Here is a 55,880-nt window from a genome sequence, read left to right on the forward strand (position 1 = left end):
CGACTACGCTAATGCTGCCGGCGCCGCGGTTGGCGACATAGGCCAGGCCGCTGACTGCGTCGTAGCTGACGTTGAGCGGACCTGCGCCCGTTTTGACGTCGTGCAGCACCTTGCCGTCGCGCAGATCCACGATCAGAAGGTTATCGCTGCCTTGCGCCGTGACGTACAGGCGCTGGCCTTGCGGGTTCACTGCCACACCGATCGCCGAGCGGGCGCCGGGGATGTCGATGATGCGGTCCACCGTGCCGCTGGCCGTGTCGATGACGGCGGCCTCGGGCGTGCTCATGCTGACGGTATAGAGCTTGCCGTTGGCGGCATCCAGCGCCAGGCTGGCCGGGGCGAAGTCTTCGCCGCGCACCTTGCTTTGCGGCTCTATGGTGGCCAGTGGCGCCAGGGTCTTGGCATCGAATACGGCGATTTGCCCCGAACCGGAGGCAAAGACCTTGCCGCGCGCAGTGTCCACCACGATATCGCGGCCGTGGGGCAGCACGCCCGGTTCGAATTGCTTGACCAGCTTGAGGTCGCTGGCGCGATACACCGCAACGGTATTGTCACGCGTATTGGTGGTCCACACGTTGCCGTTGGCCTCGTCGACGCCTACGCCATACACGGCGTAAAGATGGCCGTCATCCCGGCCCGCGACGGGCAGGGCATCGACCTGCGCCTCAATGGCCAGCGTCTCGGGGTTGATCTTCAGCAGTTTGGAAGCCTTGACTGGCGGGCGCCCGACCGCCGAGGTGACATACAAGGCATTGTTGGCCGGGCTGAATACGACCTGGTAGAGGCCAGGCACCAACTTCTGGCTATCCACCTGGAATTTGTCGGCGCCACTGAGCGGCAGGACAGGCGAGATTTTCAGATTATGCAGTGCAGTGGCGTTGGGCTCGCTGGCATTCACGACGATGGCATGAATGCCCGGTGCAGCATCGGCCGGGATGTCTATGCTGGCTTCGAATTCACCTTTCTCATTGGCCTGGTACGGCGTCTTGGGATTCAGTACCGTCTGCCCGCGTGTCAGCGTGATTTTCTGTCCAGGCACGAAAGAAAATCCCTCCAACACTGCTTTTCCGCCAGGAACGACAACATCCTTGGCCCAGAGCCGGCCCTTGAAATCGGCATCGGGCTGGCTGAACACCGAGGCGGCGCCAGCAACCGGCATGGCGCACATCAAGGCCAGGGCGAAGCAGGAAATGCGCCAGCGCCGTGCGGCGCAAGGAGAGCTAGCAGTCATGTCTCTTACCTTTAAGTCTGAAGAAGTAGGGGATGGTTTGCGTGGTCGCCCGAGCAGGCGAGGCTGCACACGTACCAACAACAGGAAAGAAAACCAGGCATGGAAGGGATACCATTAAAAGGCTGACGGCCAGCACGGTTGCGCGTGCTGGCCACTATCGGGAAAGACACCTTGCGCCAGTGCTGGGTGTCTTTCCGTCAGGCGAGGGCAAAAGACGGCGTCCAGGATTCCGCTGGAATTAGAAACGTGCCGTCATGCCGACGAAGAATTCGCGGCGTGGAATGTAATAACCATAGCCGCTATCGCTATCCACATGCTTGTTGAACAGGTTGGTCACGCCGGCGCGCAAAGTGATGTTGTCAGCGACAGTGTAGTTGGCCGACAGATCTGCCGTGGTATAGGCCTTGACGAAGGTATCCTTGGCGCCCAACTGCTTGCCGGTAAAGTTCGCTGCCAGACGCAGGCTCAGGGATTCCGTGGCAAACCAGTCCAGGGCGGAATACATGGACAGCTTGGGCGTGTCGATCAGGGTTTCGTCCGTCGTCAGGTTTTTCGCCTCGATCATGTAGGTACCGGTCGTGTTCCACTCGAGATCCTTGGTCAGCGCCACGCGCAGTGACCCTTCCAGGCCCTGCGTGCGGGCGCGCTCGATATTGGCCTGGCGCGTCCACCAGATATCGTAGTACTTGCCCAATGCTTCATACTGGATCTTGTTGCGGAAATTGGTATGGAAGTAGGTCAGTCCGGCACCCAGGCGGGCCGTGTCATACTCGAAGCCGATTTCCGAACTGGTGCTGGTTTCCGGTTTCAGGTCGGGGTTGCCGGCCATGTAGCACCCCCCAGTCGTATAACCGAGAGGAATCAGGCTGCTACAACCGCGTCCGCGCGACCAGGTGGTTGCGCCGGGCGAGTTTTCCTTGAAGCTGGGCGCGCGGAAGCCACGCGACACGCCACCACGGATCGTCCAGTCGGAAACCGGGTGCCAGACCAGGTAGCCCCTGGGGCTGTAGTGAGTGCCGTAATCCTTGTGATGGTCAGCACGCAGGCCCAGCGTCAGCAACAGGTTCTCGCGCAGCGTCAATTGGTCTTCGAGGAAGAGGGCGCTGGTGTTGCCCGATACCTTGGGGCTGTCGCTCATCGGATTGCCATCCACGTCGATAGGCAGGCCGGATACACCGATAGTGTCCGTATTCACCAGCTTTTCGTGCTTCCACTGCCCGCCGACCGTCAGCATCTGCTTCACGCCCAGCGTGAACGGCATATCCAGACTTGCATCAGCAATGGTTTCTTCCGAGCTTTGCTCTCCATTGACAATGTGGCTATCGTACTTGTTCTGGTACACACGCACCTTGGAAGTACCGAAGCCCCAGCGTCCTTCATGAGCAATGGCATAACTGTTGCGCCGCAGGCGCTCGGGGCCCCAGGATTCCTGGTTTTTGCCATCCTCGTCGAGTGACGAAGGATTTTTGCGGCGTTGCAAGCCATAGCCGACTTCGACAGTCAGATCTTGGTGACTGGTCAGGGCCCAAGTCAGCTTGGCATCGAGGTTCTCGTCTTTCACGCCGCCGGAACCGTCCGCATAGCCGTCCTTCAGGTCGACCTCATCCGGGTCCACCTTGTCGATGCCTCCTGTCAGGCGCAGGCCAACCTTGTCGGTGACCGGGCCGGAAATCATGAAGCCTGCCTGGAAGCTGTCGCCGCGGTCGGAATCTCCCGGCCGGGTGTAGTTGGTCGTAACCTGTCCGCCCCAGACCGGAGCGATCTTGCGCGTAATAATGTTGATCACACCGCCCATGGCATCGGAACCATACAGGGAAGACATCGGTCCACGTACAACTTCGATACGTTCGATCATGTCGGGCGTCAGCCAGTTCAAATCCTGGCGGCCGAGATCGGCACGATAATTGGTATCGGCCGAACGTCCCATGCGTTTGCCATCGACCAGGATCAGCGTGTACTGTTCCGGTAGGCCACGGATGCTGATCTTGGATTGCGGACCATAGCTGTTCAGGCCGCCGCTGACGCCCGGTACACGGCGCAGCAGCTGGTTGAGGTCATAGACCGGTTGCCGTTCGATATCCTCGCGGGTAATGACGGTAATGCTGGCCGGGGCATCGCGCACATCCACGCCCGACCCGGTAGCAGTCACAACGATCTGACTGAGCTGTGCCACACCTTCTTCAATGGCAGGGGCGTTATTCTCGTCAGTTTGCTGGGCAGAGGCCGCCGTGCTGGCGAGTGCGGCGCAAATGGCCAAGTATGTCGGTGCGAGACGCAGACTGTTCCGCTGGATAGGCATTGCTGGGTGTGTCCTGTAGATATCTTTAGATGTTGCGGGATACTTGTTGGTAATGCAGTTTCGTTAAGAGAAACGATTCGCATCTTAAGTTCTGTTTCAGATAGTTCCTAGTCGCACCATGAAAGAACCATTTATCTTTGGACTACTTTGGAAAACTAGCCGGAACTTTTCCTTTTTGTGGCAGCAAAAAGACAAATAATTATTATCATTTGCGTCATTCAAAATTCTTTATTTTCTAAAGTATTTGATTTCAAAGGACTAAGTCAGCACGCCGGCGAAAGGCCTTGCATCCGGCAGGGCAAAGCAAGGCTGGACAGAGCCTTAAGCACCTTTGCCGGCCTGTTTCGCTGTGGTTCTTCCGGCGCGGGCCTCGGCAAGCTGGCGGTCTTCCCGGTTTTGGAAGGCTTGCGCATGATCCGTGTTTCTTCACGATAAAATAGGGCTTCTTTCGCCGCGATTGGCTGCCTGAGCAGGCACACGCCTGCAAGCGCCGTCTGTTGCGGAAGTTTGAGGAGCACACCATGTGGTATTGGTTCGGGTTGGCCGCGTTGACCTTGATCGGCGAGGTAATGTCCGGCACCTTCTATTTGCTGCTGGCCACATTGGGCCTTTTGGGGGCTGGCCTGGTCACGCTGCTTGGCGCCGGATTCGCATGGCAATTGCTGACGTTCGCGCTGGTTTCCCTGGCTGGCCTGATGGTTCTGCGCCGCTTCGGCATTCTGCGCCGCAAGCGGGGGGACCCGGCCCGCAGCATCAACCTCAATCTGGACATAGGCCAGATTGTCGAAGTTGGCAGCTGGAGCCCGCAAGGGACTTCCCGTGTCACTCATCGCGGTGCGCAATGGGATGCCGTCCCGGTCGATGCATCCGCACCCCTCGTGTCAGGTTCGCATCGCATCGTGGCAGTGGACGGTACCCGTCTCGTGCTCGCGGCGCTGACCTGAAGCCCCATCGCCCACCGGCTCTGATTGTTGCCAGGCGACTTTTCTCCAAACCCGTTTTGAAAGGCTGGACGGAATCATGCAGTGGAACCTGAGCGACTCTTCGCTGTTTTTCATCATCCTGGCAGTGCTGGTGCTGCTGATCCTCTTCAAGGCCGTTGCCATCGTGCCGCAGCAAAATGCCTGGGTGGTCGAACGCCTGGGTAAGTTTGACCGGGTGCTGACGCCCGGCGCGGGCTTCGTCATCCCCTTCATCGAACGCGTGGCCTACAAGCACCTGCTCAAGGAAATCCCGCTGGACGTCCCCAGCCAGGTTTGCATCACGCGCGACAATACCCAGCTGCAGGTCGATGGTGTGCTGTATTTCCAGGTCACGGACCCGATGCGGGCGTCCTACGGCGCTTCCAACTACATTCTCGCCATCACCCAGCTGGCGCAGACGACGCTGCGTTCCGTCATCGGCAAGATGGAGCTGGACCGTACCTTCGAGGAACGCGAGATCATCAACAGCACTGTGGTTTCTGCGCTGGATGAAGCCGCCCTGAACTGGGGGGTCAAGGTCCTGCGCTATGAAATCAAGGATCTCACGCCGCCCAACGAAATCCTGCGCGCCATGCAGGCGCAGATCACCGCGGAACGCGACAAGCGCGCGCTGATCGCTGCCTCCGAAGGCCGCCGCCAGGAACAGATCAATATCGCTACCGGTGAACGTGAAGCCTTCATCGCCCGTTCCGAAGGCGAAAAGCAGGCCCAGATCAACAAGGCGCAAGGGGAAGCCGCTGCAGTCCTGGCTATTGCTGAAGCGACTGCCTCGGCCATTACCCAGGTTGCGCAGGCTGTCCGTCAGCCCGGCGGGCAGGAAGCCGTGAACCTGAAAGTGGCCGAACGCTACGTGGATGCCTTTGGCGAACTGGCCAAGAAGGGCAATACGCTCATCCTGCCGTCCAATATGGCAGACATGGGAGGCCTGGTGGCATCTGCACTGTCGGTGGTCAAAGGTGTGAAAAACACCGACGCCTGAAGCATTGGCTGGAATATAGGCCGGCGCGTTTGGCGCCACCGCTTGCCGGCTGCCTGCTAGGTCGGCAAGCAAGCATCAGGGAACTGGGCGCTGCTGTCCGGGTGTCCTGATAGCCCAAGCAAAATGGCTGGTACGGCATTGCCGTACCAGCCATTTTTTCGTCGCGCTGGCTGCGGGCGCACGACCCGCGTTCCGTTCAGTAGTGGCGTCAACCGTCCGAACGACCGGCGCGATTGCGGGTATCGTGCTTCATGACACGTTCACGTTCGCGCTGCCAATCCTTGTCGCGCAGGGTGTCGCGCTTGTCATGCAGTTTCTTGCCTCGGCCCAGGCCGATTTCCAGCTTGATGCGGCCCTTGGCATAGTGCAGGTTCAGCGGAACCAGCGCATAGCCCCGTTGCTCGACCTTGCCGATCAGTTTGTCGATTTCTTCCTTTTTCAGCAGCAGCTTGCGCGTGCGCGTGGCGTCGGGGTGGATATGCGTGGACACCGTGGAAAGAGGGCTGATGTGCATGCCCAGCAGCCATATTTCGCCGTTCAACACGACGACGTAGCTTTCCTTCAGTTGTGCGCGTCCTGCGCGTATTGCCTTGACTTCCCACCCCTGCAGGACCAGCCCGGCTTCAAAGCGGTCTTCGATGAAATAATCATGGAATGCTTTGCGATTGTCGATGATGCTCATAGATGCCTGGGCCGGTTTTGTTTAACCGGCGTCGCCCGAACCGTTAAAATCCATCTATTCTATCTATTTGCGACAGGTAATGCATAAAGTACAACGCTCCGTCCTGGTCCCGCACCGCCCTGAACAGATGTTCGACCTGGTCGCGGATGTCGCCCGCTATCCCGAATTCATGCCCTGGTGTGGGGCAACAGAGGTGCTGCAAAGCGATGAACACGGTATGCGTGCCTCGGTGACGATCTCATTCGCCGGGTTGCGGCAGAAGTTCACCACGCAGAACACGCATGATTATCCGCGCAGTATCACTTTGCAATTGGTTGATGGTCCGTTCTCCGCACTGACGGGCCGCTGGGAGTTCCTGCCGCTGGGCGAGGATGCCTGCAAAGTGCTGTTCACGCTGGATTACGCATTTTCCAGCCGTGCGCTGGAGGCGGTGGTCGGCCCCGTGTTCAACCGCATTGCGTCTAGCTTTATCGACTCCTTCACCAAACGGGCGCAAGCCTGTTACGGCAATGGCTGAGACGGGCCTGGCCGCTGCGGACTTGAGGGTACTGGTCTGCTATGCCGAGGCCGGGCATGCCTGGCAGGAAGAGTGCTGGTTGGCGCCTGGCGCCACGGTGAGGGATGCACTGCTGGCCATCGAATATGAGGGGCGGGCGCCAGGCCAGGGCATCGATGCGCTGGACCTGGGTATTTTCGGCAAGCGCTGCACACTGGAAACGCTTCTGCACGACGGCGACCGAGTGGAAATCTACCGGCCGCTGGTCTTTGATCCCATGGAATCACGCCGCCGCCGCGCGGAACTCAAGGCCCAGGGCATGCCCGGCATGCAGCACCGCCGTCGCCGGCACGCCTGATCCTGTATGTCTTCTCCAGTCATCCGGGTGTTGTCGATGCCAGATGGCCGTGCAAATTGCCGGCAGCCAGGGCACGGCTGCCGGCAATCAATCAGTTTTCCGGCTTTTCCAGAGGATAGGGCAGGCTTCCCACGGCAATCACCGGCCCGTCTACGGCGCCGTAGCGCAATTTTCCGGCTGCCAGTGTATCCAGTGGTGCCTCGAGCAAGACAACACCAGGAGCGCTGGCCACGATGCGGCCAGCGGGCTCTTGCGGCCGCTCGGGAGCAAACACATCAGCGCCAGGGTCCGCGATCAGCTCGGGCGCATCCGGGAGGGTACCAAAGCCCATGCGGCGCTTGAGCGTGCCGCGATAGTGGCTGCGTGCCACCACTTCCTGGCCGGGATAGCAACCCTTGCGGAAGTTAATCCCGCCTATGCAATCGAAATTGACGTTCTGCGGCACGAACAAGTCTGCCGTTACGCCGCCAATCCAGGGAATGCCGGCAGCCAGATGGGCGCGCTGCCAATCCTCGGGCCGGCCCGCATGCGCGCCGGCAGGCAATTCCGTACTGGTCGGCAGGAAAAACCATTGCACGAGTCCGTCGGCCGGGGGCAGGGCAATCCATGTCCCGCTGGGCAAATGAGCCTTGTGCCAGGGTTGGTGTGGCAGGCTGCCGCCAGCGGCTGCCTCGGCGATGGCCTCGTGCCCGGCAGGGATGCTCGCGCCATAAACGACCTGCTGGGCAAGGCTGATTTTCGCCTTGGCGCGCAAAATGAACATGGCGAGGCGGCGTGTCAGGGCCTCCGCGGCATCGGCGCGTGCCAGCAGCAGGATATCGCCGTTGCCGGAGGCAGGCTCGCCATCGCCGGCAGGCGCGCTGTCGCGCCAGGCCAGCACGGTAGCCAACAGGCGCCCCTTGGGGCTGCAATAGCCGGCCAGCCGGGCGTCTGTCGGCCCCAGGTGTTCGATATCCTGGGTCAGTTGTCCATGCAAAAAGCTGGCTGCATCGGCGCCGCTGGCGCGAAACACGGAAAACTCAGGCAACAGAGCCAGGGACAGCAAGGCAGGGCTGGTACCGGTCGGGGAATCTATGGTCGTCATTCTGGTCAAATCCGGTGCAATGAAACATGGCCTGGAACGGCCTGCAGGCATTGCCGCAAGGCTGCGGGCGCCATGCCCGCCCGCAATGTTTCGCGGCCTTGCGCAGGCGTTCCAGGCGAGTACTCGCCCAATGGGCGAATATCGGCTTCATCATAACGTTTTACGTGTACCATCGTCGCCTCGCCGTGCCCTACCTTGTCTGCGCCGCCGTGGCTTGCGCCTGCGCTGCGCGGCATCATCCATTACACTCTTCTTGCTATGAAATACCTGCGTCTGTTTCTTCTCTGGGTGCTCTTGCCAGCGGTGCTGCTGGCGGCCTTGGCCGGCGGTACGGCCTGGTACTGGACGACACACCCGATAACGATGCAGCAGGACAAAACGGATTTTGTCGTCTCGCCGGGCAGTACGCCCAGAGCCATTGCCATGACATTGCAGGAGCAGGGGGTGGAAATAGACCCGCGCGCCTTCGCCTGGCTGGCCCGCTATCGCGGCGATGACGTGCGCATCAAGGCCGGAGGCTATGAGGCACTGCGCGGTGACACACCGCTAACGCTGCTGGAGCGGCTGGCCGGTGGCGTGATGAGCCAGCGCCAGCTTACCTTTGTCGAAGGTTGGAACTATGCGCAGATTCGCGCCGCGCTGCGCGCTCATCCGGATGTGCGGCAAACGCTGGACGGCGTCAGCGACAAGGAGCTGCTGGAACGCCTGGGCAGCAATTTCGAGGCGCCTGAAGGCCTGTTCTTTCCCGATACTTATATCTTTTCTCCAGGCACCACCGATTTCGATATCCTGGCCCAGGCCTATCGCGCCCAGATCCGTGAACTTGAGCAGGCATGGGCGCAGCGCAGCGCCGGCCTGCCCATCAAGAGCCCCTATGAGCTGCTGATCCTGGCATCCATTATCGAAAAGGAAACCGGGCACCACGAAGACCGGGGCAAGGTCGGCGGGGTGTTCGTCAACCGTTTGCGTGTGAACATGCCGCTGCAGACCGATCCCACCGTGATCTACGGCATGGGTGACCGTTACCAGGGCCGTATCCGCAAGCGTGATCTGGAAGCCGATACGCCCTGGAATACCTATACCCGGCGTGGTCTGCCGCCAACGCCCATCGCCAGCCCTGGGCGCGCCTCGCTGCGGGCAGCCGTGGCGCCGGATGAGCATGGCTATTACTATTTCGTCTCACGGGGCGACGGCAGCAGCGCCTTTGCCGCTACGCTGGCAGAGCATAATCGCAATGTCGCCCGTTTCATTCTGAATCGTTGAAGGTACCTCATGGCCGCTAGGCAAGGCTATTTCATTACCCTGGAAGGCGTGGATGGCGCCGGCAAGAGCAGCCATATCGAATGGCTGGCTGCCAGCCTGCGCCTATATGCCCCGGAACTGATCGTGACCCGGGAACCTGGCGGCACGCCTGCAGGCGAACACCTGAGGGAAATGCTGCTGCACCAGCCCATGCACCAGGATACGGAGTTGCTGTTGATGTTCGCCGCGCGTTGCGAGCACCTGCGTGAATGCATCAGCCCGGCCCTGGCGCGTGGCGCCTGGGTGCTGTGCGACCGTTTTACCGATGCCACGTATGCCTACCAGGGCGGCGGCCGGGGCCTGGACGATGGCCGGATCGGCACGCTGGAAGACTGGGTGCAGCAGGGCGTTCAGCCCGACCTGACACTGCTGTTTGACGTGCCGCTGGAAGTGGCGCGCGCCCGGCGTAGCGGCGCACGTGAGCCCGACCGTTTCGAGGCGGAAGCCGAAGCCTTTTTCGAGCGTACCCGCCAGGCCTATTTGCGCCGCGCAGCGGCGGCGCCCGGACGTATCCGTATCATAGATGCCTCTCGCCCGATCGAAGCTGTACGGGCCTCGGTCGCGGCAGTCATGGCCGAACGGTTGCAAGCATGGCAGTGACTCCGATCAAGTCCGGCTACGATTTTCTGCCATGGCAGAAAAAAATCGCCATGGATTGGCTGGCGCAACGTGAACGATTCGCACATGCCTGGCTGATCCATGGCCTGGCCGGCATAGGCAAAACCCACTTCGCCCGGGCGGCAGCAGCCAGCCTGTTATGCGAGCAGCCTGTGCAAGGCCTGGCCTGCGGGCACTGCGAGGCCTGTGGCTGGGTGGCCGCAGGCAATCATCCCGACCTGCGTCTACTGCGCCCTGACAGCGTGGCACAGGAAGAGGGCGAAGGCGAAGAAGATGCCGAAGGAGCGGGCGGCGAGGGCGCAAGCGCCAAAAAGGCGCCGTCCCGTGAAATCCGTGCCGAGCAGATACGGCGCCTGGGCAACTGGTTCAACACCGCCACCCACCGGGGCGGCTGGCGCGTGGCGGTACTGTATCCCGCCGAGGCGCTGAACCACATTACGGCCAACGCGCTACTGAAGATACTGGAAGAACCTCCAGCCAATACGGTCTTCCTGCTGGTGGCAGATGCGCCGGATAAACTCCTGCCGACCATCGTTTCACGGTGCCGCAGGCTGCCGCTGCCGGTGCCTGCGCCGGAAACCACCCAGGCCTGGATGGACGCGCAGGGCGTGCGCGACGCCGATGCCTGGCTGGCTGCAGCCGGTGGCGCACCGGTGCTGGCCACGCGGCTGGCCGCCAGCCGCGAACGCCCATGCCCGGACTGGCTGCAGCAGTTGTCCGCCTTGCTTTCCCAGCCCGGTCAGGCCGATATCGGCACCGTGGCGGACATGCTGGAAAAAATTGCCGCTACGGAGTGGCTGGATGGCTTGCAGCGCTATTATTTCGACTTGCAGCTGGCGCTGGCGGGCCTGCCGCCGCGTTATTTTCCCGCCCTGGCGGGCGATATATCCGCCATAGCCAGGCGCGCCGAGCCGATTGGCCTGAGTGATACGGCACAATGGCTCAAGCGCCAGCAGGCGCTAGCCACCCATCCGCTCAACCCGAAACTTTTCATACACAGCGCATTGCAGCGCGTCATGCTTTCCACGCGGGCATGAGCGCCGCGCCTGCCGCATCATGTACATCGACTCACACTGCCACCTGAATTTTCCGCAACTCAAGGACAACCTGCCGCAGATCTTCAGCGACATGGACGCCAACCAGGTAACCCATGCGCTTTGCGTCAGCGTGAATCTGCCGGACTGGCCGGAGATGCTGTCGCTGGTGGAATCCTCGCCGCGCCTGTGGGCCTCCGTTGGCGTGCACCCTGATTATGAGGACACGCCGGAAGCCAGCCCCGCAATGCTGGTTGACATGGCGCGCCACCCGAAAGTCGTCGCCATCGGGGAAACCGGGCTGGACTATTACCGCCGTGAAGATCAGCCGGAATGGCAAAAACAACGCTTCCGCGATCATATTCAGGCAGCGCGCCAGGCGGATCTACCCCTGATTATTCATACCCGCGCATCCGCTGCCGATACCATTGACATGATTGCCAGCGAAGGCCGGGGAGAGGTCCGTGGCGTCATGCACTGTTTTACCGAAGACTGGGATAACGCTCGCAAGGCCCTGGACCTCGGCTTCTATATTTCTATTTCGGGCATCGTGACCTTCAAGAATGCACCTGTCATTCATGATGTCGCCAGCAAGGTGCCGCTGGACCGTCTTCTGATCGAAACGGACTCCCCTTATTTGGCTCCCGTTCCCTTCCGGGGCAAGCTCAACGACCCGTCGAAGGTTCGTTACGTGGCTGAGAAAATCGCAGCACTGAGAAATGTCGATCCAGCACTGATAGGCGAGGCAACCAGAGATAACTTCTACAATCTTTTCAATAAGATATCCAGATAACTTAAATCTATTTATAGGATTTTCTTGCGTCCAGCAAGGCCGCAAGCCGAAATAATAAAAATACCAATAAAATCATATATTTACATAATATACATAAAGCGTTTTCTTTAAAGTGCATTCTTTAAAGTGATTTATTTAAAGTAGATTATTCACTACTGGGAGCCCGCATGACCAACCGCATCATCACGCCATCGCGCCGCCAGACTGCCAGCCCGTCATCGCACTCCCGCCGGCAGCATCTGCTTACTGGCCAGCAGCGTTTCATGCCGGGCCGCCGCGCCTGCCTGGCGAGCGTGTTGAGCCTGTGCTGTGCCGCCGCCTGGGCCAGCAAGGAAACTCGCGTGCCAGTGCCCAGGGATTGGTGGGTAAATCTGGACAATGACCGGGCAGCCTCCATCGCCAGCGCATTGCGGGCAGGGGCGGACCCCAACTTGCGCAATGAAGAAGGCATGCCGTCCGTCATGTACGCGGTACGGAAAAGCGCCTGGAATGCATTCGACGTGTTGGCTGCAGCCCCTGGGCTCAACCTGGAAGCCCGCAACCGCTGGGACGAGAATGTGCTGATGTATGCCGCGCTCATGGGGCAGACTGGCAGGGTAGAGCAGTTGCTGCGGCGCGGTGCCGAGATCAACAAGCTAGGCTGGACGGCGCTGCACTACGCTGCTGCCGGCGGCCACGAAGATACGGTGGACTTGCTGCTGGCCAACGGCGCCATGGTCAATGCGCCGGCGCCGGATGGCACCAGCCCGCTCATGATGGCGGCACAGGCCAATAGCCGGCCGGCTGTCGAACGCCTGCTGCAGGCCGGTGCTCATCTGGCGCAACAAACCACCGATGGCCGCAATGCCGTGGATTTTGCCGAATCCAAGGGGCATACCCGGATGGCAGAGGAGCTGCGTACCCTGATGGCTCGCCGGCCTGCCAACCGCTGATTGAAGGGTCTGGGGCTGCGGCCACGGGCCGCCAGATTCGGGGCAGGCCGGTACATGGCAGCGTGGCGACCTGACGCCATACACCTGCCTTGAGTGCAGGCCCTTCATTTCATTAAGCATTATCTATATTTAGACCGGTTGGCCGGTCATATTATTTATGCTGCACCTGCTGTTGCAGGCGCGCCAAAAAACAATTAGGGACAATCATTTTTTGCATTGCATTCTCGAATAGAATTTGGGGCGCAACTTTGTAAATCACCGGACAATACGGAGACACCCGGAATGATTGCGCAGCACCCCACGCATAACCTGCCGTCTTATCTCGATACCAATCACCTCGGTCCCTGGGGCATTTACCTGCAACAGATAGACCGCGTGGCGCCTTATCTGGGCGACCTCGCACGATGGCTGGAAACCCTGAAGCGTCCCAAGCGCATTCTGGTTGTAGACGTACCCATTGAACTGGACAACGGCAAAATCGCCCACTTCGAAGGCTATCGCGTCCAGCACAACACCTCCCGTGGCCCCGGCAAGGGCGGGGTGCGTTATCACCAGGACGTGACCTTGTCTGAAGTCATGGCGCTTTCCGCCTGGATGTCGGTCAAGAACGCGGCGATCAACCTGCCTTATGGCGGCGCCAAGGGCGGCATCCGTGTCGATCCCAGGCAACTCAGCATGGGCGAACTGGAACGACTGACACGTCGCTATACCAGCGAAATCGGCATCATCATCGGGCCGAACAAGGACATCCCCGCGCCTGACGTCAATACCAATGCCCAGGTCATGGCCTGGATGATGGACACGTATTCGATGAACGAGGGCGCTACCGCCACTGGCGTGGTGACCGGCAAGCCGATTACGCTGGGTGGCAGCCTGGGCCGCAACGAAGCTACCGGCCGCGGCGTGTTCGTGGTTGCCTGCGAAGCAGCCCGGGATCTCGGCGTGCCGCTGGAAGGCGCGCGCGTTCTGGTGCAGGGCTTTGGCAACGTGGGTGGCATCGCGGCCAAGCTGTTCCAGGAAGCCGGTGCCAAGGTCATCGCCGTGCAGGACCATACCGGCAGCGTACGCAATGACAAAGGCCTGGATGTACCGGCCTTGCGCCAGCATGTGCAAACCCATGGTGGCGTGGCGGGCTTCCCCGGCGGTGAAGACCTTGCCAATGACGATTTCTGGACACTGGAAGCCGAATTCCTGGTGCCGGCCGCGCTGGAAGGGCAACTGACCGAGGAAAACGCGCCGGGCGTGCGCGCCCGCATCGTGGTGGAAGGCGCCAATGGCCCGACCACCCCGCAAGCGGACGACATTCTGCGCGACAAGGGCATTCAGGTTGTACCAGACGTCCTGGCCAATGCCGGTGGCGTGGCCGTCAGCTACTTCGAATGGGTACAGGACTTTTCCAGCTTCTTCTGGACGGAAGACGAAATCAACCAGCGGCTCGAGCGCATCATGCGCGCCGCCTATTCGTCTATTTCGGGTGTGGCACAGGAACATGGCGTATCCCTGCGAACGGCTGCGTTCATCGTTGCGTGCTCACGCATTCTTGAAGCACGCCAGCTGCGCGGCCTGTATCCCTAAGCCTGCCTAGAGCCGGGCACCGGGGCCGGCCTCACGGCCGCCCCGGGCCAGCAAGCTGCCCCAGCTTGATGCTGCGCCACCGGTAGCACAGGCAGTTCAGTGCTGCTGAAACTGCGATGAAGCAAATTGCGGTGGACGCGTTGTTGCGTACTCAGGCCGTGCCGTCAAGAAAAGCACGTACGATGTCATTGAAACGGCGCGGATGCGCCAGATTGACAGCGTGGGAAGCACCGTCAACCTGCACCACCCGGGCATTCGGCAGGTGTGCTGCCAACGCAGCCACCGTCTGGTGGAAACGCTCCGGACTGCGCTGCCCCTGTATCAGCAGGATGGGCAAGCTCAGCGCTGCCAGATCGGCGGACTGATAATGCGGCAATAAATCCGTCGTTAGCTGACTGGGCAGCGTATGAGCGTTATCCAGCGCCATCCTGCGAAAACTGGCTGGACTGTAGCGCCAGCTTCCTGCGCGGCTGACGCTATCGACGAATTCTGCCACTGCGGCCTCGGTAATGCCGGCGCGCAATTGCCCGGCAAGCTCGTCTCGAAAGGCCTTGTCCAGGCGCAGCGCCTCGCTATCTTCGCCTTCCAGGCGTCCTGCGGGCTCTACCAGCACCAGCTTCCCCAGCTTTTCGGGCATCCTCAGCGCCAGATGGGCCGCCAGCAAGCCGCCACGGGAATGGGCGACGACATCTACCTTGCCGGGCAGGGCACCTACCAGCTGCATCAGGTCTTCCACATCCTGCTCCCAGGACAGGGCAGGCAGGACTTTGTCCGGAAAATAAGCGCGCAAGCTGGGTGCGATGGCATCCCGGCCATGTTGGGCAAATTCCGTGACCTGGGCCCGCCAATAGCGCGCATCACACAGGGAACCATGGATAAACAGCAGCGGCGCGCCGTGCCCGGCGCGCAAGCCTGCCCAGGACAGCGTGTCGGGCAGATTGAAATGGGTGAAATCGGCAGACATGGGAAATGAAGCAAAGGCCATCAGGGCCTGGAATCCGCCAGTTTAACCGTCCTGCGGCCACAACGTCGGGTGCTGCACGCGACCATTCCGGTCATCAGGCAACACCGGCCCATATTCACGCCTGGCCGGGACGCATGCCCAGTAATGCAGCCTGGGCGATCATTGAACTTCACACGCTGAGCTCATGCCGCGACGGCAGCCGGACAGTTGCGTCTCAACCTTGCGTCGCAGACGGCGCCCAGGCGGTGCATGAGAATCGACCCTGTGCGGTATTTCAGCACAGGGCCGATGCGGGGCCTACTTCGCTGCGCGTGCTGCTGGCGTGGGCAGGTACTCGGGGCGCAGGATACCGTCCAGCGCCGAATAAGGTAGATTGAATACCGGTATGCCGTCAGAACGCGGCGCGATTGAATAGAGCGGATAAAGGATGCGTACACCATCCGTATCCAGCGCAAAAATACTGCTGGGCTGGTAGGGCCAGGTCTTTACGTATTCAGCGTATTCGGTTTCGCTCAAATTCTTGGCCGCCATCCAATTGTCGAAAGCCGTGCGCAACAGGGTGTCGAAGCGCGGCTTGGCGCCAGGCTCGAGCACGTCATCCAGCGTCAAGGCCCGCTGCTGCGGGATAGACCAATTCAGGTATTCGGTCTGGTACATGCCATTGGCACCGCCGGAATACTCTTCAGTTTCCAGCTCCAGGACCAGCAGCGCAGGCGTTTCGCGGTAGGGCTTGGCGCTCAGCGTCAGCATGTCGCGCGGCGTGGCGCTTTGCAGGAATGCAGCACGCAAGGCCTTGATCGACGGGAATGGGTTCTGGCCACCGTCCAGCATGCCCAACAGCTGGCTTTCTATGCTGCGGTTAAGGGCCGGCTGCGTGGCGTAGCGCGCAATGTTCACGCTGATATTGCCGCACAGCTCTTCCGAGCTCTTCAGGGTGCGGTCGCAGCTTTCAGGCAATTCCTTCCAGCTTTCCATGCTGTAAGGCAGCGCCGCGCTACTTTTCACCGGGGTCACGCCGATATCCGCAGGCGGGGTGCTGCCGCAGGCAGCAAGCAACAGTGCGGTCACGAACGCAGGCGCCGCCAGCAGCGCGTGGCTTCGGGAGGAACGGTTCAGAGACGGGAAATTTTGTTTCATTGTTGCAGGCCTTCCAGGGAAAAAAATGAGTCACGCGCAAGCGGGGCAGTACAGACTGCCCAAGCAGACAGATCAGGCCGCGTTGCGCACCTTTTCACCGATTTCATACGCACGGCGCACGGCAGGACGGGCGGCAATACGCGCCATCCAGTCCTTGATGCGGGGGAAATCGTCGATATTCTGCTGCTGGCGTTCGTAAGGCACGATCCAGGGGTAGATCGCCATATCGGCAATAGAGTATTCGCCGGCGACAAACGGCCGATCAGCCAGGCGTTTTTCCAGCACACCATACAGGCGCGTGGTTTCCTTGACGTAGCGCTCAATGGCATATGGCACTTTCTCTGGCGCGAACACCGAAAAATGATGGTTCTGGCCTGCCATCGGGCCAAGCCCGCCCATCTGCCAGAACAGCCATTGCAAGGCATCCATGCGCTCACGCAAATCAGGAGACAGGAATTTCCCGGTTTTCTCGGCCAGGTAGACCAGGATGGCGCCCGACTCGAACACAGGAATCGCGGCTTTCCCATCGGCCGGATCGTGGTCGATAATGGCGGGAATGCGATTATTCGGCGAAACGGCCAGGAAATGCGGCTGGAACTGTTCGTTCTTCGAAATATTGATGGGCTGCAGGCGGTATTCCAGGCCTGCTTCTTCCAGGAAAATGGCAATTTTCTGGCCATTCGGAGTCGGCCAATAGAACAGTTCAATCATCGTTCATCCAGGATAAAAGTCGGCAGTACACCGGTCTCATGACCGGTTTCGCCCAGGGCGAGACTGCTCGACAGTATCGTATAGACAGGCATTCAAGTCCATGCGTTCAAATCTCTGAATTTTCAGCAAATGTGAACGCATGGCTATGGGAGGAAAACAGATGCAGAACGATTTGCTCACCCGTCTCGAAGCCATGCGCAAGGGCGGCCAGGACAACCTTTTGCTGCGTTTCAGCCTGGGCAAGGCCTATGCGGAGCAGGAACGCAACCAGGAAGCCGCGACGGAGCTGGAAGCCGCACTGGTACATGACCCGGATTACGGCGCTGCGTGGAAATGGTTGGGCCGCGCCCGGCTGGCGCTGGGCGATACCAGCGGCGCGCGCATGGCCTGGGAAGAGGGCGTCATACGGGCCGAAGCCCGCGGCGACAAGCAGCTGGTGAAGGAAATGCAGGTATTTATCAAACGCCTGGACAAAGCAGGAGCATGAAAACCATGGCAACAGCGACGATTTATCACAACCCGCGTTGCGGCACGTCCCGTACCGTATTGCAGCGTTTACAGGACGCCGGCCTTGAGGTGGAAATCATCGAGTATCTCAAAACACCGCCGGCGCGGGATCGACTGGAAGCACTGATTCATGCGGCCGGACTGAGCGTGCGCGAAGCCATACGCAGCAAGGAAGCGCTGTTTACGGAACTGAAACTCGATGATGCCACGCTCGAGGAATCGGCCTTGCTCGACGCCATGGCCGCACATCCCATCCTGATCAACCGGCCCATCGTGGTGACCGAACGCGGCACGCGCCTATGCCGTCCTGCCGATGTCGTGGAAGAAATCCTGCCGGCCTGATCGTTTGGCAAAAACAGCGTTCATGCAGGCCAATGCCCTGCATGAACGCTGCGAAAATACCTCATTAACAAGATGAGATATTTAATACAACTATATGATTTTAATAAAAAATATTAATAATAATATTAGTTATAGCGCCCGCCGGCCCCTGACAGGCTGAACCGTCCGGCCCCCAGGAAGAAAATGGCCAGGGCCCCGAACAGGAACATGCCGGGCAATTCCGGAGCCCAGCCGCCGCTACGCGTCAGATGCGTCAGCTCGCCGCCGTGAGCCAGGAAAAAGGCAAACAGCATGTTGACGATCACCAGTAGGGCGCCGACCCGGGTATAAGTGCCCATGACGATCAGAATAGGGCCCAGGACTTCGCCCAGATAGGCGCCATAGGCCAGCCAGCCCGGTAATCCTTTGGCCACCAGCATGGATTCGGGGCCGCCAACGCCGTTGACGACTTTCAGCAGGCCGTGCAGCAGCACGAGAATTCCCACGGCAAGCCTGAGTACCAGTTTTCCCAAGTCATCGGATTTCAGCATGTTCATCGTTCTTGATTGATTGGTTTTGGAAGGCAACCATGATCATAGAGGATAGGCCACGGCGGAGACAGTGCCGGTTTTTGAATATTTGCAGACGGTCCTGGCAAGACCACTGAACCAGCAAGCTGGCAGGCGATGAAGCAGATCAGGTTCGACACGCCGTGGATTCAAACAGCTCCAAACCCAGGTCCAAAATGCGCTGCCGCAGGCCGCGAAAGTCGATGTGAAAACCACGAATGCGCGGCGTAGGATACGGTACGCAGGTTTGCGAATCAATGCATCAGTCATCAGCACTTGGGACGACAACGCAGAGGCATGAAAATGCTGTGCGTGTGCCAAACAAACACAGGATTCTGGCCTGGCTTCTCCCATGTCCATTCGACGCATAATGTATATTATGTAAAGTATTGGATGGGGATACTTCATGGCAAGCATCCCCGCTACCTCGGCAGTCCGTCCTTTCATCCAAGCCTCCATCCAGCGCTCAACTCCCGGAAACATTCCCGGATGTCTATCCGTCGACACCAGATCAACTATTTTCTGTGTCGCGGGTTCTTCTGTTGCTGTGAACAGGAACACGGTGCGCGGCGACATAATCTGCCGCTTGCCTGCGCTGCCAAAATAAAAACAGCTTTCCACCATGCCGGCAGAAAGCTGTTTCGGAAAACGCCCAGAGCCTCGCTGGGCGACTTCAGGAAAAATCAGTCGTTGCTGTTTTCGTCGTCATTGCTGCCCGATGTCAATCCGACCCCTTCCGGAGCCGCCTCGCGTCCGGAGGCCAGACGCTGCAGATAGGCTTCGTCGATATCACCGGTAATGTAGCGGCCGCTGAAGCAAGAGTCTTCAAAAACCTGCAAGGCGGGATTGATGCTGGAGATCGAGGTGTGCAAGGCATCCAGGTCCTGGTACACCAGCGCATCGACGCCGATACGGCGGGCAATCTCGTCTTCGTTGCGGCCGTAGGCAATCAATTCTGTCTGCGTCGGCATGTCGATGCCATAGACGTTGGGGAACCTGACGGGCGGCGCAGCGGAAGCCATATATACCTTGTTGGCTCCTGCCGCCCGCGCCATCTCCACGATTTCGTGGCTGGTGGTACCGCGCACGATGGAATCATCCACCAGCAGCACGTTCTTGCCACGGAATTCCATGTCAATGGCATTGAGCTTCTGGCGCACGGATTTCTTGCGCACCGCTTGTCCAGGCATGATGAAGGTACGGCCCACGTAGCGGTTCTTGATCAGGCCTTCGCGATAGCTCAGGCTCAGGCGTGCTGCCAGCTGCATGGCTGCAGGGCGCGAGGAATCCGGCACCGGCATGACCACGTCGATATCGCCCAGGCGCAGTTGACGCGCCACTTTTTCGGCCAGGTGCTCACCCATGCGCAGGCGTGCATCGTAGACCGACACGCCGTCCATCAGGGAATCCGGGCGTGCAAAATAGACATACTCGAATACGCATGGCGCATGCACGGCATCACCATCAAAGCCCTGTTGCGACACATTGCCGTCAAGATCAATGAAGATTGCTTCACCTGGCTGCACATCGCGTACGAACGTGAAACCACAGCCAACCAGGGCCACGGATTCCGATGCCACCATCCACTCATCGCCCTTCCCTTCGTTGCGACGGCCCAGGCACAGCGGACGAATACCGTTGGGATCGCGGAATGCCAGCAAGCCATAGCCGGAGATCTGGGCCACGACGGCATAGGCGCCCTTCACCCGATGGTGCATGGACTTGACGGCTGCGAAGATCGCATCGGTATCCAGCGATACGCCCTGGGCAGCCTGTTGCAGCTCGTGCGCCAGCACATTGAGCAGCACTTCGGAATCGGAGTTGGTATTGATGTGGCGACGGTCGATGCGGAACAGGGATTCACGCAGTTCGCGCCAGTTGGTCAGGTTGCCGTTGTGCGCAAACGCGATGCCGAACGGCGCATTCACATAGAACGGTTGTGCTTCTTCCACGCTTTCGCTGGAACCTGCGGTCGGATAACGCACATGGCCCAGGCCGGCATTGCCGGGCAGCGAACGCATGTTGCGGGTTCGGAAAACATCACGTACCAGGCCGTGGGCCTTGTGCATATTGAAGCGGCCTTCGTGCACCGTGACGATGCCGGCGGCATCCTGTCCACGGTGCTGCAAAAGCAGCAGACTGTCATAGATCAATTGATTGACCGGACTGCGCCCGACAACCCCGACGATTCCACACATGCTTGGTTCCTGTTGATATATCGTGAAATTCCCGCCAGACAGCCGGGTCCTTCCCGTCACTACTTGCTGGAGCCTAAGGCTCCGGATTAATTCTTTCCGCCTCGCCTCGTGTCAGTCAACGAGGCTCGCGCTTCGGGCAGGCCATCACAGGCCCGCGCCCTGAGCGGCACCTCCTTGCATACCCTGCACAGATATCACACTTCCGGAAAGCGCTTCGAGGGCACCCTTGCCTGCATCGGGCGGCTGTACTGGTTCTTTCCATTCAGGCAACCAGTCCGGCCCATGGACCCCCAGCCAGGCCGTGATTTCGGCCACGGCATTCTGCGCCGTTCCGGAAAACATGGCGTCCTTCCACCAGGGCTGCTCCGGCATCGGGGTGTAGCCCGCGATAGCGGTACCGGCAAGCACCAGCACCAGGCCACGCAGCAAGCCGAACAGGCCACCCAGGCCGTGGTCGGCCGGCGTCAGGCCGGTGGTGCGCACCAAGGCCGCCAGCGTCATGTTCAACAGACCGACCAGCAGCAAGGCGGCAATGAAAACAATGAGATAGCCCAATCCCATGCGCAACATGGGCGCTTCGATGTATGGCGCCAGCCATTCGTACATCAGCGGCCCCCACCAGATGGCAGCAAGGGTGGCCGCGGCGAATGCCACCAGCGAAAGCACCTCTTTCAGCAGCCCGCGTATCAGGCCCAGCAAACAGGAGGCTCCCAGCACGACCAGCACGACGATGTCATAGGCTGTCATGTTGAACTCCTGGAGCCCCGCGTGACAGGGAAAAAATGCGCTGGCAACAAATGGAGACAGCCCTGCTCCAGGTTGGCCGGGAACCCGCTGCGGTCTTTGGAAGAAGCCGGAGCAATATTCGCCATGCCTAGGAGCAGGAGCGCAGAAATCATTGCGATATCTTTAGTACCGTAAGCGGCCGTGTTTATTGCGGTGCGATGAAGCCGTTATCGTAGCCCAGGGTACGCATGCGGGCCTGGGCGGCCTGTGCCGCATCACGCGAAGGGAAAGGACCAACGCGCAAGCGGAACTGCCGTTTGCCGCCAGCGGTGACCGGTTCGACATAGGCGTTGGTTATGCCAGCGGCATGCAATTCATTGCGACGTGCCGCAGCCGAGGCCTCTGTCGTATAGGCAGCTACCTGCAGGACGAAGCGTCCTTGCTGGGCGGCACCCTGGCTGGTGCTCGGACGTGCCGCTGGCGCACGATTGGACGACTGCACGTTGCGCCCTTCCAGCAATGCCAGGGCAACCGCGCCGTCATCGGTACGTTGCGAATCGCGGCTGGGCGTGGTGGCTGGCGCCGGCGTGGGCGCTGGTGCGGGGGTTCGTGCGGGCGGACGGGTTTCGGCCGGAGGCGTTGTCGGTCGCTGAGTATCGACGGCGGGCGGCGGCGCGGGCGGTGCCGGAACGCGAGCCGGCGGCGTCACCGGGGGAAGATTCAGAGGCGCTTCCGGCGCAGCGGGCGGCGCGGCGGTCTCGGTCTCTTCCGAGCCAGGTGTCGCCGTGGCATCGGAAGCATCGGCCACAACGGCGGGTGCCACCGGACGTGCGATCAATTCGGGGATGGAGACGGCAACGTCGGTGGCGACGGGTACCGGCTCGGAGTCCAGCACCATCGGCAGGACAACCACTGCGGCCAGTACCAGCGCCAGTGCGCCAGCCAGCCGACGGCGCGCCTTCACGCGCAATGACCTGGCCTGGGATTCACTGGACGCACCTGTCCGCTGCCGCCGTGCAGAAGAAGCTGTCTGGCCGTCTTTGTTCTGGCGAGAAAACAAACCCATGAAATGCGTCCGTCGTGTCCGTCGTAAAAGGAATCGGAATCGGGTGGTGCGCGGGATCAGGCCCGCACACCGGCCGTACGGCCCAGGGCTTCCAGTGCCCCGGCGACCGTCAGGAATGATCCGAACACAACGATTCTATCATTGTCCTGAGCAGCCTCGCGAGCAGCCGCAAAGGCAGTGCGGACATCCTGACATGCATGGACGGCCGGCTCGCCCTCCTTGCCTTCCTGAATTTCCAGCGTCTGCCTTACCTTGGCTGCGAGTTCTTCGCCCGTCGTGCCGCGCGGGCCTTGCAGCGTGGCGCAATACCAGCCGTCGATGCGGCGCCCCATGGTCCGGATGACGGCTTCGCGATCCTTGTCGGAAAGCATGCCCAGCACCGCATAGGTGTAGGGGTGGTAGCCCATGTTGTCGAGGTTCTGCGCCAGCACTGCCGCCGCATGCGGGTTGTGCGCAACATCCAGGATCACGGCCGGCTGCCCGGGCAGGATCTGGAAGCGGCCAGGCAACGACGCCTGGGACAGCCCGACGCGCACGGCCTGCTGCGGCACAGGCAACCGTTCCTGTACAGCCTCCAGCGCGGCCAGCGCGGCCGATGCATTGAGCAATTGATTCGCGCCCCGCAGCGCCGGATAAGCCAGTGCGCGGCGGCGCTGGCTGCGGCCGCCATATCCCCACTGCTGGCGGTCGCCGGAATAATTGAAATCACGGCCAAACTGCCAAAGGTCGGCGCCGATTTCTTCGGCGTAGCGTGCCACGCTTTCGGGCGGCAGCGGGTCGCTGCAAATGGCAGGTTTGTCCTTGCGGAAGATGTGCGCCTTCTCCCAGCCGATGACCTCGCGCGTATCACCCAGCCATTCCGTATGGTCGATATCCACGCTGGTCAGGATCGCGCAATCGGTGTCCAGGATGTTGACGGCGTCCAGGCGGCCGCCCAGGCCGACTTCCAGAACGACCGCATCCAGGCGCGACGCGGCAAACAGGCTCAGGATCGCCAGCGTGGTGAACTCAAAATAGGTCAGCGAAACGTCGCCACGTGCGGCCTCGACCTTGCGGAAGTGTTCTATCAGCTGGGCGTCGGTGGCGTACTCCCCGTCGACGCGCGCCCGCTCGTTGAACACCATCAGATGCGGCGAGGTATACAGGCCCACCCGATAGCCCGCCGACTGCAGAATGGCCTCGAGCATGGTGCAGGTCGAGCCCTTGCCATTGGTTCCCGCGACGGTGAATATCACCGCGTCGAAATGAAGATCCAGGCGCTTCGCCACTTCCTTGACCCGTTCCAGCCCCATGTCTATGGGCTTGGCATGAATGGATTCAAGGTATGACAGCCACTGTGTCAAAGTGGCTTGTGCATTATCAAGTATGGAAGGCATGGCAGAACACGGCGCGGCAAACGCGCAAAAAAGAGAGATACCCGGCGCGGCGCTATCCAGCGTGACCGCGGCGATCAATCCTCTATTCTATCCCGCTTCCGACCCAAGCCGCAGCCGCCATGCAAAGCGGATTGACGCCCTCCTCCACAAACCCGGCAAGCTGCCTGTCACGGTCTGGGCGGCAGGCTGGTGGCCTGCCGCGGCTTATGCCGCGCCCTGCACCTCTTGCCTGATCCAGTCCATGAAGGCCCTGACTTCAGGGCGCTGCGCGGCTGCGGGCAGCGTCACCAGGTAATAGGCAAAGCGTGCCGGCCAGGGTCGGTCCAGCACCTGCACCAGACGGCCAGCAGCGATTTCCTCCTGCGCATATTCCTGCGGCACCAGCGCCAGACCTTGCCCGGCGGCTGCCGCCCGAATCAGCAGATAGTCATCCTCAAGCACCGTGCCCCGCTCCGCCCTGGGGTCGGCCGCCACGCCGTGCGCAGCCAGCCAGAGCGGCCAGTCGGCCCGGTCTGCATCGTGCAACAGCGGGTAGCCCAGGCAATCTTCCGGTGCATCAAAGGCATGGCGGCCTGCCATCAGCGCCGGGCTGGCCACCGGCACCAGCACCGGAGCCATCAAGTGCATGACATCCAGGCCAGGATATTCCCCCAGCCCATGCCGTAGCGCCACATCCACCCGATCGCGACGCAGGTCCACCAGGGCAGACGTGGCCTCCACTCGCACCTCGATCAGCGGGTAGCGCTGCTTGAAGCGCCCCAAACGCGGGACCAGCCAGGATGCCGCGAAAGCGGGCACGGTACTGATTGTCAGAGCCTGGCGGCCCTTGAACGCCTCCAACGCATCAATGGCCCGTTCAATCCGGGCAAAGGCTTCCAGCAGCGCCGGATGAGCGGCGGCACCTGCCTCTGTCAGGCGCACGCCGTGCCGCTCCCGTGTGAACAGCACCAGGCCCAACCGTTCCTCAAGCAGCTTGATTTGCTGGCTGACCGCACCGGAAGTGACGTGCAGGGCCTCGGCCGCTGCCTTGATGCTGCCCCGCTGCCCGACCTCAACAAAGGTCCGCAGCGCTTGCAATGGAAGTGAGGCCGACATTGAGTTTAGTGTTCCTTAATCCTTGAATTAACAATGATCGTTTCCGATCTGTCCACTTAAACGTCATGATTCAGTGCCCTTAGTGACATGAAATGGATTTAGTAATCCTACACCCTGGACAAAGCAAGATGATAAACCTGTACACCGATAGTTCCCCCAATGGCTTCAAAGTGACAATCGCCCTTGAGGAGCTGGCACTGCCCTACCGCTTGCATCATGTCCGCATCGATGCTGGCGAGCATCGGCAGCCGGCATTTTTGGCCCTCAATCCCCACGGACGCATTCCCGTCATTGTCGATACCGAAACCGGTATCACGCTGTTCGAATCGGCGGCCATTTTGCTCTACCTGGCAGAAAAAAGTGGCCGGCTGCTGCCGTTACAGCCAGCGGCACGTTGGGAAGCGATCAAATGGCTGCAGTTTCATGCATCCAGCGTCGGCCCGATCATCGGGCAGCGGGTACATTTCGAGCTGTTCGCCACGGACAGGAACCCCACCGCCATTGAACGCTTTCAAAGCCTGACGAACAGCGTCTTCTCCGTGCTGGACAGCCACCTGGCCCGGCATATTTATCTGGCCGGGGAGGATTACTCGATTGCCGATATCGCACATTTCGGCTGGACACATATTGCGCGCATCATCAACTTCGATTTCAGCCGCTACCCGCACCTGTCAGCCTGGCATGAACGCGTGGCGCAGCGGCCAGCCGTACGCAAAGGCATCACCTTGCCAACACCGGCAACCGGCGCATGAAACAGCCAGACAGCGCGATGCCTTCCGACGACAGCCATTTACCCGTTGCGGGCGCATCGGTATCGTCCAGCGCTTGACGCCCTCCTGCCCACACTTTATATTATTTGGAACGATCATTCCAAATAAGTTGATGCCATGCGTAGCAAAGAGTTCGAACCCGACGAAATCGCCGATGCCGCGATGCGCGTATTCTGGTTGCGCGGCTATGCCGCCACCTCGGTACAGGATCTGGTAGAAGGCACCGGGCTGTCGCGCAGCAGCCTGTACAGCACTTTCGAGAACAAGCAGGGGCTGTATCAACAGGCGCTGCGCCGCTATGAGGCAGTGACTACTGCCAACGTGACGTTGTTGTCTGGCCCAGGAGCCCCAAAGGACCTGATCCGGCAGTTCCTGATGCGCATTGCCGAAGATGAACTGGGCGACCCGCAGAAACGTGGTTGCCTGGTTGCCAACGCCACGCTGGAGCTGGCTGGCCATGACGAAGCCGTGGCCGAGCTGGTGATGCACAACTTCCAGCGTCTGCAAGCAGCACTGGAGAAATTGATTCAACGCGGGCAGCAATCAGGCACCTTGGCCGCTGTCAGGCCCGCCCACGCCCTGGCGCGTTTCTTCGTCAACACTGCGCAGGGAATGCGGGTGCTTGGTAAAGGCAGCCCGGCCCCTCAGCGCCGGCAATGCCTGATGGATGTGATCGACGTAGCACTAGACACTTTATAACTACCCGCCCGGGCCGCTGCCCATAGCGCAGCGTTTCGGGTTTTTCTTTCGGCCATATTGGAATGATCATTCCAATATGTTTTTATCGTTCATCGCAAGGACTTCTCATGAGCATACGCCCACTTCCCACCATTGCCGTGCTTGGCACCGGCCTGATAGGCGCCCCGATTGCGCGCAACTTGAACAAGCGCGGATTCACGGTACACGCCTGGAATCGCACGAAGCCCAAGGCGCAGGCATTGGCTGCGCCAGGCATCCTGGCCTTCAACAGCCCAGCCGAAGCCGTACAGGGCGCCAGTATTATCATCACCGTACTCAAGGACGGCTCCAGCGTGCAGGCAGTGCTGCAAGCGGCGGCACCGGCCTTGCGCTCCGGGGCAATCTGGCTGCAACTGGGCACGGTCGGGGTCGAAGGTATCGACACCCTGGCCGAATTGGCCCGTCAATTTGGCCTGGTGTTTTACGACGCGCCGGTACAAGGCACCCGCCAGCCGGCGGAAGCCGCCCAATTGGTCATTCTGGCATCCGGCCCTGTCGCGCAGCGTGACGCAGTGCAGCCCGTCTTCGACGCCATAGGCAAGCGCACGCTCTGGGTATCGGAGCAAACAGGCATGAGCAGCCGCCTGAAGCTAGCGCTCAACAATTGGGCATTCGCGCTGACGCATGGGCTGGCAGAGAGCCTGCTGCTGGCCAAGGCGCTGGGCGTAGCGCCCGCGCTAGTGCTGGATGCCGTCACTGGCGGCCCGATGGACAGCGGCTATTTCCAGGTGAAAGCGGCTGCCATTCTGGCGGACGATTACAGCACCAGTTTTTCCATTGCAAATGCCACGAAGGATGCCCGTCTGATCGTGGATGCCGCAAAACGCTCGGGCATACAACTGGATGGCGCACAGGCCGGGCTGGGGCGTTTTGAACGTGTCCTGGCTGCAGGGCACGGCGACAAGGACATGGCCGCCTCTTATCTCGCAGGCGGCCCCCTCTCTGGAGCAATCACCGGATGAGCCGCGCTGAACAAGATGCTGCCCTGCCTGCGTCCCATACCGCTGGCTTGCCTGTCGGAAAGCTGCTGGCCTTCACAATGGCCGGTTTCATCACCATCATGACGGAAACCATGCCCGCTGGGCTGTTGCCGCAAATCGGGCGCGGCCTCGGAGTCTCCGAAGCCCTGGCCGGACAACTGGTAACGCTGTATGCCCTCGGATCGGTGCTGGCGGCCATTCCGCTTATCGCCGCGACACGTGGATGGAATCGCCGCCCTCTTTTCTTGGCGGCTATCGGCAGCCTGCTAGTGTTCAACACCATTACTGCCCTGTCCAGCCATTACTGGTTGACGCTGGCCGCGCGCTTCGTTGCCGGCATGGCCGCCGGCGTCATCTGGGGGCTGCTGGCCGGCTATGCCCGGCGGCTGGTGCCGCCCCGCTTGCAAGGGCGGGCGCTGGCGCTGGCTGGCGTCGGGCAGCCTGTCGCGCTGGCGCTTGGCGTGCCACTTGGAACCTGGCTGGGTACCTTGTCCGACTGGCGCGGCATTTTCTGGATCATGTCGGGCCTGTCGCTTCTGCTGTGCCTGTGGGTACGGCTGGCAGTGCCTGATTTCGCCGGGCAATCAGCCGGGCAGCGTCTGCCCATCCGCCGCGTCGTCACCCTGCCTGGCCTGCGTCCGGTGCTGCTGGTGCTGTTCGCCTGGATGCTGGCGCATAACACGCTCTACACCTACATTGCGCCGTACCTGGCTGCTGCAGGCCTTGGGCAGCGTGTCGATGCGGTATTACTGCTGTTTGGCGCAGCGTCCGTCGCGGGCATCTGGGGCACGGGCCTGCTGGTCGATCGTCATCTGCGCATGCTGACGCTGTCGAGCCTGGTGGTGTTCGTTGTTGCGGCGCTGGTTCTGGGTTTGGCGGGCGCGTCCGTTGGCGCCGTTCTCATGGGCGTAGTCGCCTGGGGCCTGACCTTCGGCGGTGCGCCGACGCTGCTGCAAACCGCGCTGGCGGATGTATCAGGAGACGCAGCGGACGTAGCGCAATCCATGTTGGTGACGATATTCAATCTGGCGGTTGCCGGTGGAGGCGTGCTCGGCGGCATCTTGCTGGAGCGCCAGGGGGCGGCCTCGCTGCCTTGGGCATTGGTCGCGCTGGCGTTGCTCGCGCTGGCCGTCGCCTGGTCGGCCAGTCATCATGGGTTTCGGCCTGGCCGCCGAATGACGGTCTGAAGCAGGCCCGACACAGGAAAACCTGTGTTGCTGGCGGAATGCACGGGCCTCTGCGCGACTCGCGCGTGCAACGACCGAACCTATTGTCTTCCTGGCTTCAGCGCCATCCCGTGCAAGCAGGTCTTGCCAGCAACGAAAAATGCCTCCCTTGCGGGAGGCATTCAGGCCGGCGCCCCGGTAATGGCGGCGCCGCGCGACTAACCGTGCAGGTCTATTTCTTGCGTACCGGCGGCAGATCGGTGCAATGGCCTTCGGCGGCTTCGGCCGCCATGCCCACCGATTCGCCCAACGTCGGGTGCGGGTGGATGGTCTTGCCGATGTCCACGCTGTCCGCGCCCATTTCCACGGCCAGGGCCACTTCGCTGATCAAGTCGCCGGCATGCGTGCCGACGATGCCGCCGCCCAGCACGCGATGCGTCTCGGCGTCGAAAATCAGCTTGGTGAAGCCTTCGTCGCGGCCGTTGGCAATCGCACGGCCGGAAGCAGCCCAGGGGAACACGCCCTTGGTGATCTTTACGCCCTGCTTCTTGGCATCATCTTCGGTGAGGCCGACCCACGCCACTTCCGGATCGGTGTAAGCCACCGACGGGATGACGCGCGGTTCGAAAGCCGCCTTTTCGCCTGCAATGACTTCGGCTGCCACGTGCGCCTCATGCACCGCCTTGTGCGCCAGCATGGGCTGGCCGACGATGTCGCCGATGGCGAAGATATGCGGCACGTTGGTACGCAGCTGTTCGTCCACGGCGATGAAGCCGCGTTCGTCGACACGCACGCCGGCCTTGTCGGCGTCGATGCGGTTGCCATTGGGCCGACGGCCGACGGCTTGCAGTACCAGGTCGTAGCGTTGCGGCTCGGTCGGCGCGCCCTCGCCTTCGAAACTGACATAGATGCCATCTTCGCGGGCTTCAGCGCCCACCGTCTTGGTCTTCAGCCAGATATTATCGAAACGCGCAGCATTGTGCTTCTGCCAGACCTTGACCATATCGCGGTCAGCGCCTTGCATCAGGCCATCCTGCATTTCGACGACATCCAGGCGTGCGCCCAGCGCGGAGTACACCGTGCCCATTTCCAGGCCGATGATGCCACCGCCGACGATGAGCATCTTCTTCGGCTGGCTGCGCAGTTCCAGCGCACCGGTGGAATCCACCACGCGCGGGTCATCCGGCAGGAACGGCAGTTTCACCGACTGACTGCCTGCGGCAATAATGGCGTGCTTGAATCGCACCACTTTTTCACCGCCCGCCGCCAACGCCACCTTGATGTGGTGCGGGTCGGCAAACAGCCCGGTGCCCTGCACCACTTCAACCTTGCGGGCCTTGGCCATGCCGGCCAGACCGCCAGTCAGCTTGGCGATGACGCCTTCCTTGAAGCTGCGCAGCTTGTCCAGGTCGATCACGGGTTCGCCGAAGCTGATGCCGTGAGCGGCCTGGGCGCGAGCCTCGTCGATGATGGAAGCACTGTGCAGCAACGCCTTGGACGGAATGCAGCCCACGTTAAGGCAGACACCACCCAGCGTGCTGTAGCGTTCGACCAGCGCGACCTTCAGGCCGAGATCCGCTGCGCGGAACGCAGCGGAGTAGCCGCCGGGGCCCGCGCCCAGCACCACGACATCGACGTCGATGTCGGCGGAACCGGCAAAGCTGGCCGCCTGCGGCGCCGGCTCGGCACTGGCCGCCGCGGGCGCAGAGGTGGCTTCGGCCCTGGCCGGAGCGGCCGCTGCCTCAGCCTTGGCAGGCGCGGCCTGGGCGGAGGCGCCTGCCTCCACTTCCAGGATCACCGAACCTTCCTTGACCTTGTCGCCGACATTGACCTTGACCGACTTCACCACACCGCCTTGCGACGCCGGGATTTCCATCGAGGCCTTGTCCGACTCCACCGTAATCAGGCTTTGCTCGGCTTCGATCGTGTCGCCGACCGCGACCAGGACTTCGATCACTTCGACGCTGTCGAAGTCACCGATATCCGGTACCTTGATCTCAACAAGATTGCTCATATCCCAGTCCTCACAGTGCGATGCGGCGGAAATCGGCCAGCAGCGCGCCCAGGTACGCATTGAAGCGGGCGGCGGCGGCGCCGTCGATGACGCGGTGGTCGTAGGACAGCGACAGCGGCAGCGTCAGGCGCGGCACGAATTGTTTGCCGTCCCAGACAGGCTTCTGATACGAACGGGAAGCCCCCAGGATCGCGACTTCAGGCGCATTGATGATGGGCGTGAAGTGCGTGCCACCAATACCACCCAGCGACGAAATGGAGAAGCAGCCGCCCTGCATTTCGGACGGCGACAGCTTGCCATCGCGAGCCTTCTTGGCCAGCTCGGACATTTCCTTGGCCAGTTCGACAATACCCTTCTGGTCGGCATCGCGGATCACCGGCACCACCAGCCCGTTGGGCGTATCGGCGGCAAAGCCGATGTGGTAGTACTGCTTGAGCACCAGGGTGTCGCCATCCAGGGAGGCGTTGAACTCGGGGAATTTCTTCAGTGCAGCAACCACGGCCTTGATCAGGAATGCCAGCATGGTGAACTTCACCCCTGCCTTTTCGTATTCCTTGTTCAAGGTCACGCGCAGCGCTTCCAGTTCCGTGATGTCCGCTTCGTCATTATTGGTGACGTGCGGGATCATGACCCAGTTGCGATGCAGGTTGGCACCGGAAATCTTCTTGATGCGCGACAGCGGCTTGGCTTCGATCGGGCCAAACTTGGTGAAGTCCACCTTCGGCCAGGGCAACAAGCCCAGCGCAGCGCCATCGGCACTGGCAACGGCTCCGGCCTGCGGTGCAGCACCGGCAGACAGCGCCTGCTTGACGAACTTGCGGACGTCGTCGTGCGTGACACGGCTCTTGGGGCCGCTGCCTTGTACCTTGAGCAAGTCCACGCCCAGCTCGCGGGCGAACTTGCGCACCGACGGCGAAGCATGGGCAAGCTTGTTGCCAGACAGATCGGCCGGGGCCAGCGCCGCGGTAGGCACCGGCTTTTCGGTGCTGGCTTGAACAGGCGCAGGTGCCGTTTCAGCCTTGGGGGCTGCGGCAGGCGCTGGGGCTGGCGCGGCTTCGGCCTTGGCCGGTGCGGCCGCTGCCTCAGCCTTGGCAGGCGCGGCCTGGGCGGAGGCACCTGCCTCCACTTCCAGGATCACCGAACCTTCCTTGACCTTGTCGCCGACATTGACCTTGACCGACTTCACCACACCGCCTTGCGACGCCGGGATTTCCATCGAGGCCTTGTCCGACTCCACCGTAATCAGGCTTTGCTCGGCTTCGATCGTGTCGCCAACGGCGACCATCACTTCGATCACTTCGACGCTGTCGAAGTCGCCAATATCCGGCACTTTGATCTCAACGAGATTGCTCATGTCTTATGTCCCCTTTACGCGTAGTGCGGATTGGCCTTGTTCGGGTTGATGCCGTACTTCTTGATGGCTTCGGCCACCTTGGCGCGCGGCAGCTTGCCTTCGTCTGCCAACGACTTGAGCGCGGCCAGGACGATGAAGTGACGATCAACCTCGAAGTGCTCGCGCAGCTTGTAGCGGTAGTCCGAACGGCCATAGCCGTCGGTGCCCAGCACATGATAGCGGCGGCCTTCCGGAACGAACGGACGGATCTGGTCGGCGAACATCTTGATGTAGTCGGTCGACGCGACGATCGGGCCTTCGCTTTGCTCCAGCACCTGGGTCACATAGGGCTTGGGCGCTTCGGCTTCCGGGTTCAGCAGGGCCTGGCGCTCGGCATCCAGGCCGTCGCGGCGCAGCTCGGTGAAGCTGGTCACGCTCCAGACGTCGGCGGCAACGCCCCAGTCTTCGCTCAGCAGGTCCTGTGCAGCCAGCGATTCGCGCAGGATGGTGCCCGAACCCAGCAACTGCACGCGCAGCTTGCCTTCGCCGCCAGCCTTCAGCTTGTACATACCGCGGATGATGCCTTCCTCGTCGCCTTCGTTCAGGCCGGGCTGGGCATAGTTTTCGTTCATCACCGTGATGTAGTAGAAGACGTTTTCCTGGTCTTCTACCATGCGCTTGAGACCGCGCTGGATGATGACGGCCAGTTCGTGGCCGAAGGTCGGGTCATAGGACACGCAGTTCGGGATCAGGGCCGACTGGATGTGGCTGTGGCCGTCTTCGTGCTGCAGGCCTTCGCCGTTCAGCGTGGTACGGCCGGCAGTGCCGCCCAGCAGGAAGCCGCGTGCCTGCATGTCGCCGGCCGCCCAGGCCAGATCGCCGATACGCTGGAACCCGAACATCGAGTAATAGATATAGAACGGGATCATGACGCGGTTGTTCGTCGAGTACGACGTTGCCGCGGCGATCCAGGAGCTGAATGCGCCCGCTTCGTTGATCCCTTCCTGCAACAGCTGGCCGTTGGCGGCTTCCTTGTAGTACATGACCTGGTCTTTATCGACCGGCACGTACTTCTGGCCTTCCGGCGCGTAGATGCCGATCTGGCGGAACAGGCCTTCCATACCGAAGGTACGGGATTCGTCGGCCAGGATAGGCACGACGCGGGGGCCCAGGTTCTTGTCGCGCAGAATCTGGTTCAGGATGCGCACGAACGCCTGCGTGGTCGAGATCTCGCGGCCTTCGGCGGTCGGCTCCAGCACAGCCTTGAAGGTATCCAGGGCAGGCACGGGCAGCTTTTCGTCGGAAACGCGGCGACGCTTGGGCAGGTAGCCGCCCAGGGCTTCGCGGCGTTCGCGCAGGTACTTCATTTCCGCCGATTCTTCGGCAGGCTTGAAGTACGGCAGCTCTTCGAGCTTGTCGTCCGGCACCGGGATATTGAAGCGGTCGCGGAATTCGCGGATGGCGTCCAGATCCAGCTTCTTCTTCTGGTGCGTCGGGTTCTTGGCCTGGCCGTCATGGCCCAGCCCATAGCCCTTGATGGTCTTGGCCAGGATGACGGTGGGCTGGCCGCCGTGTTCGGTGGCCGACTTGAACGCAGCGTAGACCTTATGGGGGTCATGGCCGCCACGATTCAGGCGCCAGACATCGTTGTCGCTCATGCGGGCGACCATTTCCAGCAGCTTGGGGTGCTTGGCGAAGAAGTTTTCGCGCACGAACTTGCCGTCGTTGGCCTTGTAGGCCTGGTATTCACCATCGACGGTGTCTTCCATGATCTTGCGCAGGATACCTTCCTTGTCGCGCGCCAGGAGCGGATCCCAGTAGCCACCCCAGATCAGCTTGATCACGTTCCAGCCGGCGCCACGGAAGTCGCCTTCCAGTTCCTGGATGATTTTGCCGTTGCCACGCACAGGGCCGTCCAGGCGCTGCAGGTTGCAGTTGATGACGAAGATCAGGTTGTCGAGCTTTTCGCGTGCGGCCAGGCTGATTGCGCCCTTGGATTCCGGCTCGTCCATTTCGCCGTCGCCGCAGAACACCCAGACCTTGCGCTTGCTGGTGTCGGCGATGCCACGGGCATGCAGATACTTCAGGAAACGGGCCTGGTAAATGGCCATCAAGGGGCCCAGGCCCATGGACACCGTCGGGAACTGCCAGAATTCCGGCATCAGCTTCGGGTGCGGGTAGGACGACAGGCCCTTGCCATCGACTTCCTGGCGGAAATTGTCCAGCTGTTCGTCGCTCAGGCGGCCTTCCAGGTAGGCGCGAGCATAGATGCCGGGCGACGAGTGGCCCTGGAAGTACACCAGGTCGCCACCATGCTCTTCGGTATCCGCGTGCCAGAAATGGTTCTGGCCCGTGCCAATCATGGTAGCCAGCGACGCGAACGAAGCCAGGTGGCCGCCGAGGTCACCGCCATCGGGCGGCGTGTGGCGATTGGCCTTCACGACCATGGCCATGGCGTTCCAGCGCACGTAGGCGCGGATGCGGGCTTCCAGTTCGAGGTTGCCGGGATGGCCGGGCTGCAGCGCTTCCGGAATCGTATTGACGTATGCGGTGTTGGGCGAAAAAGGAATATGGGCGCCCGAACGGCGTGCCTGGTCGATCAGGCGTTCAATCAGGAAGTGGGCGCGTTCCGGCCCCTCCTGTTCCAGTACCGCGGCCAGGGCATCAAGCCATTCCTGGGTTTCGAGGCTGTCGATGTCTTGCGCCGTCGAGCTTTGATCGACGTTCTCTTGTGCGGACATAAGGTGTCTCCTTATCTTCGGATGGACGGGCGAAGCCGGGAGTTACCGGCTTGATCCAGATTTCTGCGCTACTTTGCCCAGGCTGCCAGCTTGAGCTGGCTATCTTGGCCACTTTACCTATCATGCGCCGCCCGTTGCGCGTCGTGGGGATGCGAAACCGGGCGAAACTTGTCAGTCGTCAAGCTTTGAGCAAAAAGCCCTCGCAGGACCGTGGCAGGCAAGCGCTGGCATGAACACCAGGGGCTTTCCTTTCGTAACCTAGCATATCGTTATCGCAAACGCATTCTAGGAAAGACACTGTAGCGGAGCAAGCGATTTTTCACGAAGCGAGATTATATTTCATAATATAAAAAATGGACTCTCGCGGCCGAAGCGCTGTTCCAGCGCGTTACGCCGGCCTGTCGGCAACCGCGCCGCAATCCCCTGCCGGTCCTCCGGCGCAAGCCCCGGACGCCGCCAGCCGCAGCGCCAGCAGCAAGATTGCGGCGCGATCCCTCATTTGATGGCATATTCCGTGCCGTGTCGGCAGGCTCGTGTTCTAAAATGCCGGCGAATCGGAAACAAAAGAGACAATGGCCAGTACGCCCAAACCTTCCATCACGACTCAGTTCCACAACCATGCGCGCACCCGCCGGCGCGGCTGGTACTGGCTCACCCCCGTCCTGGTGCTGGGACTCTATTTGTGCGTGATGGGCGCCTTCTTCTGGTTGCAGCACCTGCGCGACGACAGCGTCATGTTCGTCACCATCGACCAGGAAATCCGCCAGCAACGCCTGCTGTGGGTCGTGATCGGCCTGTCGGTGGTCATTGTCATCAGCCTGCTGGCGCTGTGGCGCTATACCCGTTACCGCTGGAATGCCGAGGCCGCGCTGATTGCGGAAACCAGTTTCCGTCGCGCCATGGAAAACTCCATGTCTACCGGCATGCGGGTGATCGACATGGATGGTCGCATCGCCTACGTCAATCCCGCCTTCTGTCGCATGATAGGCTGGAACGAGGCGGATCTCGTCGGCCGGCGGCCCCCCTTCCCTTATTGGGTGCCCGGTCGCTTCGAGGCCCACCAGCACACGATGGACCTGGTTCTGTCCGGCAACACGCCCAGCAGCGGCCTGGAAGTCGAAGCCCAGCGCCGCGATGGTTCGCGCTTCACCGCCCGCATGTACGTTTCCCCGCTGCTGGACCCGGACAGCAAGCAGATCGGCTGGATGACCTCCATGACGGACATCACCGAGCCCAAGCGCATCCGCGAGGCCCTGACGGCTGCGCACGAACGCTTTATGACGGTGCTGGAAGGCCTGGACGACGCAATTTCCGTGACGTCCGACAAGCAGGAAGGCATGGAGCTGCTGTTCGCCAACCGCACTTATCGCCGCGTTTTCGGCGCCCACGCCAACGGCCACGAAGAATTGCTGGGCGGCCGGCGCGGCCGCTACACCGATGAATCCATAGAAATTTTTTCGCAATCGGCGCAGCGCTGGTTCGAAGTTCGCCATCGCATCCTGGCCTGGACGGACGGCCGCAAAGTCAGGCTGCAAGTGGCTCGCGACATCACTGAACGGCGTGACCACGAAGAAGCCTCGCGCGTACAGCGTGAGAAAATCCAGCTCACCAGCCGCCTGACCACCATGGGCGAGATGGCTTCGTCGCTGGCGCACGAACTGAACCAGCCGCTCACGGCCATCACCAACTATAGTATGGGAGCCGTCGCGATGGTCCGTGCTGGGCGCACCGATCCCGATTCGCTGCTGCCCGCGCTGGAAAAAGCGGCCATGCAGGCCGAACGCGCCGGCAAGATCATCAGCCGCATCCGCGAATTCGTGAAACGCAGCGAGCCTCGCCGCCAAAGCGTTTCCATGCTGGGCATACTGGAAAATGCCGTGGCGTTCGCCGATATCGACGCCCGCAAACGGCGGATCAGCATCGTCCAGGATATCGAAAGAGATCTCCCCAACGTGCTGGCCGACCCCATCCTGATCGAACAGGTATTGCTCAATCTGCTGAAGAATGGCCTGGAAGCCATGGAAAACAGCGAGATAGACATCCTGCGCGTGGAACTGCGCCGGGAAGGTGCGTTGGTCGGGGTGTCGGTCATCGACGCCGGCCACGGCCTGGCCGACCCGCAGCGCCTGTTCGAACCATTTTTCAGCACCAAGTCCGAAGGCCTGGGCATGGGGCTGAATATCTGTCGCACAATAATAGAGTCTCACCACGGCAGGCTTTGGGCACAGTCCAATCCTACCGGAGGTACCATATTCAGGTTCACCCTGCCCTGCGCCGCGCCGGAAACGGTCCAGCCAGAGGCTAAGTCCGAGGAGAAGCACGCATGAGCACCCCCCAGTCCGCCGGCATGGTTTATATCGTTGATGACGACGAGGCAGTACGCGACTCACTGCGCTGGTTGCTCGAAGCCAATGGCTACCGTGTGACAGCCTTCGATAACGCCGAAGTCTTCCTGTCCCAGTACGACCCGGGGCAACTCGCGGTACTGATCGCCGATGTGCGCATGCCCGGCATGAGCGGCCTGGAGTTGCAGGAGCAACTGCTGGCGCGCAAGGCCCCGATTCCCATCATCTTCATCACGGGCCACGGCGACGTGCCCATGGCCGTGGCCAGCATGAAGAAAGGCGCAGCCGACTTCCTGGAAAAACCCTTCAATGAATCCGACCTGCGCCAGATTGTGGGCCGGATGCTGGAACAGGCCGCGGAACGCCACGACCAGGTTCAGACCCGCCGCAACCGTGAAGCCATGCTGGGCCGCCTGACCGCGCGCGAACAGCAAGTGCTTGAGCGCATCGTCGCCGGCCGCCTGAACAAGCAGATTGCTGACGATCTTGGCATCAGCATCAAGACCGTCGAGGCGCATCGCGCCAACATCATGGAAAAACTTCAAGTAACCACTGTGGCCGACCTGATGAAGGTGGCCCTGAACAACAATTAACGGATAGTCCCAATGACCGCACGCATTATCAACGGCTCCGCCCTGGCCCAGCAAATCCGGGAAGAAGCCGCCGTCCGCGCCGCCAGCCTGACCGCCGCCGGCATCAAGCCCGGGCTGGCCGTCGTCCTGGTAGGCGAGGACCCTGCCTCCCAGGTATATGTCCGCAACAAGGTCGCTGCCTGCGAGAAAGCCGGTTTCCATTCCGTCATGGAGCGCTATCCGGCCGATCTGAGCCAGGCAGCCCTGCTGGAACGCGTGCGTGCTCTGAATGCCGACCCTGCCATCCACGGCATCCTGGTGCAGCTGCCGCTGCCCAAGCATATTGATGCCCACACGGTGATCGAAACCATCGCACCCGAAAAGGATGTCGATGGCTTCCATATTGCCAATGCCGGCCTGCTGATGACGGGCAAGCCGCTGTTCCGGCCCTGCACGCCCTACGGCGTCATGAAGATGCTGGCCCATGAAAATGTCGCGCTGCGCGGCGCCGAGGCAGTCATCGTGGGCGCCAGCAATATCGTCGGCAAACCCATGGCCATGCTGCTGCTGGCCGAAGGCGCGACGGTCACGCTGTGCAACTCCAAAACCCGCGACCTGGCGGCGCACACGCGCCGTGCCGACGTCCTGGTCGTGGCCACCGGCCGCCCCGGCATCGTCACCGGCGACATGGTCAAGCCCGGTGCCGTCGTCATCGACGTCGGCATCAACCGCGGCGCGGACGGCAAGCTCTGCGGTGATGTGGATTTCGCGTCTGCCAGCGAAGTGGCCGGCGCGATCACTCCCGTCCCCGGCGGCGTGGGCCCCATGACCATCGCCATGCTGCTGGTCAACACCGTGGAAGCTGCGGAACGCCAGCTCCAGGAGCAAGGCAAGGCATGACCGAGAACGCCGTGTTGAATAACAACCCCCTGATGGTGCCGGTTGCGGCGCATATCGACTATGCCGCCATCGAGCCGGCGCATATCGCCCCAGCCATCGACCAGCTGCTGCAGAACGCCCGGCAAGCCGTCGAACATGCCGCCTCGCCCGAATTGCCTGCCACCTGGGATGCGGTCGTACTGCCGCTGGAACTGGCGTCGGAACAGCTATGGCGTGCGTGGTCGGTGGTCGGCCACCTGAACTCGGTCGTCAACACGCCTGAGCTGCGCGCAGCCTATAACGAGATGCTGCCCAAGGTCAGCGAGTTCTCGACCTGGACCGGTTTGCATGAAGGCCTCTACAAGCAGTATCTGCGCCTGCATCAGGCGGGTGGCTGGAGTCCGGCGCGCCAGCGCGTGCTCGACCTCGCCTTGCGTGATTTCCGCCTCGGCGGCGTAGCGCTGGAAGGTGCGGCGCGCGAACAATATGCACGCAATTCCGAGCAACAGGCGCAGGTGTCACAAAAGTTCTCCGAGAACGTGCTGGATGCCATCGACGCCTGGGCGCTGTATGTCGAAGACGCGGCGCGTCTGGATGGCCTGCCCGAAGATGTGCGCCAGGCGGCTCGCAATGCGGCACAGGAAGACGGCAAGAGCGGCTGGAAACTGACGCTGAAAATGCCGTGCTACCTGCCGGTCATGCAATATGCGCGCGACCGCTCGTTGCGCGAAGCGCTGTATCGCGGCTATGCCACCGTCGCCTCGGAAAACGGTGATGCCCGCTACGACAACGGCCCGCAGATCGAGCAATTGCTGGCCTTGCGCACTGAAGAAGCACAGTTGCTGGGCTACGCGGATTATGCCGCCTTGCGCCTGGAAACCCGCATGGCCGACAACGCGGCGCAGGTAACGGATTTCCTGCGAACCCTGGCCCGCCGCGCCCGGCCTTATGCAGAACAGGACCTGGCAGCTTTGCGCGCCTATGCCAGTGAACAGCTCGCCCTGGACCCGCTGGAACCCTGGGACGTGCCCTTCGCGGCAGAACGCCTGCGCGAAAACCGCTACGCCTATTCTGACGATACGGTAAAACGTTATTTCACCTTGCCGCGCGTGCTGGAAGGCCTGTTCGGTGTCGCCCGCTCTCTGTTTGGCGTGTCTTTGCAACCGGCACACCTGCCGGGCTGGCATCCGGATGTGCGCAGCTTCGCTGTCACCGACGCCGATGGCACGGTGCTCGGCCACCTGCACATGGACCTGTATGCCCGCGCCGGCAAGCAAGGCGGCGCCTGGGTCGATGGTGAGCGTAACCGGCGCCTTGCAGCGCCTGGCGTGCAGACGCCGGTTGCCTACCTGATTTGCAATTTCGCCAGTCCACAGGACGGCCGCCCGGCACTGCTGACGCACGATGACGTCATCACCCTGTTCCATGAAAGCGGCCACGCCTTGCATGCGCTGCTGTCCGAAGTCGATGAACCGGCCCTGTCGGCGTTTTCGGCGGTGGAATGGGACGCCATCGAACTCCCTTCCCAGTTCATGGAGAACTTCTGCTGGGAATGGGAGGTTGTGCAAACGCTGTCGTCCCACGTGGATACCGGCGAAGCCTTACCGCGCGAACTATTCGACAAGCTGCTGGCAGCGCGCAACTTCCAGGGCGGCATGCAAATGCTGCGCCAGATCGAGTTTTCGCTGTTCGATATCCTGCTGCATCAACAGGTACGGCCCATGGCCATGGCGGACGTGCTGTCGGTGCTGGACGCTGTGCGCAAGGAAGTGGCGGTATTGTTCCCGCCCGCCTGGCACCGCTTCCCCAACAGCTTCTCGCACCTGTTCGCGGGCGGCTATGGCGCTGGCTATTACAGCTACAAATGGGCGGAAGTTCTGTCTGCCGATGCCTATGCCGCGTTCGAAGAAGCCGCTGGCGCCAGCGGCAATTCAACGCTGGATGCTGCCACTGGCACGCGTTTCCGCAAGGAGATTCTGGCCGTGGGCGGCGAGCGCCCGGCCGCCGAATCCTTCCGCGCGTTCCGTGCGCGGGACCCCAGCATGGATGCCCTGCTGCGCCATAGCGGCATGGATGGCCAGTCCTGACCGATACTGACGGACCATGAACGGCATGCGGCCCAGCCTGCATGCCGTTTTTTGTCGCCGGGCCGCTCCCAAGACAAAAACGCCCCCTCGGGGGGCAGCAAGCCGCAGGCGCAGCGTGGGGGCATTTTTTATCAGTGCCAAGCCAGCCGGCGCCTGCCCGCAAGGCCGGATTCTATTGTCTTGCTCATCCCCTTTAATCATGGATAAAATATATCCATGATTAAAGGGCAAACTTCATGAAACTCAGCGACGGCGTAGAACAGGCCATCCACAGTGTGACGCTGCTGGCGGGACTTTCCCCCGCAGGCTTGCTCTCGGCGGCGGCCCTGGCCGAATACCATGGGGTATCGCCCAGCTATCTGCTCAAGCATCTGCAGGCACTGTCCGCTGCCGGTATTCTCCAGACCCTGCCTGGCCCCAAGGGCGGATATCGGCTCGGCCGCGCCCCGGCTGAGATTTCACTATTGGATATTGTCCTGGCCGTGGAAGGCGCCGGACCGGCCTTTCGCTGCCAGGAAATACGCCGCCGCGGCCCCAATCCCCTGCCGCCGGGTTGCGCAATGCTTGCCGGCCCCTGCCGCATCAACACCGCCATGCAACGCGCCGAACAGGCCTATCGCGCCGAACTCAGGTCCGTCAGCATCGCCAGCATTATTGCCGACGTCAGCGCGCTCGATGACGGCTCCATCGCCAAACGCAGTGGCTCGTTCCTACAGGCGCACGAGCGCATTCCCATCCAGAAAGCCTGAACCCTTGCCTTCCATTCTCAGGAGCATGCCATGCAAAACCGCTTCAATTTCGCCAAAGCCGCACCCGACGCCTACCAGGCGCTTTCCTCCGTTTCGCAATACCTGACCGAGGAATCCGGACTGGCGCCCGATCTCATCCACCTGATCAATCTGCGCGCGTCCCAGATCAATGGATGCGCGTTTTGCGTGGACATGCACGTCAAGGAAGCGCGTCATGACGGCTTCAGCGAGCAGAAAATCCACCTGGTCAGCGTCTGGCGCGAATCGCCGGTTTTCGACGAGCGCGAACGCGCCGTACTGGGCTGGACGGAATCCTTGACGCTGGTATCGCAGACCCATGCGCCGGATGCAGCCTATGACGCATTGCGGGCCTTTTTTACAGAGGCGGAGATGACCAAACTCACGCTTGCGATTGGTGTCATCAATGCCTGGAATCGCCTGTGCGTAGGGTTCCGCGCCCTGCCAGCCATCGACGCCAGTGCCTCTCCGGCCTGATCATCCCGCGTCGGCTCAAAACACGGCCTTGAATCGAACCGGCGGGCCAATGAACCGGCCCGCTGGGTCGAGACCATCCGTCACGCACCATTCAATGACTGCGGTCTCCGCCCCGCCGCACACGACAGAACCGGCCGTGTCGCTGCCTGCCTGTCTCGCGCTATCGCATGACTGGTCTGACAGACAATACGGCGGATTCAAACGTTGTCTTGCCGCACCAGGCTGAGCAGGGTGTCAGCCAGGAATCTTGCTATCGGGCCGTTGGGTTGATCCAGCCGCCGCGCCAGATAGCTTTCCAGAACCCCCTCGCCCTGCCGCCCCAGCGCATCGGTCCTGATACGCACCAGTTTGCCTTCCTGCAATTCCGGTTCGACCAGCCAGAGGGGCAACCTTCCCCAGCCGACGCCTGCCCTGATCAAGGCATGTTTGGCTTCCTGGGTCGTCACCCGGCAGGTTCTTGGCGACAACACACCGAAAGTCCGGCCAGCCGATAGCAAGGTGGGATCTTCCAGCACGATCTGCATATGTTCGGCCAATTCCGCCAGACCCAGCAGGCGGCCAGTCTCCACCATCGCCAACGGGTGATCTGCCGCGGTCACGGCCACCTGTGCGACAGGGGCCAACGCTTCCAGGCTGATACGTGGCTCGCGAAAATCCTCACCCACCATAATGGCCAGGTTGCAGCGCCGCTCTATCAGCGCCTGGGCCGGGTAGCCGAGGGGTTCAACAGCCACGCGTAGCGTCACCGTCGGATATCTGGCATGGACGGCCCTAAGCGCGACACCCACGACATCCAATGGAAACAGGGTATCGACCACCAGCGCCAGTTCGTGCTCCAGCCCGGCGCCGAAACCACGCGCGCGGGCACGCATGGTGTCCACCCTGAGCAGCAGGTCCCGGGCATCGGCCAGCAGGGCCTGCCCTTCTTGCGTCAGTACCGGCCGATGTCCGCTACGGTCGAATAGCTGCACGCCCAACTGCGCTTCCAGGTTGGCAATGCTCGTGCTGACCGCCGATTGCACGCGAGCGAGGTTCTGGGCGGCGGCCCGAAACCCGCCGCGATCCGCCACAGCCACGAATGTGCGGATTTGATCCAGGGTGAGAGGATCTATCATTATCTGAATAAACGATCAAAGCTATCAATTTATATCGTTATGATAGATCGAATGAGCTACCTAGAATACTTGGAACCTTCCACAAGGAGCCATTATGGCCAAGGTACTCATTCTCTATTACTCATCCTACGGGCATATTGAAACCATGGCGCAGGCCGTCGCCCAGGGCGTCAGCGAAACACCCGCCACCGTCACCCTGCGGCGGGTGCCTGAACTGGTGCCGCCCGCAATGGTGCAAGCCGCCGGCTACCGGATACCGCAGCATGAAGAAATCGCCGATGTCGCCGAACTGGCTGACTACGATGCCATCATCATCGGCACGCCGACACGCTTTGGCAACATGGCCGCGCAGATGAAAAACTTCCTCGACTGCACCGGCAGACTCTGGGCCCAAGACCTACTGGTCGGCAAGGTAGGCAGCGCCTTTACTTCCACCGGCAGTCAGCATGGCGGGCAAGAAACCACCTTGCAATCCACCCATACTGTCCTGCTGCACCTGGGCATGCTCGTTGTCGGCCTGCCATACAGCTTCAAGGGGCAGTTACGTATGGACGAAATCACTGGCGGCTCACCCTATGGCGCCACGACGCTTGCCGAAGATGCTGAGGGCAATTACCGCAAGCCTAGCGAAAACGAACTTGCCGGCGCCCGCTTCCAGTGCAGGCACGTTGCGCAGATTGCCCTGGCGCTTGCGGCAGGACGCCAGGGCGGAGTCCGGCCATGACCCGACCGGCACAGTTGACGGCCTCCCCAGCCCTCCCGGCAACGCCGTGGACCGCCGTAGGCGTCGTCGTGGCGGCAGGCATCATCGGCGCTCTGCAAGTCGGCAAGGCAGTTATTGTCGCGCCGCTGTTGCAGGCGGACATGCACCTGGGCCTCGCGGCCATCGGCAGGCTGGTGGGCGTCTTTTCGTTACTTGGCCTGCTCGGCGGCCTGTTTGCCGGTGTCTGGACGGGACGCATGGGCGCCCGCCGAGTGCTGCGCCTGGGCCTGCTGATCGTCCTGGCAGGCTGTGTCCTCGGTGCCTTGTCGCGAGAATACGAGGAACTGCTGTGGACCCGCGTTATCGAAGGTGCCGGATTCCTACTGATTACAGTAGCCGCCCCATCCATCCTGGGCGTCCTTGCCGCCCCGTCCCGGCGTAACCTCGTGATGGCCTTGTGGAGCTGCTTCATGCCTGCCGGCATGGCGCTGGCGATGCTGGCAGGCCCCTGGTTCGAGAGCTGGCGCGCCTTGTGGTGGGCCTGCGCGGCAATGGTTGCGCTGGCCTTATGTGCGGTATTCATTGCTGTGCCCGATGCTGGCATGCGCCGTCTGCAACCATGGCGTCAACTGGCCGGCGATGCCATGGCAACGCTGACGGCCCGGGGGCCGCTGCTGATCGCCGCGATCTTCGGCCTCTACAGCCTGATGTTTTTCGCGCTATTCAGTTTCCTGCCAGTACTGCTCATGGAACGCATGAATGTCACGCACCAGAGCGCAGGCGAACTGAGTGCTCTGGCCATCGCCGCCAATATTCTGGGCAACCTGGCCGCAGGCCTGTTGTTGTCGAAAGGTGTGCCGCGCGCGCTGATACTGGCCGGCGCCAGTTTGATCATGGGCGCCAGCGGACTGGGCATTTTCGTGGATGTCTTGCCAGGCACGCCCGCGTTTCTGCTGTGCATTGTCTATGCCGCGGTCGGCGGCCTGATTCCCGCAACACTGCTATCAGCTGCGCCCCTGGCTGCCAGGAACAGCATCCTGGTGCCCTTGGTCATGGGTTTGGCAATGCAGGGCAACAACCTGGGGCAAATCGTCGGCCCGATGCTTGTCGGCAGCGTCATTCAATACTGGAGCTGGTCGGCTGCCGCCATCGTAGCGGCCAGCGCAGCCGTCGTCATCGTCCTCATTGCGAAGCCGGCCATGGATTTGCCGCCACGATGATGCACTGTTCACACACACTTACATGCCCATCCCAGGATAAGGCGGCCATTAATAAAAGTGATGATTTTAGACTGTTATGATTCTCATCAGGGTTGCCACCCTTGGCAAACCATCACGCACGAGACAGGAGAAATGCATGGATTTCATCATCATGATTGTGGTCGGTTTCATCGTGGGCCTGATTGCCCGCGCCATCATGCCCGGCAGGCAGGACATGGGCATTATCATGACCGCCATTCTCGGTATTGTCGGCTCTCTCGTCGGCGGGTTCCTGGGCCGCAGCCTGGGGCTTTATGCAGCCGGGCAGGCAGCAGGCTGGATTGCTTCCGTGATCGGCGCCATCATCGTGCTCTTCATCTACGGTCTGGTAACCAAAAACAAATAAAGCAGTTCATCTCTGCTCAGGCTGCCGGAGACCGTTCCGGCAGCCAAAAATCATCAAGGCCAGGGCGCTCATCACGCCCTGGCCTTGATCGTTGTGCCTCCAGCCCAAGGCTGAAGTTTCCGCATGGGGGTGGGTCAGCTTGCCCGGGCCAGCTTGGCCTGCGCGTCACGCAGGGCCGTGCGCAAGCCCTCCTCCACTACCGGATGGTAAAACGGCATCTCCAGCATTTGCCCGATGGTCATCTGCTGCTGTACCGACCAGGCCAGCAAATGCCCCAAATGCTCGGCCGCTGGCGCGGCCAGTTCCGCGCCCAGCAGGCGGCCACTGCTGCGTTGCGCGTACACCCGCAACAAACCGGCATTGCGCCGCATGACGCGTGCCCGCCCCTGGTCGCCAAAATCGACCTCGCCAATCACGAACTCGACCCCTGCCTGTTCCAGCTCGCTGTAGCGCTTGCCGGCACTGGCAACCTGCGGCTCGGAAAACACGACGCTCAGGCCAGCACGCCGCAATCCCGGTTCTACCTGGGGGTGGCGCGCCGCATTGCGCCCGGCTATGCGGCCCTCATCACTGGCTTCATGCAATAGCGGCAAGTCGCCATTGGCATCGCCAGCAATATAGACGGCGCTATCACCGGCACGCAGGGTGTTGCGGTCGTAGGCCAGACGGCCGCGCGCGTCCAGCGCCAATCCTGCTTTGGGCAGATCCAGCGCGGCAAGATTCGGGCGCCGGCCCGTCGCCGCCAGCACATATTCGAAATGTTCTTCCTGCTCGTGGCCTTCGTCATCCAGGAAACGGATGAAGACGCCATGATTGTCCGGCCTGATTTCCTGCATCTGGGCACGGACATCAAGCGCCATTTCAGTTTTGAAGGCGGCCAATGCAGCTGCCTTGACCGCCGGATCACTGATGCCGCCCAGACTGCCGCGCGCTCCGAAGAGACGGGTACGCACACCCAGCCTGTGCAGGGCCTGCCCCAGTTCCAGCCCGATGACGCCTGGCCCGAACACGGCAATGCTGCGCGGCAGGTCGGGCAATTCAAACAGACTGTCATTAATCAGCACACGGTCTCCCAGACCGCTCAGCTCATCCGCGATAAAAGGCGCCGAGCCCGTCGCGATGACCACGGCCCTGGCGTGAATTTCCTCTTCCTGGCCGCTGACCGCCAGAACGCCAGGCGCGGTGAATCGCGCCGTGCCGCGCAATACGTCCGCTGCGGGAATACTTTCCATCCCCTTGAGCACAAAGCCCACGAAACGATCCCGCTCGCGCCGGACACGCGCCAGCACTTCGGCACCGTTTACCCGCAATCCTGACACATGCACCCCGAATGGAGCGCCATCCCGCGCCGCATGAGCGGCCTCTGCCGCTGCAATCAACAATTTGGACGGCATGCAGCCCACGCGCGCGCAAGTAGTGCCAAACGGGCCGTTTTCAATCAGGACGGCACTGGCCCCCTGATCGCGCGCGCTGCGATAGGCGCCCAGTCCGGCCGTGCCAGCGCCGATCACGGCGACATCCACCATTCGCGCCATGCTCACGCCTCCTTGCGGGTAAAGTCGTAATCTGCCGCAGCAATGCCGCGCTCCACGGCGGCAGCATCCGTCGTGCCGGTCACCGTCAGCGTATGGGCGGCGAGGTCAGCCTGCACCTGCGCGCCCGGCACCGCTTCCTGAATCGCGCCAGTCAGGGCGCGCACGCAGTGGTCGCAGCTCATATCGGGAACCTGGTATTGCAGTATTGCCATGTCATTTTCTCCGTTGCTTGCAGCACCCTCTTCCATCAGGGCATCGGTTCATTCTATCCCAGCCCCTGGCCCGCCGTGCCAGCCGCAATAAAGCGCTTGACCTTATCATTATGGGAAGGTTGACAATGCAAGCCTGGCAGTCGTATTGGCCGCGTGCCTAAGCGCAAGCTCCGGCCTTCAGGCCAACGCTCTTCATTGCCCCAACATCGCAACAGCACTACCTGGATTCCTGCCCCGGAGAAAGTCATGAGTACGAAAGCCGATCACCGTGACGCCACACTCGCCGTCGAGCTTGCCATTGATGGCATGACCTGCGCGTCCTGCGTCAACCGTGTACAGAAAAAACTTGCCGCGCAACCCGGCGTCCTGGAAGCCAATGTCAATCTGGCTACTGAACGCGCCAGCATACGCATGCAAACCAGCGGCGCTTCACCCGAGGCGCTGGCGGCCGTCGTCACCGCGGCCGGCTATCCCGCCAGTGTCATTGTTGACCGCGAACGCGTTGCCGCCGAGCAAAGCGCGCGCCAGGAGCAGGAGCGGCAACGGCTTAAGCGCGCCTTTCTCACCGCCCTCATTCTGACCTTGCCTGTGTTCCTGCTGGAGATGGGCAGCCATATGGTGCCCGCTATCCACGATCTGGTTCAGCACACGCTGGGCGCGCAACGCAATGCCTGGATCCAAGGCATTCTGACGACCTTGGTGCTGGCCGGCCCTGGCCGTCATTTCTTCCGCGATGGCCTGCGCGCGCTCTGGCAGCGCACGCCTGATATGAACTCCCTGGTGGCGGTCGGTTCCGGCGCAGCCTGGTTGTATTCCGTCGTGGCGACACTGGCGCCGCATTGGCTGCCCGAGGCCTCGCGCCATATTTACTTTGAAGCCAGTGCCGTCATTGTGACCTTGATTCTGCTGGGCAAGATGCTGGAAGCGCGCGCCAAGGGCCGCACCGGCGCGGCCATCCGCCGTTTGGTTGGCCTGCAGGTACGCACGGCAAGGCGCATTCTGCCTGACGGCGCCATCGAAGATGTGGATATTGCCAACATCCATACCGGCGACCTGCTTCGCGTGCGCCCCGGCGAAAAAATTCCGCTCGATGGTGTCATCCGCCAGGGCGAATCGCATATAGATGAATCCATGCTGACGGGTGAACCCCTGCCGGTTTCCCGCAAGGCGGGAGATAGCGTGACCGGCGCCACGCTCAATACCCATGGCAGCCTGGATATTGAAGTCACGCGCACCGGTGAAAACACCACGCTGGCGCAAATCATCCGCATGGTCGAACAGGCTCAGGGCGCCCGCCTGCCGGTGCAGGCATTGGTGGATAAAGTCACAGGCTGGTTCGTCCCGGCTGTGATGACGATCGCCATTCTGACGCTGGTTCTGTGGATGGTGCTGGCCCCTGGCCTGGGCTTTGATTTCGCGCTGGTCAATGCCGTCGCGGTCCTGATCGTGGCTTGCCCTTGCGCCATGGGGCTGGCCACGCCGACGTCCATTATGGTCGGCACAGGCCGCGCCGCCGATCTGGGCATTCTGTTCCGCCAGGGGGATGCCCTGCAAACCCTGCGCGAAATAGATACGGTGGTTTTCGATAAAACCGGCACGCTGACGCAAGGCAAACCGGCGCTCACGCATATGCAGGTCGCCGCCGGTTTTGACGAAACCGCAGTCCTGCAATGGCTGGCCAGCGCCCAAAGCCATTCGGAACACCCCATTGCCCATGCCATTGTGCAAGCGGCCCAGGCCCGCGGCATGACCTTCGGCCAGGTTGACGGATTTGAAGCCATCAGCGGCGCAGGCCTGGCGGCAAGCGTCGATGGCCATGCCGTGCTCGCGGGCGCTGCCAAACTGATGCAGGATCGCGCTGTCGCCATGGACCCTGAACTGGCAGCGCTGGCGGATCAATGGGGCGCCAAAGGCAATACGCCGTTCTATGTCGCCATAGATGGCCGTATGGCTGCCCTGGTTGCCGTCGCCGATCCGCTCAAGGATGACACCCCGGCTGCCCTGCAGGCCTTGCATGCGCAGGGCATTCGCCTGGTCATGCTGACCGGAGATAACCAGCGTACCGCTGAAGCGGTTGCTGCCAGCCTGGGGATAGACGAAGTCCATGCCCAGGCGCTGCCGGCGGACAAGGTGGCGGTGCTGGCCCAACTCAAGGCCGCAGGCAAGCGCTGCGCGTTCGTGGGCGACGGCATCAATGACGCCCCGGCGCTGGCCGCTGCCCATGTTGGCATCGCCATTGGCACCGGCGCGGATATTGCGGTGGAATCTGCCGGCGTGGTGCTGATGTCCGGCTCTTTGGCCGGGGTGGCAAATGCCATCGCGCTTTCACGCGCCACCATGCGCAACATCCGCCAGAACTTGTTCTGGGCCTTTGTCTATAACGCCGCCCTCATTCCGCTGGCCGCTGGCGTGCTGTATCCGGCCTACGGCCTGCTGATGTCGCCCGTGTTTGCCGCAGCGGCCATGGCACTTTCCAGTGTTTTCGTGGTGGTGAACGCCTTGCGCCTGAAGGCCTGGCGCCCCCAACCCGCCCCTGCCAACGGAGGACAAGCATGAATATCGGCGCAGCAGCCAAAGCCAGCGGAATTTCCGCCAAAATGATCCGTTATTACGAGGATGCGGGTTTATTGCCCGAAGTACAGCGCAGCCCTGCTGGCTACCGCAATTACCGGGACCAGGACGTTCATACCCTGTGTTTTCTCAGGCGCGCCCGCGACCTCGGGTTTTCCGTCGAACAAATGCGCAGCCTGGTGCAGCTCTGGCAGGATACGTCCCGCGCCAGCGCCGATGTCAAAACACTGGCGCTGGCGCATATCCAGGAGCTGCGCGCCAAGGCTCTGGCGCTGGAACAGATGGCCGATACGCTGGCCCATCTGGCCAGCAACTGCCACGGGGATCAGCGGCCGGAATGCCCTATCATTACAGGCCTTCAGGCGCCGTCCAAGGGCTGACGTAGGCATCAGGCGCCTGCCTGGCCGAGCCCTGCGCCGGCACGGCAGACGTGCCTATTACCAGATAGCCCATGAAACGGTAGGACAGTGGATCGAAGCCCAGGCCTTCCTGCACCTCTTCGACGGCGGTTCCCAAACCCGTGCTCCAGAATGCGCCATAGCCCAGGAAGTGGGCCGCATTCAGCATATTCATCACGGCTGCGCTGGCGGCTGCCAGTTGTTCCCATTCCGGGGCCTTGGGGTGGTCGTGATGAATTTCGTGCCCCAGCGCGACCACCAGCGGCACCTTGGCCAGCCAGGCCCGCACCGCATGTTCTTTTTCCGGGGTCATGCGGGCATCACCAGCGGCCTTTACCGCGGCAATGGCAAAATCGGCCAGCCGGCCGATGGCCTCCCCTTCAATCACGCGAAAACGCCAGGGGCGCAAGGAAGCATGGTCAGGCGCCCGGGCCGCTGCCTGCAGGATCAGATTCAGTTCGCGGGCGTTGGGCCCCGGCGCCGTCAGCAAGGAATTCGAACGTCGGGACAACAGAAGTTCCAGGGCGCCGCTAGCCACATCAGACGGATTGCTCATTATCGGAATGTCTCGCTGGGTAGAAAAATAGAGAACCACAAATAGAAAACCAAAAGGAACTGCCCCGATGGTGAACGGCGCGGCAGCGTGGCCGCGCTTTTCATGGCATGGTCTTGAATGAAACCGATTCTCGCACAGTTCTTCCTGCGCACCGGATTTACCCCTTGCCAGTGACGGGTTTCCCGGCAGCAGCGCCCCCCCTAAGAGGAGGCCTGTCCCGCCTGGCGGCTGGTGGGCAGCGGCTCCGCTGGCATGTTTTAAGGCTGGCTCTGCGGTTTTAGCCCTGAGGTTGGCCCTGTGGCTGGGGCTGACGGTGTGACCGCCGTTGCGCCCAGGGCAAGGCCGCTATGGCCAGCGCGCCGAGCACAAATGCCAAACCAAAAACGCTGAACAGCTCGGCAGGCGCCCATTGCGCATCGATCAGGCGCCCCGCCAGCAGCGGAGACACGATAGCGCCGACCCGGCCCATGCCGATGGCCCAGCCTAAACCTGTCACCCGTTGCGTGGAGCGGTAGATTGATGGCGTCAGCGCATACAAGCCGGCCACGCAGCCATTGACGAAGATACCGATCAGCAAGGCCGCTGCAAACGCCATATTCAGCTCGCCCAGCAAGCGGACAAACCCATACATGAGACAGAAGTTTGCCAGCATGTAGATCATCAGCAGGCGCGGCAAGGCGAAGCGCGCGGCAAGCAGGCCGATCAGCGATGTGCCCACGATGCCGCCTACGTTCAGCAGCACGCCGCCGGTAATGCCCTGCTGATTGGATAAACCGGCACTGACCATGAGCTTGGGCGTCCAGCTCATCACGAAATAAAAGCCCAGCATGACAAGGAAGAAGGCGCACCAGATCAAGAGCGTAGATGGCAGCAAACCAGGCGCGAACAGGCTGCCCACCCCGGCACGCGCGGCCTGTGCCCGATTGGCGCCGGCCGCCGGCAAGGTGTTGATGCCGGGCAAGCCCACCTTGCCCAGCAGACGGTTCACCGCTAGCAGCGCGCCGCGCGGCTGCCGCCCCAGCAGGAAGTCCAGCGATTCCGGCAGCCATAAGCCCATGATGGGCAAGGTCGCCAATGTCGTCAGACCGCCATACAGGAACACGGACGGCCAGCCCATGGCGGGAATAATCCAGGCCGCGACAATACCGCCTATCGTGGCGCCCAGCGCATACGCAGTTGCCTGCAGGCTGATCGCCAGCCCACGCCATTTCTTGGACGCGTATTCACCGGCAATCACATAGCTGCTGGCAAGAATGCCGCCTATGCCCAGCCCGGTCAGCAAACGCAAGGCGCCCAGTTGCACAGGGCTTTGCGCATAGGCCGACGCCACCATGCCGCTACCGGCGACGGCAATGCAAAACATAATCAGCGGACGGCGCCCGAAACGATCGGCCCAGGGCGCGATAAACAAGGAACCCAAGGCCATGCCGACCAGGCCGGCGCTCAGCAGATAGCCCAGCTGGATACCGCTCAATGACCAATGGCTCGCGACTGACGCAGCCGTGAATGCCATCACCAGCACATCGAAGCCATCCAGCATATTGATGAGAAAGCACAGGGAGATCACGCCCCACTGAAAGCGGCTCATGGACTTCTCATCCATCAGCTCATGAATAGGTTTGCTCATATTGGAACCTCGATAAGCATTCGCGCGCTGAGGCGTCAGGCACGCGTCGTCCTGCGCTGCCGAATCACGGCGTAGCGCAGGCTCAGGGACGGGAGTAACGGAAGTAACGGGAAGAACGGATACAGGCGTATGCGGCCATGCGAAGACATGGCCGGGCAGCGCCAGAAAGACTTAAGCGCCGCTGCGGGACTTGGCCAGTTCGATGATGCGCCGCGCCTTGTTGGCGCCCACATCCACATGAATGTCTATCATCGGCTTCTTGCCGCAACGCAGCATGTTGGCGTACTGGGACTCAATGACGACTTTATCTTCGTCAAACGTCATGATGGTTTGCTCCAGGACTTTGGCGCGTATGCCTTCCACATCGCCCACCGGATTGGTCGCCATCGTCCAGAAGTAATGACAGGTCGTCTCGGTTTCGGGCGTAATGCCATGAAAGCCGCGCATATGAAAACCATCGCGCTGCGGGTCGTCCATGCTGGCGGTGCCCACGTCCACCGCCCCTGTCCAGATCAGGATATGGGACAAACGGAACTCGATTTCCTGCCAGCGGTCCACGCGCCCCTTGAAGGGATAAGCCGCCGTATAAGTGGGCGGAGGTTCGGAATCCAGCATATAGCGCGTCACCCGGACAGACTCGTCATCGCTCTCGACTTTCATCTCGGCATTCATGTGTATCTTGGCGTTGCCGCCTATCGTCTTCAGGTGGACGTATCCAAGATGGCTGAGATCCAGCAAGTTATCGTGGATCAGCTGATACGGCGCCTGGTAGTGATAGACGTCGCCGCCATAGACGTATTTGCCAGAGCTATGGATGTCATAGGCTGGCGCGTCGAATAGCGGTTCGGCCTGATCCGGCGCGCCAAACCACATCCAGACAATGCCGTCGCGTTCCTGCACCGGGTACGCGCTCACCCTGGCGCGCGACGGAATCTTTTCCTGGCCCGGAATCTCGATGCATTGGCCGGTCGCGTCATATAACAGGCCATGGTAGCCGCAGCGCACGCCACAGTGCTCCACGGTGCCATCGGAAAGCGGCAAGGCGCGATGGCAGCAGCGGTCTTCCAGCGCCGCCACCCGCTGATCTCCCAGACGAAAGAGGACGACTGGCCGGTTCAAGAGCGTGCGGCCCAGCGGCTTATCCTTCAGTTCCGAAGATAGCGCGGCGACGTACCACTGGTTCAAGGGAAACGGGGAAGCGGGAAGCGTAACGGTGTGCGATGGTGCCTCAGCGGGCGCAAGCGTTGCCAAAGACATGGGGACTTTCTCCTGTCGTGTGTGTTAGATATCAAGAACCAGCCGCGGCGACAAAGCCCGCGAACAGCAAGGCGTGAAACAGTCATTGCGCGCGTGTTCGGCTGCCGTCAGGTATTGATCGCGGTGATCCGGCGTGCCGGCAATGAGCTTCGTGACACAGGTGCCGCAGACACCTTGTTCGCATGACACGGGCAAAGGGATGCCAGCCTCATCGAGCACCTCGAAAACAGAGCGCTCTGGCGGAATCAGGTGGACCGCGCCGGTACTGGCAATCTCTACCTCGAAAGCGATATCCGCCTGCGGACGGTTCGCCGGTACGGCAGCAAAGTGCTCGCGATGCAGCTGTGTTTCCGGCCAGCCGCACAGACTGGCTGAGGTGAGCACATGCTGCATAAAACCATTGGGCCCGCACACGTATAAATGTTGCCCCGCTTGCGGCGGCTTAAGACAGGCCTGCACATCCAGCGGGGAAACATCATCGAAATGCAGGTGCGCGCGGTCTGCGAACGCACTGCTCTCCAGGAAGTCGGCGAATGCCGCTTTGCTGCGGCTGCGGCAGCAATAATGCAGTTCGAAATCCTGCTGCCTGGCCGCCAGTTCCTGAGCCATGCAAAGAATGGGAGTAATGCCGATGCCGCCGGCAAACAGCAGCGTTTTCTGCGCGTGCGGCACCAGCGCGAACAAATTGCGCGGCGGGCTGGCCATCAGCGTCATGCCGACACGGATCTGATCGTGCAGGGCAATCGACCCGCCCCGGGAAGCCGGGTCGCGCAGCACTGCCACGGTATAACTGCCGGGCTGCCCTGCCCCTGAGGGCATGCATAAGGAGTACTGCCGCACCTGGCCTTGCGGCAGATGCAAATCTATATGGGCGCCAGCTTCATAGGCTGGCAAGGGCTGGCCGTTACTGGCGGTCAGCTGGAAGCTGAACACATCATCGGCTTCACGCGTTTTCTGCGTGACGGTCAAGGTCATCATGTCGGATTCCACACACAAATATTAGTTGCCTACACAACTATATTTAAATTCCAATTGGTTGTGTAGACACACCATATTTGCCCTAATATCGGTGCTGCCCAATTTCTGTCAGATCCCCTTCCCCCCGCTTGCTCAGGGCCGCTGGCGCCCTGGCCTGGCGCTTGGCGGCAGCCCGAATCGGGGTATGCTGTTTGCCACTCGCTTTATGATGTGCCATACCGGCAGCAGCTGGCTACCAGGGCTATTGGGGCTATTGGGGCTATTGGAGCAACCGGCGCGCCAGGTTCTGGATCTGCCTGATGCAGGATCCGGCGCGCAACGCCCCTTCAGGACGACGACTACGCATGAGTTCCACGAAGAAACTTGATCTCGACCGTTATGTGCCGGGATTGGTCACCTTTATCGCCAACAAGCTGTCAGCAGGCGCATCCCTGCTCTATCGGGAAAATTTCGGCATCGGCGTCGTGGAATGGCGTGTGTTATCGATGCTGGCCGTAGAAAACGGCATCCCAGCTCAGCGCATTTGCCAAGTGATCGGCCTGGACAAAAGCGTGGTCAGCCGTTCCCTGGCCTTGCTTCAGAAGGATGGCCTGGTCCATACCGAAGTTGACCAAAGAGACGCAAGACGCCTGCTGGTCCATCTCACGGAAAAGGGCCACACACTGCATGATGAGGTCTTCCAGGTGGCCTCTGCCAGAGAAAAACTGCTGCTCAGCCGCTTCACGGCTGAAGAACAAAACACGCTTATCCGCCTGCTGAATGTGATGCATGAACAGGTGGACAAGGTCAATGCGCACCCCTACATCAGCCGGGGCAAACGCAAATCCGCCTGAGCGGACCGGGATCAGTTGCCCAAGATAAAAAAACAGGCCGGAAAGCATGGCTTTCTGGCCTGTTTTTTGAACCCTCAGGTGTCTGGCCGATGGAGTTTGGCCGACGGGTTTTAGCAGATGAACTGGGCCTGATGGGGCCCAGGTCTGCCCTTGAGCACGCTCAATTCTTACCGGCAAAAACCATGGGCTGCCAGCTCAGTCTTGCGCAAATGCTCAGGCGTCGCCCCAGACTTCGCGTGCCACTTCCATCACCAACTGCATCTTCTGGCGCTGCGCGGCCACTGCGATATCGTTGCCGTGCACCGTGCTGCTGAAACCGCACTGCGGTGACAGCGCCAGTTGCTCCAAGGGCACGTACTGGGCGGCTTCGTCGATACGGCGCTTGATCTCATCCTTGGACTCCATCTCGCCAAACTTGGTGGTGATCAGGCCCAGCACCGCCACCTTGTTTTTCGGCAGGAAGCGCAGCGGGCGGAAGTCGCCGGAACGGTCGTCATCATATTCAAGGAAATAGGCGTCTACGTTCATTTCGGCCAGCAGGGCTTCGGCCACCGGTTCGTAGTTGCCGGCAGCGGCGTGCGTGCT

The 55,880-nt window shown here is 61.4% G+C and carries 53 protein-coding genes and 1 pseudogene (2 of these 54 cut by a window edge); 29 read left to right on the plus strand and 25 right to left on the minus strand.

Going from position 1 to position 55,880, the window contains the following annotated elements; genetic code table 11:
- Both EV679_RS09645 and EV679_RS09650 read right to left on the minus strand, forming a co-directional pair.
- Positions 1-1,231: the 5' portion of a YncE family protein gene (locus EV679_RS09645; protein ID WP_130487056.1), read on the minus strand. It extends 155 nt beyond the left edge of the window; only the first 1,231 of its 1,386 coding nucleotides appear in the window; its start codon is at positions 1,229-1,231; its stop codon lies beyond the left edge, outside the window.
- Between the two features lie 238 nt (positions 1,232-1,469).
- Positions 1,470-3,530 (minus strand): TonB-dependent receptor domain-containing protein, encoded by a 2,061-nt coding sequence (locus EV679_RS09650; RefSeq protein WP_130487057.1) that lies wholly within the window; start codon positions 3,528-3,530, stop codon positions 1,470-1,472.
- Positions 3,531-3,707: 177 nt separating this feature from the next.
- On the opposite strand from EV679_RS09650, the gene EV679_RS09655 reads away from it, so the two are divergent.
- The 3 genes from EV679_RS09655 (at position 3,708) to EV679_RS09665 (ending at position 5,492) form a co-directional block, all read left to right on the plus strand.
- Complete coding sequence (locus tag EV679_RS09655) at positions 3,708-3,965, plus strand: hypothetical protein (protein ID WP_130487058.1); 258 nt, start codon at positions 3,708-3,710, stop codon at positions 3,963-3,965.
- Positions 3,966-4,051: 86 nt separating this feature from the next.
- Positions 4,052-4,474, plus strand: a complete 423-nt coding sequence (locus tag EV679_RS09660; RefSeq protein ID WP_068372245.1) for an NfeD family protein — start codon at positions 4,052-4,054, stop codon at positions 4,472-4,474.
- A 76-nt stretch (positions 4,475-4,550) separates the two neighbouring features.
- A complete protein-coding gene (locus EV679_RS09665) occupies positions 4,551-5,492 on the plus strand; it encodes an SPFH domain-containing protein (protein WP_068372242.1) in 942 nt (313 codons plus the stop codon).
- Between the two features lie 208 nt (positions 5,493-5,700).
- Here the strand turns inward: EV679_RS09665 and smpB are convergent, their stop codons facing one another.
- Positions 5,701-6,174, minus strand: a complete 474-nt coding sequence (smpB, locus tag EV679_RS09670) for an SsrA-binding protein SmpB (protein WP_068372239.1) — start codon at positions 6,172-6,174, stop codon at positions 5,701-5,703.
- Positions 6,175-6,253: 79 nt separating this feature from the next.
- On the opposite strand from smpB, the gene EV679_RS09675 reads away from it, so the two are divergent.
- Entirely contained in the window at positions 6,254-6,691 is a 438-nt protein-coding gene (locus tag EV679_RS09675) for a type II toxin-antitoxin system RatA family toxin (RefSeq protein WP_068372236.1), read from the plus strand.
- Positions 6,684-7,028, plus strand: coding sequence for an RnfH family protein (locus EV679_RS09680; protein WP_130487059.1), 345 nt, complete (start codon positions 6,684-6,686; stop codon positions 7,026-7,028). Before EV679_RS09675 ends, EV679_RS09680 begins: the two co-directional genes overlap by 8 nt.
- A gap of 91 nt (positions 7,029-7,119) precedes the next feature.
- Here EV679_RS09680 and ygfZ read toward each other — a convergent pair whose 3' ends face one another.
- Positions 7,120-8,112: a CAF17-like 4Fe-4S cluster assembly/insertion protein YgfZ gene (ygfZ, locus tag EV679_RS09685; protein ID WP_130487060.1), complete on the minus strand. Its 993-nt coding sequence runs from the start codon at positions 8,110-8,112 to the stop codon at positions 7,120-7,122.
- Positions 8,113-8,370: 258 nt separating this feature from the next.
- On the opposite strand from ygfZ, the gene mltG reads away from it, so the two are divergent.
- From mltG to EV679_RS09715, 6 genes are all read left to right on the plus strand, one after another.
- A complete protein-coding gene (gene mltG, locus EV679_RS09690; RefSeq protein WP_130487061.1) occupies positions 8,371-9,375 on the plus strand; it encodes an endolytic transglycosylase MltG in 1,005 nt (334 codons plus the stop codon).
- Between the two features lie 9 nt (positions 9,376-9,384).
- The gene (gene tmk, locus EV679_RS09695; protein ID WP_130487062.1) at positions 9,385-10,014 is read left to right on the plus strand and encodes a dTMP kinase; all 630 of its coding nucleotides are present in this window, start codon (positions 9,385-9,387) and stop codon (positions 10,012-10,014) included.
- The gene (gene holB / locus EV679_RS09700) at positions 10,005-11,069 is read left to right on the plus strand and encodes a DNA polymerase III subunit delta' (RefSeq protein WP_130487063.1); all 1,065 of its coding nucleotides are present in this window, start codon (positions 10,005-10,007) and stop codon (positions 11,067-11,069) included. The genes tmk and holB overlap by 10 nt, the downstream gene beginning before the upstream one ends.
- A gap of 19 nt (positions 11,070-11,088) precedes the next feature.
- On the plus strand, positions 11,089-11,859 hold the full coding sequence (locus EV679_RS09705) for a TatD family hydrolase (RefSeq protein ID WP_130487064.1): 771 nt from the start codon (positions 11,089-11,091) through the stop codon (positions 11,857-11,859).
- 167 nt (positions 11,860-12,026) lie between these two features.
- Positions 12,027-12,791, plus strand: coding sequence for an ankyrin repeat domain-containing protein (locus EV679_RS09710; protein ID WP_130487065.1), 765 nt, complete (start codon positions 12,027-12,029; stop codon positions 12,789-12,791).
- A 282-nt stretch (positions 12,792-13,073) separates the two neighbouring features.
- Positions 13,074-14,366 carry a Glu/Leu/Phe/Val family dehydrogenase gene (locus EV679_RS09715; protein WP_301289028.1) on the plus strand — a complete coding sequence of 431 codons (1,293 nt, stop codon included), beginning with the start codon at positions 13,074-13,076 and terminating at the stop codon, positions 14,364-14,366.
- Between the two features lie 151 nt (positions 14,367-14,517).
- Here the strand turns inward: EV679_RS09715 and EV679_RS09720 are convergent, their stop codons facing one another.
- From EV679_RS09720 to EV679_RS09730, 3 genes are all read right to left on the minus strand, one after another.
- Complete coding sequence (locus EV679_RS09720; protein WP_165390014.1) at positions 14,518-15,330, minus strand: alpha/beta fold hydrolase; 813 nt, start codon at positions 15,328-15,330, stop codon at positions 14,518-14,520.
- 297 nt (positions 15,331-15,627) lie between these two features.
- The gene (locus EV679_RS09725; RefSeq protein WP_130487067.1) at positions 15,628-16,467 is read right to left on the minus strand and encodes an RsiV family protein; all 840 of its coding nucleotides are present in this window, start codon (positions 16,465-16,467) and stop codon (positions 15,628-15,630) included.
- 72 nt (positions 16,468-16,539) lie between these two features.
- Positions 16,540-17,178: a glutathione binding-like protein gene (locus EV679_RS09730; protein ID WP_130487068.1), complete on the minus strand. Its 639-nt coding sequence runs from the start codon at positions 17,176-17,178 to the stop codon at positions 16,540-16,542.
- Positions 17,179-17,338: 160 nt separating this feature from the next.
- Between EV679_RS09730 and EV679_RS09735 the strand changes: the two genes are divergently transcribed.
- Both EV679_RS09735 and arsC read left to right on the plus strand, forming a co-directional pair.
- Positions 17,339-17,665 (plus strand): tetratricopeptide repeat protein, encoded by a 327-nt coding sequence (locus EV679_RS09735; RefSeq protein ID WP_083969645.1) that lies wholly within the window; start codon positions 17,339-17,341, stop codon positions 17,663-17,665.
- Positions 17,662-18,027, plus strand: coding sequence for an arsenate reductase (glutaredoxin) (arsC, locus tag EV679_RS09740; RefSeq protein WP_165390015.1), 366 nt, complete (start codon positions 17,662-17,664; stop codon positions 18,025-18,027). Before EV679_RS09735 ends, arsC begins: the two co-directional genes overlap by 4 nt.
- A gap of 125 nt (positions 18,028-18,152) precedes the next feature.
- Here arsC and EV679_RS09745 read toward each other — a convergent pair whose 3' ends face one another.
- The 7 genes and pseudogenes from EV679_RS09745 to EV679_RS09775 form a co-directional block, all read right to left on the minus strand.
- Entirely contained in the window at positions 18,153-18,557 is a 405-nt protein-coding gene (locus EV679_RS09745) for a DoxX family protein (RefSeq protein ID WP_068372548.1), read from the minus strand.
- Positions 18,558-18,599: 42 nt separating this feature from the next.
- Complete coding sequence (locus tag EV679_RS09750) at positions 18,600-19,199, minus strand: hypothetical protein (RefSeq protein WP_130487070.1); 600 nt, start codon at positions 19,197-19,199, stop codon at positions 18,600-18,602.
- Between the two features lie 59 nt (positions 19,200-19,258).
- Positions 19,259-20,773, minus strand: coding sequence for an amidophosphoribosyltransferase (gene purF, locus EV679_RS09755; protein WP_068372200.1), 1,515 nt, complete (start codon positions 20,771-20,773; stop codon positions 19,259-19,261).
- A 264-nt stretch (positions 20,774-21,037) separates the two neighbouring features.
- Positions 21,038-21,520, minus strand: a pseudogene (locus tag EV679_RS09760) (CvpA family protein); the annotation flags it as partial.
- Between the two features lie 184 nt (positions 21,521-21,704).
- Positions 21,705-22,565, minus strand: coding sequence for an SPOR domain-containing protein (locus EV679_RS09765; protein ID WP_130487071.1), 861 nt, complete (start codon positions 22,563-22,565; stop codon positions 21,705-21,707).
- Positions 22,566-22,621: 56 nt separating this feature from the next.
- A complete protein-coding gene (folC, locus tag EV679_RS09770; protein WP_130487072.1) occupies positions 22,622-23,941 on the minus strand; it encodes a bifunctional tetrahydrofolate synthase/dihydrofolate synthase in 1,320 nt (439 codons plus the stop codon).
- Between the two features lie 204 nt (positions 23,942-24,145).
- Positions 24,146-25,036: a LysR substrate-binding domain-containing protein gene (locus EV679_RS09775; protein WP_130487073.1), complete on the minus strand. Its 891-nt coding sequence runs from the start codon at positions 25,034-25,036 to the stop codon at positions 24,146-24,148.
- A gap of 128 nt (positions 25,037-25,164) precedes the next feature.
- Here EV679_RS09775 and EV679_RS09780 point away from each other — a divergent pair, with 128 nt between their 5' ends.
- The 4 genes from EV679_RS09780 to EV679_RS09795 all read left to right on the plus strand — a co-directional run bounded on the left by EV679_RS09780 (position 25,165) and on the right by EV679_RS09795 (position 28,711).
- The gene (locus EV679_RS09780) at positions 25,165-25,788 is read left to right on the plus strand and encodes a glutathione S-transferase family protein (RefSeq protein ID WP_130487074.1); all 624 of its coding nucleotides are present in this window, start codon (positions 25,165-25,167) and stop codon (positions 25,786-25,788) included.
- A 135-nt stretch (positions 25,789-25,923) separates the two neighbouring features.
- Positions 25,924-26,505 carry a TetR/AcrR family transcriptional regulator gene (locus tag EV679_RS09785; protein ID WP_130487075.1) on the plus strand — a complete coding sequence of 194 codons (582 nt, stop codon included), beginning with the start codon at positions 25,924-25,926 and terminating at the stop codon, positions 26,503-26,505.
- 107 nt (positions 26,506-26,612) lie between these two features.
- Positions 26,613-27,506: an NAD(P)-dependent oxidoreductase gene (locus EV679_RS09790; protein WP_130487076.1), complete on the plus strand. Its 894-nt coding sequence runs from the start codon at positions 26,613-26,615 to the stop codon at positions 27,504-27,506.
- A complete protein-coding gene (locus EV679_RS09795; RefSeq protein ID WP_130487077.1) occupies positions 27,503-28,711 on the plus strand; it encodes an MFS transporter in 1,209 nt (402 codons plus the stop codon). The genes EV679_RS09790 and EV679_RS09795 overlap by 4 nt, the downstream gene beginning before the upstream one ends.
- Positions 28,712-28,922: 211 nt before the next feature.
- Here the strand turns inward: EV679_RS09795 and lpdA are convergent, their stop codons facing one another.
- The 3 genes from lpdA to aceE are packed head-to-tail and all read right to left on the minus strand — an operon-like array spanning position 28,923 to position 34,778.
- A complete protein-coding gene (gene lpdA / locus EV679_RS09800; RefSeq protein ID WP_130487078.1) occupies positions 28,923-30,704 on the minus strand; it encodes a dihydrolipoyl dehydrogenase in 1,782 nt (593 codons plus the stop codon).
- A 10-nt stretch (positions 30,705-30,714) separates the two neighbouring features.
- A complete protein-coding gene (gene aceF, locus EV679_RS09805) occupies positions 30,715-32,058 on the minus strand; it encodes a dihydrolipoyllysine-residue acetyltransferase (protein WP_242611453.1) in 1,344 nt (447 codons plus the stop codon).
- Between the two features lie 14 nt (positions 32,059-32,072).
- Positions 32,073-34,778, minus strand: coding sequence for a pyruvate dehydrogenase (acetyl-transferring), homodimeric type (aceE, locus tag EV679_RS09810; protein ID WP_068372186.1), 2,706 nt, complete (start codon positions 34,776-34,778; stop codon positions 32,073-32,075).
- Positions 34,779-35,350: 572 nt separating this feature from the next.
- Between aceE and EV679_RS09815 the strand changes: the two genes are divergently transcribed.
- From EV679_RS09815 to EV679_RS09840, 6 genes are all read left to right on the plus strand, one after another.
- A complete protein-coding gene (locus EV679_RS09815) occupies positions 35,351-37,105 on the plus strand; it encodes a PAS domain-containing sensor histidine kinase (protein ID WP_068372185.1) in 1,755 nt (584 codons plus the stop codon).
- Positions 37,102-37,716: a response regulator transcription factor gene (locus tag EV679_RS09820; RefSeq protein ID WP_068372182.1), complete on the plus strand. Its 615-nt coding sequence runs from the start codon at positions 37,102-37,104 to the stop codon at positions 37,714-37,716. Before EV679_RS09815 ends, EV679_RS09820 begins: the two co-directional genes overlap by 4 nt.
- Positions 37,717-37,728: 12 nt before the next feature.
- Positions 37,729-38,595 (plus strand): bifunctional methylenetetrahydrofolate dehydrogenase/methenyltetrahydrofolate cyclohydrolase FolD, encoded by an 867-nt coding sequence (folD, locus tag EV679_RS09825; protein ID WP_127774258.1) that lies wholly within the window; start codon positions 37,729-37,731, stop codon positions 38,593-38,595.
- Positions 38,592-40,661: a M3 family metallopeptidase gene (locus EV679_RS09830; RefSeq protein WP_068372176.1), complete on the plus strand. Its 2,070-nt coding sequence runs from the start codon at positions 38,592-38,594 to the stop codon at positions 40,659-40,661. Before folD ends, EV679_RS09830 begins: the two co-directional genes overlap by 4 nt.
- A gap of 236 nt (positions 40,662-40,897) precedes the next feature.
- A complete protein-coding gene (locus EV679_RS09835) occupies positions 40,898-41,410 on the plus strand; it encodes an RrF2 family transcriptional regulator (RefSeq protein ID WP_068372173.1) in 513 nt (170 codons plus the stop codon).
- Between the two features lie 30 nt (positions 41,411-41,440).
- Complete coding sequence (locus EV679_RS09840; RefSeq protein ID WP_068372170.1) at positions 41,441-41,905, plus strand: carboxymuconolactone decarboxylase family protein; 465 nt, start codon at positions 41,441-41,443, stop codon at positions 41,903-41,905.
- Positions 41,906-42,102: 197 nt separating this feature from the next.
- Here EV679_RS09840 and EV679_RS09845 read toward each other — a convergent pair whose 3' ends face one another.
- On the minus strand, positions 42,103-43,020 hold the full coding sequence (locus EV679_RS09845) for a LysR family transcriptional regulator (protein WP_130487079.1): 918 nt from the start codon (positions 43,018-43,020) through the stop codon (positions 42,103-42,105).
- Positions 43,021-43,114: 94 nt separating this feature from the next.
- Here EV679_RS09845 and wrbA point away from each other — a divergent pair, with 94 nt between their 5' ends.
- From wrbA to EV679_RS09860, 3 genes are all read left to right on the plus strand, one after another.
- Complete coding sequence (wrbA, locus tag EV679_RS09850) at positions 43,115-43,744, plus strand: NAD(P)H:quinone oxidoreductase (RefSeq protein WP_130487080.1); 630 nt, start codon at positions 43,115-43,117, stop codon at positions 43,742-43,744.
- Entirely contained in the window at positions 43,741-44,943 is a 1,203-nt protein-coding gene (locus tag EV679_RS09855) for an MFS transporter (RefSeq protein WP_130487081.1), read from the plus strand. The genes wrbA and EV679_RS09855 overlap by 4 nt, the downstream gene beginning before the upstream one ends.
- A 136-nt stretch (positions 44,944-45,079) precedes the next feature.
- Entirely contained in the window at positions 45,080-45,328 is a 249-nt protein-coding gene (locus EV679_RS09860) for a GlsB/YeaQ/YmgE family stress response membrane protein (RefSeq protein ID WP_068372157.1), read from the plus strand.
- A gap of 134 nt (positions 45,329-45,462) precedes the next feature.
- Here the strand turns inward: EV679_RS09860 and EV679_RS09865 are convergent, their stop codons facing one another.
- Both EV679_RS09865 and EV679_RS09870 read right to left on the minus strand, forming a co-directional pair.
- Complete coding sequence (locus EV679_RS09865) at positions 45,463-46,863, minus strand: dihydrolipoyl dehydrogenase (RefSeq protein WP_130487082.1); 1,401 nt, start codon at positions 46,861-46,863, stop codon at positions 45,463-45,465.
- A gap of 2 nt (positions 46,864-46,865) precedes the next feature.
- Positions 46,866-47,075 carry a heavy-metal-associated domain-containing protein gene (locus EV679_RS09870; protein WP_068372539.1) on the minus strand — a complete coding sequence of 70 codons (210 nt, stop codon included), beginning with the start codon at positions 47,073-47,075 and terminating at the stop codon, positions 46,866-46,868.
- Positions 47,076-47,321: 246 nt separating this feature from the next.
- Between EV679_RS09870 and EV679_RS09875 the strand changes: the two genes are divergently transcribed.
- The gene (locus EV679_RS09875) at positions 47,322-49,631 is read left to right on the plus strand and encodes a heavy metal translocating P-type ATPase (RefSeq protein ID WP_130487083.1); all 2,310 of its coding nucleotides are present in this window, start codon (positions 47,322-47,324) and stop codon (positions 49,629-49,631) included.
- Positions 49,628-50,026: a Cu(I)-responsive transcriptional regulator gene (gene cueR / locus EV679_RS09880; RefSeq protein ID WP_068372150.1), complete on the plus strand. Its 399-nt coding sequence runs from the start codon at positions 49,628-49,630 to the stop codon at positions 50,024-50,026. The genes EV679_RS09875 and cueR overlap by 4 nt, the downstream gene beginning before the upstream one ends.
- Here cueR and EV679_RS09885 read toward each other — a convergent pair.
- From EV679_RS09885 to EV679_RS09900, 4 genes are all read right to left on the minus strand, one after another.
- Positions 49,995-50,600, minus strand: a complete 606-nt coding sequence (locus tag EV679_RS09885; RefSeq protein WP_083969644.1) for a nitroreductase family protein — start codon at positions 50,598-50,600, stop codon at positions 49,995-49,997. The genes cueR and EV679_RS09885 overlap by 32 nt on opposite strands.
- A gap of 277 nt (positions 50,601-50,877) precedes the next feature.
- Positions 50,878-52,227: an MFS transporter gene (locus EV679_RS09890; RefSeq protein WP_068372144.1), complete on the minus strand. Its 1,350-nt coding sequence runs from the start codon at positions 52,225-52,227 to the stop codon at positions 50,878-50,880.
- 171 nt (positions 52,228-52,398) lie between these two features.
- Entirely contained in the window at positions 52,399-53,484 is a 1,086-nt protein-coding gene (locus EV679_RS09895; RefSeq protein WP_130487084.1) for an aromatic ring-hydroxylating dioxygenase subunit alpha, read from the minus strand.
- Positions 53,485-53,508: 24 nt separating this feature from the next.
- Positions 53,509-54,462, minus strand: coding sequence for a PDR/VanB family oxidoreductase (locus EV679_RS09900; RefSeq protein WP_130487085.1), 954 nt, complete (start codon positions 54,460-54,462; stop codon positions 53,509-53,511).
- Between the two features lie 344 nt (positions 54,463-54,806).
- On the opposite strand from EV679_RS09900, the gene EV679_RS09905 reads away from it, so the two are divergent.
- Entirely contained in the window at positions 54,807-55,295 is a 489-nt protein-coding gene (locus EV679_RS09905; protein ID WP_068372133.1) for a MarR family winged helix-turn-helix transcriptional regulator, read from the plus strand.
- Positions 55,296-55,508: 213 nt separating this feature from the next.
- Here EV679_RS09905 and EV679_RS09910 read toward each other — a convergent pair whose 3' ends face one another.
- A protein-coding gene (locus tag EV679_RS09910) for a 5-methyltetrahydropteroyltriglutamate--homocysteine S-methyltransferase (RefSeq protein WP_130487116.1) crosses the window boundary here: on the minus strand, positions 55,509-55,880 show its final stretch. The gene runs 744 nt beyond the window's last position; the window shows 372 of its 1,116 coding nt (coding positions 745-1,116); its start codon lies beyond the right edge, outside the window — the gene reads right to left on this strand; it ends in the stop codon at positions 55,509-55,511.

Source organism: Kerstersia gyiorum, assembly GCF_004216755.1.
Lineage (GTDB): Bacteria > Pseudomonadota > Gammaproteobacteria > Burkholderiales > Burkholderiaceae_B > Kerstersia > Kerstersia gyiorum.

Excerpts from the sequence above, each read along its gene's own strand:
- EV679_RS09650 (WP_130487057.1), bottom strand. The coding sequence starts at position 3,530 with ATGCCTATCCAGCGGAACAGTCTGCGTCTCGCACCGACATACTTGGCC.
- EV679_RS09660 (WP_068372245.1), top strand. The coding sequence starts at position 4,052 with ATGTGGTATTGGTTCGGGTTGGCCGCGTTGACCTTGATCGGCGAGGTA.
- EV679_RS09665 (WP_068372242.1), top strand. The coding sequence starts at position 4,551 with ATGCAGTGGAACCTGAGCGACTCTTCGCTGTTTTTCATCATCCTGGCA.
- smpB (WP_068372239.1), bottom strand. The coding sequence starts at position 6,174 with ATGAGCATCATCGACAATCGCAAAGCATTCCATGATTATTTCATCGAA.
- EV679_RS09675 (WP_068372236.1), top strand. The coding sequence starts at position 6,254 with ATGCATAAAGTACAACGCTCCGTCCTGGTCCCGCACCGCCCTGAACAG.
- EV679_RS09680 (WP_130487059.1), top strand. The coding sequence starts at position 6,684 with ATGGCTGAGACGGGCCTGGCCGCTGCGGACTTGAGGGTACTGGTCTGC.
- ygfZ (WP_130487060.1), bottom strand. The coding sequence starts at position 8,112 with ATGACGACCATAGATTCCCCGACCGGTACCAGCCCTGCCTTGCTGTCC.
- mltG (WP_130487061.1), top strand. The coding sequence starts at position 8,371 with ATGAAATACCTGCGTCTGTTTCTTCTCTGGGTGCTCTTGCCAGCGGTG.
- tmk (WP_130487062.1), top strand. The coding sequence starts at position 9,385 with ATGGCCGCTAGGCAAGGCTATTTCATTACCCTGGAAGGCGTGGATGGC.
- holB (WP_130487063.1), top strand. The coding sequence starts at position 10,005 with ATGGCAGTGACTCCGATCAAGTCCGGCTACGATTTTCTGCCATGGCAG.
- EV679_RS09705 (WP_130487064.1), top strand. The coding sequence starts at position 11,089 with ATGTACATCGACTCACACTGCCACCTGAATTTTCCGCAACTCAAGGAC.
- EV679_RS09710 (WP_130487065.1), top strand. The coding sequence starts at position 12,027 with ATGACCAACCGCATCATCACGCCATCGCGCCGCCAGACTGCCAGCCCG.
- EV679_RS09715 (WP_301289028.1), top strand. The coding sequence starts at position 13,074 with ATGATTGCGCAGCACCCCACGCATAACCTGCCGTCTTATCTCGATACC.
- EV679_RS09720 (WP_165390014.1), bottom strand. The coding sequence starts at position 15,330 with ATGTCTGCCGATTTCACCCATTTCAATCTGCCCGACACGCTGTCCTGG.
- EV679_RS09725 (WP_130487067.1), bottom strand. The coding sequence starts at position 16,467 with ATGAAACAAAATTTCCCGTCTCTGAACCGTTCCTCCCGAAGCCACGCG.
- EV679_RS09730 (WP_130487068.1), bottom strand. The coding sequence starts at position 17,178 with ATGATTGAACTGTTCTATTGGCCGACTCCGAATGGCCAGAAAATTGCC.
- EV679_RS09735 (WP_083969645.1), top strand. The coding sequence starts at position 17,339 with ATGCAGAACGATTTGCTCACCCGTCTCGAAGCCATGCGCAAGGGCGGC.
- arsC (WP_165390015.1), top strand. The coding sequence starts at position 17,662 with ATGAAAACCATGGCAACAGCGACGATTTATCACAACCCGCGTTGCGGC.
- EV679_RS09745 (WP_068372548.1), bottom strand. The coding sequence starts at position 18,557 with ATGCTGAAATCCGATGACTTGGGAAAACTGGTACTCAGGCTTGCCGTG.
- EV679_RS09750 (WP_130487070.1), bottom strand. The coding sequence starts at position 19,199 with ATGGTGGAAAGCTGTTTTTATTTTGGCAGCGCAGGCAAGCGGCAGATT.
- purF (WP_068372200.1), bottom strand. The coding sequence starts at position 20,773 with ATGTGTGGAATCGTCGGGGTTGTCGGGCGCAGTCCGGTCAATCAATTG.
- EV679_RS09765 (WP_130487071.1), bottom strand. The coding sequence starts at position 22,565 with ATGGGTTTGTTTTCTCGCCAGAACAAAGACGGCCAGACAGCTTCTTCT.
- folC (WP_130487072.1), bottom strand. The coding sequence starts at position 23,941 with ATGCCTTCCATACTTGATAATGCACAAGCCACTTTGACACAGTGGCTG.
- EV679_RS09775 (WP_130487073.1), bottom strand. The coding sequence starts at position 25,036 with ATGTCGGCCTCACTTCCATTGCAAGCGCTGCGGACCTTTGTTGAGGTC.
- EV679_RS09780 (WP_130487074.1), top strand. The coding sequence starts at position 25,165 with ATGATAAACCTGTACACCGATAGTTCCCCCAATGGCTTCAAAGTGACA.
- EV679_RS09785 (WP_130487075.1), top strand. The coding sequence starts at position 25,924 with ATGCGTAGCAAAGAGTTCGAACCCGACGAAATCGCCGATGCCGCGATG.
- EV679_RS09790 (WP_130487076.1), top strand. The coding sequence starts at position 26,613 with ATGAGCATACGCCCACTTCCCACCATTGCCGTGCTTGGCACCGGCCTG.
- EV679_RS09795 (WP_130487077.1), top strand. The coding sequence starts at position 27,503 with ATGAGCCGCGCTGAACAAGATGCTGCCCTGCCTGCGTCCCATACCGCT.
- lpdA (WP_130487078.1), bottom strand. The coding sequence starts at position 30,704 with ATGAGCAATCTTGTTGAGATCAAGGTACCGGATATCGGTGACTTCGAC.
- aceF (WP_242611453.1), bottom strand. The coding sequence starts at position 32,058 with ATGAGCAATCTCGTTGAGATCAAAGTGCCGGATATTGGCGACTTCGAC.
- aceE (WP_068372186.1), bottom strand. The coding sequence starts at position 34,778 with ATGTCCGCACAAGAGAACGTCGATCAAAGCTCGACGGCGCAAGACATC.
- EV679_RS09815 (WP_068372185.1), top strand. The coding sequence starts at position 35,351 with ATGGCCAGTACGCCCAAACCTTCCATCACGACTCAGTTCCACAACCAT.
- EV679_RS09820 (WP_068372182.1), top strand. The coding sequence starts at position 37,102 with ATGAGCACCCCCCAGTCCGCCGGCATGGTTTATATCGTTGATGACGAC.
- folD (WP_127774258.1), top strand. The coding sequence starts at position 37,729 with ATGACCGCACGCATTATCAACGGCTCCGCCCTGGCCCAGCAAATCCGG.
- EV679_RS09830 (WP_068372176.1), top strand. The coding sequence starts at position 38,592 with ATGACCGAGAACGCCGTGTTGAATAACAACCCCCTGATGGTGCCGGTT.
- EV679_RS09835 (WP_068372173.1), top strand. The coding sequence starts at position 40,898 with ATGAAACTCAGCGACGGCGTAGAACAGGCCATCCACAGTGTGACGCTG.
- EV679_RS09840 (WP_068372170.1), top strand. The coding sequence starts at position 41,441 with ATGCAAAACCGCTTCAATTTCGCCAAAGCCGCACCCGACGCCTACCAG.
- EV679_RS09845 (WP_130487079.1), bottom strand. The coding sequence starts at position 43,020 with ATGATAGATCCTCTCACCCTGGATCAAATCCGCACATTCGTGGCTGTG.
- wrbA (WP_130487080.1), top strand. The coding sequence starts at position 43,115 with ATGGCCAAGGTACTCATTCTCTATTACTCATCCTACGGGCATATTGAA.
- EV679_RS09855 (WP_130487081.1), top strand. The coding sequence starts at position 43,741 with ATGACCCGACCGGCACAGTTGACGGCCTCCCCAGCCCTCCCGGCAACG.
- EV679_RS09860 (WP_068372157.1), top strand. The coding sequence starts at position 45,080 with ATGGATTTCATCATCATGATTGTGGTCGGTTTCATCGTGGGCCTGATT.
- EV679_RS09865 (WP_130487082.1), bottom strand. The coding sequence starts at position 46,863 with ATGGCGCGAATGGTGGATGTCGCCGTGATCGGCGCTGGCACGGCCGGA.
- EV679_RS09870 (WP_068372539.1), bottom strand. The coding sequence starts at position 47,075 with ATGGCAATACTGCAATACCAGGTTCCCGATATGAGCTGCGACCACTGC.
- EV679_RS09875 (WP_130487083.1), top strand. The coding sequence starts at position 47,322 with ATGAGTACGAAAGCCGATCACCGTGACGCCACACTCGCCGTCGAGCTT.
- cueR (WP_068372150.1), top strand. The coding sequence starts at position 49,628 with ATGAATATCGGCGCAGCAGCCAAAGCCAGCGGAATTTCCGCCAAAATG.
- EV679_RS09885 (WP_083969644.1), bottom strand. The coding sequence starts at position 50,600 with ATGAGCAATCCGTCTGATGTGGCTAGCGGCGCCCTGGAACTTCTGTTG.
- EV679_RS09890 (WP_068372144.1), bottom strand. The coding sequence starts at position 52,227 with ATGAGCAAACCTATTCATGAGCTGATGGATGAGAAGTCCATGAGCCGC.
- EV679_RS09895 (WP_130487084.1), bottom strand. The coding sequence starts at position 53,484 with ATGTCTTTGGCAACGCTTGCGCCCGCTGAGGCACCATCGCACACCGTT.
- EV679_RS09900 (WP_130487085.1), bottom strand. The coding sequence starts at position 54,462 with ATGATGACCTTGACCGTCACGCAGAAAACGCGTGAAGCCGATGATGTG.
- EV679_RS09905 (WP_068372133.1), top strand. The coding sequence starts at position 54,807 with ATGAGTTCCACGAAGAAACTTGATCTCGACCGTTATGTGCCGGGATTG.